This window comes from Bacillus sp. WP8, assembly GCF_000800825.1.
Lineage (GTDB): Bacteria > Bacillota > Bacilli > Bacillales > Bacillaceae > Bacillus > Bacillus safensis.
In genome coordinates, this window is the sequence record NZ_CP010075.1 from 3624398 (window position 1) to 3682068 (window position 57671).

The 57671-nt window shown below is 41.7% G+C and carries 52 protein-coding genes, 4 tRNA genes, 1 pseudogene and 1 other annotated feature (2 of these 58 running past the window's edge); of the genes and pseudogenes, 18 read left to right on the plus strand and 39 right to left on the minus strand.

Annotated features, from left to right (window positions below):
* Positions 1–1142, minus strand: partial view of a hypothetical protein gene (locus tag QR42_RS18275; RefSeq protein WP_039182785.1) — the 5' portion only. It extends 1042 nt beyond the left edge of the window; 1142 of the gene's 2184 nt are visible here — the first part of the coding sequence; the start codon lies at positions 1140–1142; its stop codon lies off the left edge, out of view.
* Positions 1143–1384: 242 nt separating this feature from the next.
* Here QR42_RS18275 and QR42_RS18280 point away from each other — a divergent pair, with 242 nt between their 5' ends.
* The gene (locus tag QR42_RS18280) at positions 1385–2281 is read left to right on the plus strand and encodes a PhzF family phenazine biosynthesis protein (RefSeq protein WP_039182788.1); all 897 of its coding nucleotides are present in this window, start codon (positions 1385–1387) and stop codon (positions 2279–2281) included.
* Between the two features lie 40 nt (positions 2282–2321).
* On the opposite strand, the gene QR42_RS18285 is transcribed toward QR42_RS18280, so the two are convergent.
* From QR42_RS18285 to QR42_RS18350, 14 genes are all read right to left on the minus strand, one after another.
* Positions 2322–3197, minus strand: coding sequence for a LysR family transcriptional regulator (locus QR42_RS18285; RefSeq protein ID WP_235354781.1), 876 nt, complete (start codon positions 3195–3197; stop codon positions 2322–2324).
* An 8-nt stretch (positions 3198–3205) separates the two neighbouring features.
* Positions 3206–3712, minus strand: coding sequence for an LURP-one-related/scramblase family protein (locus QR42_RS18290; RefSeq protein WP_039182793.1), 507 nt, complete (start codon positions 3710–3712; stop codon positions 3206–3208).
* 102 nt (positions 3713–3814) lie between these two features.
* Complete coding sequence (locus tag QR42_RS18295) at positions 3815–4156, minus strand: darcynin family protein (RefSeq protein ID WP_039183409.1); 342 nt, start codon at positions 4154–4156, stop codon at positions 3815–3817.
* A gap of 70 nt (positions 4157–4226) precedes the next feature.
* Entirely contained in the window at positions 4227–4817 is a 591-nt protein-coding gene (locus QR42_RS18300; RefSeq protein ID WP_039182796.1) for a Crp/Fnr family transcriptional regulator, read from the minus strand.
* A gap of 149 nt (positions 4818–4966) precedes the next feature.
* Complete coding sequence (locus QR42_RS18305; protein WP_039182797.1) at positions 4967–5815, minus strand: MBL fold metallo-hydrolase; 849 nt, start codon at positions 5813–5815, stop codon at positions 4967–4969.
* A gap of 66 nt (positions 5816–5881) precedes the next feature.
* A complete protein-coding gene (locus QR42_RS18310; RefSeq protein ID WP_039182800.1) occupies positions 5882–7048 on the minus strand; it encodes an MFS transporter in 1167 nt (388 codons plus the stop codon).
* Between the two features lie 137 nt (positions 7049–7185).
* A complete protein-coding gene (locus QR42_RS18315; RefSeq protein WP_039182804.1) occupies positions 7186–7488 on the minus strand; it encodes an ArsR/SmtB family transcription factor in 303 nt (100 codons plus the stop codon).
* Positions 7489–8377: 889 nt separating this feature from the next.
* On the minus strand, positions 8378–9526 hold the full coding sequence (locus QR42_RS18325; protein WP_235354831.1) for an HNH endonuclease signature motif containing protein: 1149 nt from the start codon (positions 9524–9526) through the stop codon (positions 8378–8380).
* Between the two features lie 169 nt (positions 9527–9695).
* Positions 9696–10175 carry a 23S rRNA (pseudouridine(1915)-N(3))-methyltransferase RlmH gene (gene rlmH, locus QR42_RS18330; RefSeq protein WP_025093694.1) on the minus strand — a complete coding sequence of 160 codons (480 nt, stop codon included), beginning with the start codon at positions 10173–10175 and terminating at the stop codon, positions 9696–9698.
* Positions 10176–10255: 80 nt separating this feature from the next.
* Entirely contained in the window at positions 10256–10426 is a 171-nt protein-coding gene (locus QR42_RS19195) for a CxxH/CxxC protein (RefSeq protein ID WP_008360116.1), read from the minus strand.
* A gap of 161 nt (positions 10427–10587) precedes the next feature.
* Entirely contained in the window at positions 10588–11418 is an 831-nt protein-coding gene (locus QR42_RS18335) for an energy-coupling factor transporter transmembrane component T family protein (protein WP_039182811.1), read from the minus strand.
* Positions 11409–13124, minus strand: a complete 1716-nt coding sequence (locus tag QR42_RS18340) for an ABC transporter ATP-binding protein (RefSeq protein ID WP_039182814.1) — start codon at positions 13122–13124, stop codon at positions 11409–11411. Before QR42_RS18340 ends, QR42_RS18335 begins: the two co-directional genes overlap by 10 nt.
* Before the next feature lie 19 nt (positions 13125–13143).
* Positions 13144–13701, minus strand: coding sequence for an ECF-type riboflavin transporter substrate-binding protein (locus tag QR42_RS18345; protein ID WP_024424020.1), 558 nt, complete (start codon positions 13699–13701; stop codon positions 13144–13146).
* A 14-nt stretch (positions 13702–13715) separates the two neighbouring features.
* Positions 13716–14576 (minus strand): SAM hydrolase/SAM-dependent halogenase family protein, encoded by an 861-nt coding sequence (locus tag QR42_RS18350; RefSeq protein WP_039182818.1) that lies wholly within the window; start codon positions 14574–14576, stop codon positions 13716–13718.
* Positions 14577–14687: 111 nt separating this feature from the next.
* Positions 14688–14958: a binding site (T-box leader), on the minus strand.
* Between the two features lie 192 nt (positions 14959–15150).
* Here QR42_RS18350 and QR42_RS18355 point away from each other — a divergent pair.
* Both QR42_RS18355 and QR42_RS18360 read left to right on the plus strand, forming a co-directional pair.
* Positions 15151–15840, plus strand: coding sequence for an ABC transporter permease subunit (locus QR42_RS18355; protein ID WP_039182821.1), 690 nt, complete (start codon positions 15151–15153; stop codon positions 15838–15840).
* Complete coding sequence (locus QR42_RS18360) at positions 15841–16722, plus strand: ABC transporter ATP-binding protein (protein WP_039182824.1); 882 nt, start codon at positions 15841–15843, stop codon at positions 16720–16722.
* A gap of 76 nt (positions 16723–16798) precedes the next feature.
* Here the strand turns inward: QR42_RS18360 and QR42_RS18365 are convergent, their stop codons facing one another.
* The 13 genes and pseudogenes from QR42_RS18365 to QR42_RS18425 form a co-directional block, all read right to left on the minus strand.
* Entirely contained in the window at positions 16799–17107 is a 309-nt protein-coding gene (locus QR42_RS18365; RefSeq protein WP_052196541.1) for a hypothetical protein, read from the minus strand.
* A gap of 21 nt (positions 17108–17128) precedes the next feature.
* Positions 17129–17355: pseudogene (locus QR42_RS18370) on the minus strand (transposase-like zinc-binding domain-containing protein); the annotation flags it as partial.
* Positions 17356–17418: 63 nt separating this feature from the next.
* Complete coding sequence (locus tag QR42_RS18375; protein ID WP_039182830.1) at positions 17419–17883, minus strand: GNAT family N-acetyltransferase; 465 nt, start codon at positions 17881–17883, stop codon at positions 17419–17421.
* A 68-nt stretch (positions 17884–17951) separates the two neighbouring features.
* Positions 17952–19142, minus strand: coding sequence for a S1C family serine protease (locus QR42_RS18380; protein ID WP_442852936.1), 1191 nt, complete (start codon positions 19140–19142; stop codon positions 17952–17954).
* A 78-nt stretch (positions 19143–19220) separates the two neighbouring features.
* Positions 19221–20015, minus strand: coding sequence for an MBL fold metallo-hydrolase (locus QR42_RS18385; protein ID WP_024424026.1), 795 nt, complete (start codon positions 20013–20015; stop codon positions 19221–19223).
* 6 nt (positions 20016–20021) lie between these two features.
* Entirely contained in the window at positions 20022–20885 is an 864-nt protein-coding gene (locus QR42_RS18390) for a two-component system regulatory protein YycI (RefSeq protein WP_039182836.1), read from the minus strand.
* Positions 20872–22251 (minus strand): two-component system activity regulator YycH, encoded by a 1380-nt coding sequence (gene yycH / locus QR42_RS18395; protein WP_039182839.1) that lies wholly within the window; start codon positions 22249–22251, stop codon positions 20872–20874. The genes QR42_RS18390 and yycH overlap by 14 nt, the downstream gene beginning before the upstream one ends.
* On the minus strand, positions 22241–24079 hold the full coding sequence (walK, locus tag QR42_RS18400) for a cell wall metabolism sensor histidine kinase WalK (protein WP_024424029.1): 1839 nt from the start codon (positions 24077–24079) through the stop codon (positions 22241–22243). The genes yycH and walK overlap by 11 nt, the downstream gene beginning before the upstream one ends.
* Before the next feature lie 7 nt (positions 24080–24086).
* Complete coding sequence (yycF, locus tag QR42_RS18405) at positions 24087–24794, minus strand: response regulator YycF (RefSeq protein WP_024424030.1); 708 nt, start codon at positions 24792–24794, stop codon at positions 24087–24089.
* A gap of 347 nt (positions 24795–25141) precedes the next feature.
* Positions 25142–25214 (minus strand) — tRNA-Phe (locus QR42_RS18410).
* A 27-nt stretch (positions 25215–25241) separates the two neighbouring features.
* Positions 25242–25318, minus strand: a tRNA-Asp gene (locus tag QR42_RS18415).
* 82 nt (positions 25319–25400) lie between these two features.
* Positions 25401–25472 (minus strand) — tRNA-Glu (locus QR42_RS18420).
* A 6-nt stretch (positions 25473–25478) separates the two neighbouring features.
* Positions 25479–25554: transfer RNA gene (locus QR42_RS18425), tRNA-Lys, on the minus strand.
* A 342-nt stretch (positions 25555–25896) separates the two neighbouring features.
* On the opposite strand from QR42_RS18425, the gene QR42_RS18430 reads away from it, so the two are divergent.
* Positions 25897–26421: a peroxiredoxin family protein gene (locus QR42_RS18430; RefSeq protein WP_024424031.1), complete on the plus strand. Its 525-nt coding sequence runs from the start codon at positions 25897–25899 to the stop codon at positions 26419–26421.
* A gap of 29 nt (positions 26422–26450) precedes the next feature.
* Here the strand turns inward: QR42_RS18430 and QR42_RS18435 are convergent, their stop codons facing one another.
* The 7 genes from QR42_RS18435 to QR42_RS18465 all read right to left on the minus strand — a co-directional run bounded on the left by QR42_RS18435 (position 26451) and on the right by QR42_RS18465 (position 33513).
* Positions 26451–26660 carry a hypothetical protein gene (locus tag QR42_RS18435; RefSeq protein ID WP_039182844.1) on the minus strand — a complete coding sequence of 70 codons (210 nt, stop codon included), beginning with the start codon at positions 26658–26660 and terminating at the stop codon, positions 26451–26453.
* Between the two features lie 14 nt (positions 26661–26674).
* Positions 26675–27808, minus strand: a complete 1134-nt coding sequence (locus tag QR42_RS18440) for a DUF418 domain-containing protein (RefSeq protein WP_039182846.1) — start codon at positions 27806–27808, stop codon at positions 26675–26677.
* Between the two features lie 136 nt (positions 27809–27944).
* A complete protein-coding gene (locus QR42_RS18445) occupies positions 27945–29234 on the minus strand; it encodes an adenylosuccinate synthase (RefSeq protein ID WP_024424032.1) in 1290 nt (429 codons plus the stop codon).
* A 253-nt stretch (positions 29235–29487) separates the two neighbouring features.
* Positions 29488–29901, minus strand: a complete 414-nt coding sequence (locus QR42_RS18450; protein WP_039182849.1) for a VOC family protein — start codon at positions 29899–29901, stop codon at positions 29488–29490.
* Positions 29902–30030: 129 nt separating this feature from the next.
* On the minus strand, positions 30031–31395 hold the full coding sequence (dnaB, locus tag QR42_RS18455) for a replicative DNA helicase (RefSeq protein ID WP_024424034.1): 1365 nt from the start codon (positions 31393–31395) through the stop codon (positions 30031–30033).
* 220 nt (positions 31396–31615) lie between these two features.
* Positions 31616–32572 carry a DUF4885 family protein gene (locus QR42_RS18460; protein ID WP_039182852.1) on the minus strand — a complete coding sequence of 319 codons (957 nt, stop codon included), beginning with the start codon at positions 32570–32572 and terminating at the stop codon, positions 31616–31618.
* The gene (locus tag QR42_RS18465) at positions 32569–33513 is read right to left on the minus strand and encodes a DUF4885 family protein (RefSeq protein WP_052196542.1); all 945 of its coding nucleotides are present in this window, start codon (positions 33511–33513) and stop codon (positions 32569–32571) included. Before QR42_RS18465 ends, QR42_RS18460 begins: the two co-directional genes overlap by 4 nt.
* A 110-nt stretch (positions 33514–33623) precedes the next feature.
* On the opposite strand from QR42_RS18465, the gene QR42_RS18470 reads away from it, so the two are divergent.
* Entirely contained in the window at positions 33624–34481 is an 858-nt protein-coding gene (locus tag QR42_RS18470; RefSeq protein ID WP_039182854.1) for a hypothetical protein, read from the plus strand.
* 116 nt (positions 34482–34597) lie between these two features.
* Here the strand turns inward: QR42_RS18470 and QR42_RS18475 are convergent, their stop codons facing one another.
* Positions 34598–34816: a hypothetical protein gene (locus QR42_RS18475; RefSeq protein ID WP_039182857.1), complete on the minus strand. Its 219-nt coding sequence runs from the start codon at positions 34814–34816 to the stop codon at positions 34598–34600.
* A 523-nt stretch (positions 34817–35339) separates the two neighbouring features.
* On the opposite strand from QR42_RS18475, the gene QR42_RS18480 reads away from it, so the two are divergent.
* From QR42_RS18480 to QR42_RS18530, 12 genes are all read left to right on the plus strand, one after another.
* On the plus strand, positions 35340–36224 hold the full coding sequence (locus tag QR42_RS18480) for an alpha/beta hydrolase (protein ID WP_039182862.1): 885 nt from the start codon (positions 35340–35342) through the stop codon (positions 36222–36224).
* A 4-nt stretch (positions 36225–36228) separates the two neighbouring features.
* On the plus strand, positions 36229–37014 hold the full coding sequence (locus tag QR42_RS18485) for a 2,3-dihydro-2,3-dihydroxybenzoate dehydrogenase (protein ID WP_039182864.1): 786 nt from the start codon (positions 36229–36231) through the stop codon (positions 37012–37014).
* Between the two features lie 26 nt (positions 37015–37040).
* Positions 37041–38222: an isochorismate synthase DhbC gene (gene dhbC, locus QR42_RS18490; RefSeq protein ID WP_039182867.1), complete on the plus strand. Its 1182-nt coding sequence runs from the start codon at positions 37041–37043 to the stop codon at positions 38220–38222.
* Positions 38223–38246: 24 nt separating this feature from the next.
* Positions 38247–39866: a (2,3-dihydroxybenzoyl)adenylate synthase gene (locus QR42_RS18495; protein WP_039182870.1), complete on the plus strand. Its 1620-nt coding sequence runs from the start codon at positions 38247–38249 to the stop codon at positions 39864–39866.
* A 17-nt stretch (positions 39867–39883) separates the two neighbouring features.
* Positions 39884–40792: an isochorismatase family protein gene (locus QR42_RS18500; protein WP_039182873.1), complete on the plus strand. Its 909-nt coding sequence runs from the start codon at positions 39884–39886 to the stop codon at positions 40790–40792.
* A 15-nt stretch (positions 40793–40807) separates the two neighbouring features.
* Positions 40808–47956, plus strand: a complete 7149-nt coding sequence (locus QR42_RS18505; protein WP_039182876.1) for an amino acid adenylation domain-containing protein — start codon at positions 40808–40810, stop codon at positions 47954–47956.
* 20 nt (positions 47957–47976) lie between these two features.
* Entirely contained in the window at positions 47977–48204 is a 228-nt protein-coding gene (locus tag QR42_RS18510; protein ID WP_025093680.1) for an MbtH family protein, read from the plus strand.
* 123 nt (positions 48205–48327) lie between these two features.
* Positions 48328–49953 carry an AraC family transcriptional regulator gene (locus QR42_RS18515; protein ID WP_039182879.1) on the plus strand — a complete coding sequence of 542 codons (1626 nt, stop codon included), beginning with the start codon at positions 48328–48330 and terminating at the stop codon, positions 49951–49953.
* A gap of 98 nt (positions 49954–50051) precedes the next feature.
* The gene (locus QR42_RS18520; RefSeq protein WP_039182881.1) at positions 50052–51017 is read left to right on the plus strand and encodes an iron-hydroxamate ABC transporter substrate-binding protein; all 966 of its coding nucleotides are present in this window, start codon (positions 50052–50054) and stop codon (positions 51015–51017) included.
* Positions 51018–51115: 98 nt separating this feature from the next.
* Positions 51116–51850: an alpha/beta hydrolase gene (locus tag QR42_RS18525; protein WP_039182884.1), complete on the plus strand. Its 735-nt coding sequence runs from the start codon at positions 51116–51118 to the stop codon at positions 51848–51850.
* Between the two features lie 69 nt (positions 51851–51919).
* Positions 51920–52066 (plus strand): YycC family protein, encoded by a 147-nt coding sequence (locus tag QR42_RS19200; RefSeq protein WP_064498621.1) that lies wholly within the window; start codon positions 51920–51922, stop codon positions 52064–52066.
* A 22-nt stretch (positions 52067–52088) separates the two neighbouring features.
* Positions 52089–53303 carry a CynX/NimT family MFS transporter gene (locus QR42_RS18530; RefSeq protein ID WP_039182887.1) on the plus strand — a complete coding sequence of 405 codons (1215 nt, stop codon included), beginning with the start codon at positions 52089–52091 and terminating at the stop codon, positions 53301–53303.
* A 39-nt stretch (positions 53304–53342) separates the two neighbouring features.
* On the opposite strand, the gene rplI is transcribed toward QR42_RS18530, so the two are convergent.
* From rplI to QR42_RS18545, 3 genes are read right to left on the minus strand one after another with little or no spacing between them, the layout of a single operon-like run.
* A complete protein-coding gene (gene rplI, locus QR42_RS18535) occupies positions 53343–53792 on the minus strand; it encodes a 50S ribosomal protein L9 (protein ID WP_008359128.1) in 450 nt (149 codons plus the stop codon).
* Positions 53789–55768, minus strand: coding sequence for a DHH family phosphoesterase (locus tag QR42_RS18540; protein ID WP_039182890.1), 1980 nt, complete (start codon positions 55766–55768; stop codon positions 53789–53791). Before QR42_RS18540 ends, rplI begins: the two co-directional genes overlap by 4 nt.
* 30 nt (positions 55769–55798) lie before the next feature.
* On the minus strand, positions 55799–56737 hold the full coding sequence (locus QR42_RS18545) for a YybS family protein (RefSeq protein WP_039182893.1): 939 nt from the start codon (positions 56735–56737) through the stop codon (positions 55799–55801).
* A gap of 303 nt (positions 56738–57040) precedes the next feature.
* On the opposite strand from QR42_RS18545, the gene QR42_RS18550 reads away from it, so the two are divergent.
* Positions 57041–57671 carry the 5' portion of a manganese-dependent inorganic pyrophosphatase gene (locus tag QR42_RS18550; protein WP_039182895.1) on the plus strand. Its footprint extends 296 nt past the window's final position, so 631 of the gene's 927 nt are visible here — the first part of the coding sequence; its start codon is at positions 57041–57043; the stop codon falls past the right edge of the window.

Consider the following 57671-nt stretch of genomic DNA (forward strand, 5'->3'; position numbering starts at 1 on the left):
TGATCGCCAAACGTACTCATGCCATTAATGGTCTCACTTGAATCATCGATTTCTTCCACAAAAACTTTCTGTACATCTTCCTGAGATTGATCCGTTTCACTCGGATTATCAGCCATGAACGACTTGACTGTAATGAAGTCACCACCGATTAACTTTGAAACAGGAACATCATAGACGCCATTAGAGTCTGTCTGACCTTCCCCAATGACTCTTCCCTCTCCATCTAAAATATTGATCATACTTTCAGGAGTTGCAGTTCCGCCCACTGAAGTTGAAAGCTGAGTAAAAGGATCAATAGTCGGAGCGGTTGATCTCAGTTGGAAAGTGGTCTCATACAAAGCATTATCATAAGAAGGTTCCAACACTTGAAATTTACTTTGATTTAATGACTTTATTGTGTTTTTGTCTAAATTCAACTCAAAGTTGCCATCACCATCTGCAGTCATCGATTGAATGATGTCACTTGATTTTTGATTTTTAAAGACGATCTTTGCATAAGGAATTCCCGTTTGGCCTTTCACTGATTTAGACCATTTTGTCGTAGGAATAAGTGAGATTTTCTTAGGATTCACAATTTTTTTGTAAACGTCGATATTGCTGCCAGTCGTCATTTTCACTGTTAGGAATGTCCCTGCACTTAGGGCAGGCAGCTTCAAATGAATGGCATCATTGAATGTGCCTGAGGCAATTACTTTGCCATCTTTCATGACCTCTACTTTTGTGTTCTTCACAGTTTTCCCAGTTAACTCCTGAGAAGTATCATATATCGGATCTAATGAGCTAAAAGATTCCTTGAAAACATACACTTTGTTTGAAGAAAGCATTGTCCCATTTTGGTCATACGTATCTAACTCCGCCGTTTGACCTGAACTAATGTTCCAAGAAAACAACTTAAAGTTTCCATTACTATCTGCTTTTGCGTAGTGCATATATTTAGATTTCCAGTTACTCGGAACACCCCAATCTACGAATGCAACGATTGCGTTTGGCGCTGTTTTACCTGTCAGATAATTATCACCATATTGATAACGATCAACCGTTGTTTTCGTTCCACCCTCTGTGGCACTCACACTTTCTTGTATATGAAAACTCAACATCATCACACATAGAATAGAAGCTACTAATTTCAGGACCATTTTCATAAATATATCCTCACTTTTCCTATTAATGTTTTTATATACAAATATTATACATTTCATCTAGTATAGATACAAGAGTTAATAACATGACTAAAGACTTATCAAACTACCAATTTAATAGGTACAGTGAATCCCCCTCTCTTACATGAACATCTCCGATTTAAAACATCAAAAAGATTCATTTTACGAATGCTTCAAACAAACTTATGATAAACGTAACAAAAATGTATAGGAGGGTTCGTCAGATGAGAGACATTAGAGTGTATCATGTTGATGCGTTTACAACTGAGAAATTTGGAGGAAATGCCGCTGGGGTGGTGTTGGATGGTGAGTTTTTAACAGAAGATGACATGCAGAGCATCGCCAAGGAGTTGAATTTACCGGAATCCGTCTTCTTGCTGCCTGCCCATGATAAGGAAGCCGATTATCGGGTCAAATACTTCACGCCGACGGAAGAGGTCAATTTTTGCGGGCATGCGACTGTTGGATTGACTTGGCTTCTGGCGACGGAGCTAGGGCTGGCTAAAGAGAGATCAGGGGTCGTGTTAGAAACAAAGATCGGCAATGTTCCTGTCGTATGGCACGAAGAAAATGGCAAGGTTGTTGATGTGGAAATGACGCAGGTGACACCGAAGACACGAGATTTTGTCATCGATTTAGACGAGCTTAGTGACATGCTTGGTGTGAGCAGTGACCGCATTGATCCATCCTATCCTATCAAATTAGCAAACACCGGTAACTGGCATCTTCTTGTTCCGATGAAGCACCAACAGGACATTGATCAAGCGGCACCAAACTTAGCGGCTTTAGCTAGAATGAATAAAGAGCATGGCATCTCAACAACCCACCTTTATACGTTCCACACCTCAAAAGAATGCGATCTTTATACGAGAGATTTTGCACCTGGGATTGGTATACCCGAAGATCCTGTGACGGGAGCAGCAAACGGGGCATTGGCTGGATATCTTTATTTGGAGGGCATCATTTCTCAGCAAGAAATCACTCACCTGAACATTGCCCAAGGCGATGCCATCGGTAGACCTGGCTTGCTTCGTATCACAGTCATTCCAAATGCATCAGAGCCGGTGATCAAAGTGGCAGGCGCAGCTGTCATCACGATCCGCGGCGTGTTGACTTTATAAAACACCAGCTTGAATGGGAGACATCCTGTTCAAGCTGATTCTATTTAAAATGACTTTTGACCGTTTCAATCCATCTTTTCGCCGATGGGGAAGCTGCCTTGAACGATTTGAACGCCAAGTTGACCTCACGAAAGACGCTCGTCTCCAGTGGAATGACTTTCGTATGAGGTATGTGCGGCGGTAACACTAATTTTGGAATAATCGTGACCCCAAGCCCTTCTTGCACCATAGAAATGAGCGTATTGTTGTCTTCAATTTCAAACAAAACATGAGGCTTCACGCCGCCTCTTTCTTTTAACAGCTTCTTGACGAGTATATCGCAACCCGCTTTCGGCATGATAAAGGCTTCATCATGCAATGAATCAACTTCGATCACTTTCTTCGTATGAAAGCGATGATTCTCTTGTATGAGCACCACCAATTCATCCTGAAAAAGTGGAATGGTCTCGAATTCCCTCGATGACTGCGTTAAAAAACCAACATCAACCGTGCCTGAAGCGATCCATTCCTCAATCTCCTCATAACCGCCTTCATATAACTCCAGCTTGATATGCGGATAGCTTTGCGTAAAACGATGAATGAGGCGCGGCAGGACATTTGAAGAAAAACTAGGGAATGTCCCAATCTTGATGCTCCCCACTTCCATCCCTTGAATTAGCGCCGCCTCCTGCTCAAGCAATGCCGCATGATGCAAGATTTGCCGGATATGCGGCATCACCCGCTCACCTGCGTCCGTCAACGACAGCCCGTTTCGATTCCGCCGAAGCAGCACAATCCCGAGTTCCGACTCAAGCTTTGCAATATTATGACTCACCCCAGACTGCGTCAGCCCAAGCTTCTCCCCGGCTTTTGTAAAACTGCCGCATTCGACGACTGTTAGAAATACTTTGTATTGGAATGTGATCAGTGTGCTCACCTCACTTATTAATTCGTCGTTGCCGACGACGAAGACCTAGACGCTGCTTCATCAGCTTTCACACAATCAATCGCAACAACGAGCGCAATCATCACAGGCTCCATCTCTTCTTTCAAAATATCAACCTTATAGCTGTCACCCCAAGTAAACCATTCCTTCTTCACCTGACCGATCACTTCGCCATTCTGCAGCACTTGGAAATTCATATCCCACCAGTTACCTTGCACTTCGATCCCAGCAGCATCAATTGAATATTTTGCTTTAAAAAACGTAAACTCTTTTTTAATCGTCAATACCTCTTGACCATCAACTTCTACAAAAAACTTCGGTAAAAAGGTAAACATTTTCTTCGTAATCACAGCGATTTCATCTCGTTCTGTATTCAAAATGGTAAACGTCTTCGGCATCTTCATAAAGCTGCCTTCGACCACATACACATCGTTCTCCTGTTGATCCTTTACAGTAAACCTGCCGCTCAGACTAAATACTTTCTGCTTCATGTAAAGCTGTTTCATATGTACCTCCGATTCAGTTCAAAAATTCCGTTCTTACATTACCTCTGATTATACCAAAAAATAGAATGTACAAAAATCCACCTGATAGCAGGTGGTTTTCGATTACTGATCCATTTTCAGAGATTCTTTTTCATATGTTTGAAAAGCATTTTCCATTCCCATGATGACTTCTTTAATTTTGACATAACCACTTGTGTAAGGAATAGAATCTCTAATCTCTTCCCACATAAAATGATAGAACTTCAGGTCTTCCGTTTCACACATCACAAAATCTGTGTAATCTTTACCTGGAAGAGCTTCAGCATCAAAAAAGCGCACCGTCACATGTTCCTCATATTTCTGCATCAACTCTTGCAGCGAAGCCGCATGAGTTCTTCGCTCCTCTCGTGGCAAAGCAAGCCAAGATGGATAGAACTCTAATAAAACAACCATCATATATTTCATCATCATACCCCCGATTCTTCTATGATGTGATGATTGTACGTCAGATCTACAAAATGTGCATTAACATAGGTTAATGTTCAGCAGGATGGAGCAGCCTGCTCAGCGAAACCGGAGAAATGCCAATATATGAGGCAATATGATATTGAGCGATACGTTGATGTAGCCCGGGATATTTTAATAAAAACGCCTGATATCGCTCAATTGCTGGCAAATAAAGCAGTTCCCTCTCACGCTCTTCCTTTCTCGTATAGAGCCTCTCTACACTAACCCGAACAAACCGCTCCCACATATGACTTCTATCCATCAACATTTGAAGCAGATCATACGGAATTTCAATCACAATAGAATCCTCCATCGCTTCAATCGAATAAGGAGAAGGCTGCCTGTTGATCATACTTGCATAAGAAGTAGCAAAATCATCTTCCAACGTAAAAGCCACGTTGTACTCCCTTCCATCCGGTAACAAATAGAAGAGACGGAAGAGCCCCGTTATGCAGAAATAAGCGTGTTTCACAAGATCGCCAGCCTTGACCATGCATGTACCCGCTTTTAATTGTTTAATTGTTGTTCCATCTTTGAAGGCTTGCCAATGATTTTGTTCGATTGGATATTTGGATATTTTGGTTTTGAAAGTGTCGTATGGGTCAGTTATTTTGTCCATCTGTTTTTTACCTCCTAATAAGGAAAACTCAAACCTACTTGGGGATTGTTTTTATGATCAATGCTAAAAATAAGTCTGTCACAATACGTGATGCAAAAAAAGTCTCGTTTGAGGAAAATCACTCAAATGAGACTTTTTTTAGTGTTTATTTAATACCCATTTACAAAGTAAGCAATGGTTTCTAATTCATCTTCTTTCAGTTCTCTGTTCACATAATGTTGATATTCTTTCGTGATTTTCTGCTTATCTCCACCAAATAGATCAGTGAATTTCGCTATCATCCGAAGTTTGTCTGTTTCCTGACGAAACTCCTCTTTTGTCAACGGTCTTTGGTGTGAAGGAATATACATATCAGCATCAAAAGCATCTAACTCATCTAAAAGACGCAACGTTTCCTTCACCGTATAATGTACTTTTTCGGCATACATTTTAGGATAAATACAATCACCAAGAAACAGGATTTTCTCTTCTTTCACATACACGATCACGGAATCAGCAGCATGATCGCCTCCAACATGTTGCACGACGCAAGTGACCCCACCAAGATCAATCTCCATCCGCTGGTCAAACGTCACATCCGGTAAAACCACCTGAATATCTCGATGATCCTGATATTCTTCTTTGATCGCCTTCGCACAGAACTCAATCTCCGTTCCTTCCCTCACCCGCTCATCAATCGCATCATCTGACCACGAAAACGGAACAAGCTTCTCCATTTCCTTTCTGGTCTTTGCAGAAGCAATCGAAACCGAATCAGACAGCGCTGGCAGACCAAAAATATGATCCCAATGCCAATGCGTGAGGACAACCATATCTGGCTTGGCGTTCTCGTGTTTAAAAGTTTTCTGGATAAAATAGTTCGCATGATCTTCTGAATTGCCTGCATCGATCATTAATGTTTTGTTATTGCCTGCGACCATGCCTAGGATGGGGCGGTCGGTGAGTGCTACTGGTGTGATGTACCAAAAACTCTGACCTATTTTTTTAATTGAGTGCAAAGGTGCTTCCTACTTTCTGTCATTATTTTTTAAATTGAATCACGTTTTTTCCCATCGTTCTACTGTTTAAGTATATCGAATTTCATTACTCGAAGTAGCACGCGAAGCCAATATTGTTACAATGATCGCGATTGCAACGCCTAAAGCACCTGCCCAAGTAACGGAAGATAGAGAAACCCTCTCTACAAAGATACCTCCAATAGCTGCACCTGCAGCCATCGCCAATTGCATCATTGACTGATTGAGACCTAATAGTATACCTGATGACTCTGGCTCCATTGTAGCTAAGTGATATTGTTGAGTCGGGCCAGAAGACCATGCAGCAAATGACCATAATATTAAAATGAGTAATACTCCAACATAAGAATGCGTAACTAGTGAGAGCAATATGAGCATGATGACATGTAATGTCATTCCACTAATCAGAGTAAAATTCACACCCCATCGATCGGTACTAAATCCACCAAACTTTGACCCAACTAGACTAGCAATCCCGAATACGAGGAGAACTCCGCTCAGCAATTTGCTGCTTACACCTGATATATTTAAAAGGTAAGGGGATAAATAGGTATAGGCAATTGAATAACCACCGAGCCAGAAAAAGGTGATGGCTAATCCCAACACTACTTTTGGTTTTTTAAAAAGAGCAAGTTGTTGAATTAAAGGTACAGGTTTATCCCCTTGGATTTTTGGAATCGTAAGAGAAATGATCACCATGGCTAATAATCCGAGTAAGGCTATTCCTCCGAATACAGCTTTCCAACCGAAGAAATCACTAGTCATTCTGCCCAGTGGGACGCCAATGATCAATGATGCTGTAAATCCCATTACTACTGTAGCAATAGCGGCACCTTGCTTACCTTTTGGTGCAATTTTTTCAGCAATTGTTAATGCAGTAACTACGACCATCCCCGCTCCAAGAGCCATAATAATTCTTGACACAATAAATAATTGATACCCAGGGAGGACGAATGCAAGAATATTACCTAGAATAAAAACGCTAAGTGAAATTAACATTAACTTGCGTTTATTCATTCCCGATGTTAAAGCCATTAATACTGGGGTGAAGATGGCATACACAAGAGAAAAAATCGTAATTAACTGGCCAGCTGCAGCTATCGTAATCCCTAATGATTCAGAAATATTATCCAAAATACCAGAGATGATATACTCTGATGTACCAACTAAAAAACTGACAATAGCTAAAATGTAAATCTTTACAGTGTTTGACAATGTAGATCACTCCCTAAACATAATGCATTTACATATCTAGAATTGTTAATATGTATGGACAAAAAAACATATTACGATAAGTCGATTTGTATTTAATAAATGAAACTGAATTCTGATGTATGAATTCAGTTCATTTATTAAATATTTTTTTCTAGAATCTCAGCAATTTGTTTTATGGCATTTTCATCTCTTTTATAATACGTGTATTTACCTATACGCTCTGTCGTAATTAATCCAGCTCGAAGTAAAATTGAAAGGTATTGAGATGCTGTTGATTGCGTCATTTTCAATTTATCTGTTATTTGACTAACACATACCCCTGTAGTATTCATATCAATCCCTTCATGGGGTGTAAAATGACGATCAGGTTCCTTTAACCATTGTAAAATTTGCAATCTGGATTCATTGGATAAGGCTTTGAAAACTTCTATTGGCTCCATACACCCTATTATATCGATAAATAACGATATGTCAACATGTGTTGTTTGAGATTCCTTACAACTTTCTATTTTCCTTCTTCCTCTGGTATAGTTCACCGTGGTGCCTTTAAATGAGTTTATTAAAAAACCTTGATGGATACCAAACTCTACCAAGGTTCTTAAAATATTATTTTATATTGGAAGATCTTTAGAACTACATTTAAATTAGAAATTGCTTATCACTCTTCACAAAAACTAATGATTTCCTTCGGTACAGGTTCAAATATTAATACCTCTGGTTTTGGATAAGACCTTTTCCTCAAATAATCTTTGAGTGCGTTCATACTTTTTTCTTGAATTATATAAAGTTGTGGTTGAACTCTTTTATGACTCAAAAGCAGTTTTCCTCTTTGATTAGACACACTCCTAACCTTTGAGCAGCTCTATCAAAATCAAGTTTTGAAGGAATATTCTCATCGGGTATAGCTAGCTTCTATTTCTGAAACTTTTCTCGTCAATTTATTAAATTCAATTTCCCCCATACTATTTTCATGCAGTCTTCTAAAAGTGAATTTACTTGTGAAATATTATCATTTTTTTAAATATAAGAATTTGTTATTTCAGTCTTAAGTAATTTGAGGTTAATCTAATCATAAAACCTGACTCTTCTTCCTCATGTTCACTTAGTACAGTTAAATCAAAGGAGAGTTCATATGAGTGATCAAAAAAAGTGACTATCTTATCCAAATCAATTAAAAGTTGATTAGAAAAATCTTTATAAACTAGCAATAAATCTATATCATTAGGGGATCTATTCTCATTGAGAATTGAGCCAAATAAATATACACTATTAAATAACTCAAACAATTCTATATGCTGTAGGATTTTCTGAATGACAAAATCTTTTGTGTTAAATGCCATTAATGTATTTATAAAATTTATCCATTGTTAGTAACGTTACTTTCATTTCTTTTGCTAGCTCGTATGCTTCCCCTGAAATACAACACTCACCATTCCAATTATGTAAGTTTAAAACCACACATTTTTCCTCTGGACATAGTTGTTGTAATTTAACTTTACTTAAGCAATACTCATAAATAAAAACTATCTTTACACCATTTACTGTAATTTCTTTTAGATTGTCTATCTCTAAAAAATCAAAATTTAAACCTCTTGATTTTATAACTTTTAGAGCATAATTTAAACTTTCAAATCGAACATTAACTTGCCTAAAACATTTGCTATCATAGTATATTTGCCTTAACCTTGGAGTATCATTTAGATAAATTTTTTCAGAACTACTGTCTTTTTTAACCTGTATATATGGATTATCAATGCCTAAAACAATAGATTCAAATTCCCCCTTATTCAGCAATACTGCTATTAAACTCTCAATAGACTCTACAGATGGTATAAAGTCTTTTTGTAAAGGTTTTATTCCAAACAAAGAATTAATCTCAGTTGGAAATAATACATGTCTTATTTTTTCTTTACTTATTCGAGTAGCTTCAAATTCTTCAATATGAAGCATAAATTTTTGTACTATTGCTAAGTTTGAGTAGCTTTCCTGAGAATGCCTTTGAATCAACTTAGTATTGTGTTTTAAAATTTTTCTTAGTATTCTATTATTTGATAAAATCTCACCTTCAAAAATGTCCCACAATCCCCTTTGGTCCTCTGAATAATAGTTTTCAAAGATTGCTTGATTATGTAGTAACAATGGAACTACTTCACTTTTTAAATCCTCAAAAGTATCATACTCTTTACTAAAGAAACGCTCGAACTCAGCCTTGCGTATTTTTTTCCATTTTTCAACATCATCTACACTGAATGCATTGTTTTTATCAAAGTTTGTATGACAATTTGGGCATAAAATAATTAAATTTTCATAAGAGTTGTCTTTAGTATCACAATACGGAATTATATGAGCCTTTTCCATTATGTCGCCACTATCTTTAAATAATTCTACTTTACATTCTGGATTCATACATCTCCCCATAGATTCAGCATATATCCTTCTTTCAACCTGAGTACTTATCTTTCTGCTCACCTCGTTCATCTCCTTTAAAACCATCACTTTAGTCTCTCTTACTTTGACTGTATTAAAGATTCTCATTACTCTAACTAAGAGTTCTATACTTAATAATCTCTTTAAGCTTTAAAATATTAGTTAATATATTTTAGGATTCACATATCTACTATTATTAACACCTGCAATAAAACCTCACTCACTTATGATAAGGCTCCCCCCGCACAATCCGAAACGCCCGATAAATCTGCTCCACCAACACCAGCCTCATCAATTGATGCGGAAACGTCATTTTCGAAAACGACAGTTTCTCATTCGCACGCTGCATGACAGCATCACTTAGTCCGAGGGATCCGCCTATGACGAAACATACTTTGCTTTTTCCGTATGTTGCCAGCTTATCTATTGTATCGGCTAATTCTTCGGAAGTTTTCATCTTTCCTTCGATGGCGAGGGCGATGACGTGGGCGTCTGGGTTGATTTTGCTTAGGATGCGTTCTCCTTCTTTGTCTTTGATGATTTTCATGTCTTGATCGCTGAGATTCTCGGGTGCTTTTTCGTCCGCGAGCTCAATGATCTCAATTTTTGCGTAAGCCTGTAATCGTTTTGTGTATTCGGCTATGCCTTGCTTTAAATATTTCTCTTTTAATTTTCCTACTGTGATAATTGATATATTCACAGGTCATCCCCACCTTAAGAACAAGTTATTCATATAAGTTATCAACAATTGTGGATAAAATTTGTGTATTTTGTGTCCGATCATTCGTTCCCCACTATATATATTGCAGGTTCATCGCACAATTCACAGGTTGTGGATAAACTGTGTGTATGTTCGATTTTTCTGAATTCTGGCGGCGTTTCGTGATCATCTATGTACATGTCTAATACGGTTTCTATGTGTTCTGCACAAGCATAAAGTGATTTGTTCATAAGTTTCTAATTCCTCCAATATGTTGTTTCGTTATTCACAAGTGTTTCGCTCATTGTTCAATATAACCGATTTATTCACATGTTAATAGTCTTTTACCATTTTCCACACCTTTTATCCACAAACCAAACAAAAAAGCCTCCACTCCTGTGAAGGCTTCTTTCTATAAAAACGGATTATAAAATCTCGTTCCTCTAACAAATGTAATCACTAACGAAACAATCAGTACCACACCAACAAATATGAACGCCACATAATCTGCTTTTTGAAAGTCTTTTGTCGTAAACCATGTACGCTTTTTATGCTTTCCAAACCCGCGCAGCTCCATCGCATTGCTGATCGTTTCAATCCGCTCCAAGCTGGAGAAAATCAGCGGCATCACAATCGACAGCGCATTTTTAATGCGTTTTCCAAGTTTCTCATTCTTCGATAAATCAATCCCTCTTGCTTGCTGAGAAATCGCGATCGTGCGAAAATCCCGCTGAATATCTGGAATATAGCGCAAGGCAATCGCTACCGCATAGGAAATCCGGTAGCTGACCCCAATTCTGCTGAGCGATGAGGCGAATTCACTTGGATTTGTTGTCACAATAAATAAAAGCGCTGCTGGCATCACGGTCACGTATTTTAGCGTAATGTTCAACTGATAGAAGAGCTGTTCAAGTGTGACGTTGTACCAGCCGGCAATATGAAACAGCTCATGCTTTGCTCCGTAGATGGCGACACCTTGCTGAGGCGCAAAGATGTAAATGGCGATGTTATTAATCACTAGGAAAATCGCCAGGACGATCACCACGAAGGAAATATCACGAAATCGCACGTTTGATAGCTGAAAGAACACGATACTAGCAACTAGCATAAACACTAAAACGCCTGTATCATACGTGAGCATCGCTGCGGATGACCAGAGGATAAAGCAAATGAGTTTGGTGGCACCTGTCAGCCGGTGAATCGGCGACGGGCGATCGATATAGGACAGCATGTCTACAGCCATGTCATTCGTTCCTTTCTGTCAACCTCAATGAAGCGATCCACGAGTTCATTTGGATTCGGCCAATCAGCTTTCAGCGCCAGTTCATACAGCGAAGTTTCCTTTAAGCTCGCCTTTTGGACAAGCAGCTGATCTGTCAGTACTTTGGCTGGTGTATCATCTGCGATTTTTTCTCCATCTGAAATGACAATGGTTCTTGTTGTGTATTCTAGCATTAAGTGCATATCATGGGTGATCATGAAAATCGTGACACCCTGCTGATTTAATTGTTCTAAAAACGTCATCATCTCTGTGTAATGTTTAAAGTCCTGTCCTGCGGTTGGTTCATCTAGGATGAGGATTTCTGGCTCTAATACAAGAATTGACGCAATGGTGACGCGTTTTTTCTGTCCAAAGCTGAGCGCTGAAACCGGCCAGTTCCGAAATGGATACAGCCCACACACTTTTAGGACCCGCTCCACCCGTTCTTTGATCTCTTCTTCCTTTACGCCTCTTAAAACGAGACCGAGTGCGACTTCATCAAAAATCATTTGTTTTGAAATCATTTGATTGGGGTTTTGCATGACGACGCCGATTCGTTCGGAGCGCTGTTTGATCGTATCTCCTGTGATGTCATCACCATTTAAAAGAATTGAGCCTTTCGTTGGCTTTTCAAATGCACAAAGCACCTTAGATAATGTCGTCTTGCCTGCGCCATTGGCTCCTGCGATGCTGATCATTTCTCCTTTTTTGACGGTAAAAGAGATGTTGCTCAGCGTTTTTGGTCTTGTTGGATAATCAAAACTCAGCTCACGCACTTCTAGTAAATCCTGTGCTGCAATCTGCTCTACTGATGGTTCAGACGCTTCCATCCATTGCTCGATTTTCTCTTTTGCCTCATCGTCTAAAGTGAGACGCTGTAAATCAGCGATCTGATCTCCCGGTGCAACTGGAATACCTGCATATTTCATAGCCTTTACATATAAAGGCTCACGTAAATACGCCGCTTCTAATACGTTTGAGGCAAGCAATTCATCTGGTGTCATATCCGCTACAATCGTTCCTTCATTGACAACGATGATGCGGTCCACATGACGGAAGAGGACGTCTTCTAATCGGTGCTCAACCATCACAATGGTTTTTTTCGTTTGTTTTTGCAGCCGGTCAATGAGGTCGATGACTTCTTTACCTGTTGCGGGATCAAGGCTTGCAAGTGGTTCATCAAACAGCAAAATGTCGACATCGTTGACCAGTACACCCGCAATGGCGACACGTTGTTTTTGACCGCCTGACAGCTCATGCACGGAAGATGCCAGCTTGCCGTCTACCTCTGTTAATTTTGCTGCTTCCTCGACACGTGTTTTCATTTCTTCACGTGTGACTTGATCATTTTCAAGCGTAAACGCAATGTCTTCTCCAACGGTGAGCCCAATAAATTGTCCATCAGGGTCCTGAAGCACCGTTCCGACAAGCTGTGAGAGGGAGAAAATGTTCTCTTTCTCTGCATTTTTCCCGCCGATGTGAAGACTTCCTTCCATAGAACCTTTATAAGACGCAGGAACTAGCCCATTGATACAATGGGCTAGTGTGCTTTTTCCCGATCCAGACGGGCCTGCGATGAGAACTTTTTCTCCTTCATAGATGGTCAGGTTGATATCCTTTAATGTTGGTTCTGCCTGACTGCGATACTTGAATCCGAAATGTTCGAATTGAATCATCGGTTTCTTCATTTATGTGTTCCACCTTGCTTCATGATGTTTCTTTCGATAGACTGCCGCTTTTGCTTCTCGTTTTTGCATAGGCTGCAATGATGATGGTTCCTAATACACCTACTGTGATGATGTTTGAAATCCCTGCCACGATGCCTTGAACAAATACTTTGTTCGCAGGTTCTGCATAGATCACAATGTCGAGCACAGGAGCAATGATAAACCAGCCTAATGCCTGTGCGCCTGCTTGTACGGCGTTGAAGAGCGTGATTTTCTTCCAGCCGAAGTCTCCCTCTTCTACTTTTAAACGGTTAGAAATGAAGCCGATCAATAAACCAACGACACCCGAAACAATAATCCAGCTCCACCAAGGGCCAAATGTGGTCGCATCTTTAATGAGATGGCCAATAAAACCAATCAATGCGCCTGCAACAGGACCAAATAGCACGGCCATTAATGCAAGGAAAGCGTATGAGGTTTCAATTTGTGTATTCGGAATTCCAGTTGGAATGGAGACAAATCGTCCTAAAATCACAAAGACGGCTGCGCCAATTCCAATAGCAACGACAGTTTTCGTTGAAAGTTGTTTTCCTGCCATGATGTATCCTCCTCTTATTCGTATATAATGCGCGGAGCTTTGCGAATCGAAAGGCGCCAGCCTGTGCCTGTACCGATGTTATAAGCCTTTGCAAATGACCCTTGATTGATCGCCACGCCTAAATGGTCGAGTGAATTGACATATACGAGTGGTTCGCCTACCTTTAAGTCGGCAAAAGATCGTCCATAGGTCATGATATTTTTATACACATTTTTCGGCCCGTTGGCAATGGTAACTTCTATTGCATCCCCATAATTAATTGAAAGCTGTTCAAATAGCGTGTGATGAATGTTTGTCCACAGGTTTCCGAATCTCACATCTAAAATATCAATCGTCCCTGTGATCACATCTTCTTCCGCATAGGCCTGTACGACTGGAAGATGGATAATATCATCAATATTCGCCTTTGGCCCAACCTCTTCAAAAGAAATGACACCTGATGCAATTCTTGCCCCTGTATAAGCGTAAATATCTCTCCCATGGAATGTATGTGATTTTCCCGACTTTGGCAGCCGGTTAATGGTTTCATCTAAATAACGGGCTTCCACAATGCCAATATCCTGCGCGACGTGCGTGATTGTCCCGTTATCTGGGGTAATGATATAGTGTGAGCTTGTCGTTTTGACAACAAGACTTTTTCTCTCTGACCCAACACCTGGGTCAACGACGGAAACGAATACCGTCTCTTCCGGCCAGTATGTGACGGTTTGAAGCAGACGATAAGAAGCTTCCCAAATGTCATACTGCGGAATATTGTGTGTTAAATCAAAAATGCGGATCCTGCTGCTGACCGTATTTGCCACTCCGTACATTGCACTGACAGCTCCATCATCAATGCCGAAATCTGATTGTAAAACCAATGCATGTTCACTCATGTCAATCTCCCTTTCATTTGAAAAAATGGATGTGGTGTTTCACGTGGAACATTTGAACAATTGTATGAAAAAAAGTGGACAATAAAAAATACCCCATCCTTATCTTTGAATCATAAGGACGAGGTATTTGTCTCGTGGTACCACCTTTATTTACTGTTTGCTCGCGCTAAACAGCCTCTACAAGTACAAAGCTCCAATCTGGCTCATATACTGTGGTTTTGATAACGAGTACCAACTCTCGTCGTCACCTACTAATATCATAGATATGTTCAGCACGAGGCTCAGAGACCATTTTTCGAATCATTATTTTTGCTTCTTTTCAGCTGCCGAAGCTCTCTGTGGAAAAATTGATGATTGTACTTTCTCTCGTCATTGCCTGTATAATTATCTTGAATTAAAGCTATCATACATGATGTTTTTTCATAAATCAAGATATTTTTCTGAACATTTTTAAAAATGAGTCAACTGGTGCTGGAAGAGTCTTCTTTTTATGAAATTTAAACAAATGTTAAAGAGCAAGATATGGTGTCTTTCTATTCTAGGGGTATAATAAAGGTGAAGGGAGGTACAGCGTGTGTGGACCATCTGTATGAATGAGTTTAAGCAGCTCTTCAAAAGCACAAAATCTATTTTAACAATTGTTATTATTTTCATTTTATCTACTTTTGTTTCAAGTCTTCCATTTATCGCTGCTCATCAGGAACAATGGGAACTGGCAAAGGATCCTTATTCTATTGGGAATGAACTGGTGATTTCTTTATTTGGTTTTTTCCTTATTTTTTTGTTGTCTCATGATATTTTAAGCCGCGAAATTCATTTGAAAACCATTCGTTTTCTCGTCAGTAAAACAACCCGTTTGAACATCATCATCGGGAAATATCTTGGACTGATGCTGTTTTGGCTTAGCTGTATTATGACGACATATGTCCTGAATATGGTGATCTCACACCGTTTTCTGTTCTCTGATGCGTTAAAAATCTTAACCTTTATCAGTGTCGGTATCTCATGTGCTTTATTTTTGTCCATGCTCTTTCCAACACCGCAGAAATCAATGTTTGTCGGCATGTTATTTTCCTTTCTTTTCCCAATCGTCAGTATGATTTCTGTTCTTTCTTCAGAACGAATGATTCATTGGTTCCAATATATGACGCCTTATTATTATGCGCGCTGGAGTGAACCGCTGACCTACGTCCTAATGAACACGGCATTGACCGTTATCTTACTCATTGGAACTGCACTGCTGTTTCAAAGGAGGGATGTGTAGATGCTTCATACAAAAGGGCTCACAAAAAAATATCGTACAAAAGTCGCAATAAATGATATTAATCTTGATGTCAATCAAGGCGATATCTTCGGACTCATTGGACCAAAGGGATCTGGTAAGACGACGTTTTTCAATATTATTACCGGAATCTCCCGCCCTACCTCTGGTACGTTTACAGTGATGAATAAGCCTTCGCTAAAAAAAGTGAGGCAGCATATCGGTGTTCTGCCTGAATATACGGATTTATATGAAGGTCTTACGGCTCTTGAGCATATTGCTTACTTATCAAAAATCACCGGAACACGCCAGAAAACGAGTGATTATGAAGAACTGCTAGAATTTGTCGGCTTACATCATGATCATCAGGAGAAGGTCGGTGCCTTCACACCTGGTATGAAAAAGCGGCTTGGAATGGCGCAGGCCATTGCCCATCAGCCGGAATTTATTTTACTCGACGAGCCTTTTGCCGATATTGATGCAGATTCGATTTTCCACATTCAGCGGGTCATTGAAGCATTAAAGGATGAAGGAAAAACCGTCTTTTTAACAGCTGACCGCCCAAGGTTCACCAATAGTATTTGTACCAAAACTGCATTCATTTCTGAAGGAAAATTAGTGTCCCCACATACTCATCCTCAAGAGAAAACCATCACATCCTCAAACATACGTGCAACCTTCAAGCATGCATGGATTGATGATGAGGTGAAACCTGTTCTCACGCAGTACCTACAAACTGTCGGAACAGATCTTGTGATCAGTGATGACGAGACCTCATTGTTAATTCGTTCAGAAGCTCAAGTTCCAGCGATCATTCGCGCTTTCGTGAAGTGTAAAGTCGATTTATACAGAGTCACGGCTCAGGATGCCATGATGTCCTCATAAAAAAGTACCGTACGCTTTCTGCACGGTACTTCTTCTTTTTTTATGGCTCTGTTTAGTGTTGATCATTAACACATATTTAGTAAAACTCGGATACATTTTTACAATGTTCCTCCAATTCAACTATTGTAAGTAACTGTGTTTTTGGATATTGGCTTGTGTTTTCTGCGGAATACGTTAAATGAACTAAGGCGAATTTTTTTAGTTCACTTATCCAATAAACTACATCGTCGTTATCTTCCCTTTTCGCAACTGCGATAGCCTTTTTTCCGTAGAGAATGTGATTTGGATGAACTTCTTTCTTTAATTCCGCATTTAAAAATTCCGACATAATATCATTGATTATCCACCAAGGTTCATCCATAAATTTTTCAAGAACACTTATCATATCATGAATCACTTCCCTAAAATACCGTTTCCGACCCTTATACTTTCCGAACCGACAACGTGTTCCGATGAACAATGAGGGCACTCGAATCCGTCCTTGAAGCGAGTTTCTCTCATTTCATTAATTAAATGACCACCAGGAGAGGAAGATGGCTCAACAAAGCGTTTCACCCATTGATAGACTTGTTCTTTTTGGGTGTGTGGTAATTTGTCGATATACTTTAACAAGTTACTAAACGCTTTACTCACCTTGTCTACCAACCCGAACTCTTGTACCTATATTGATTGTATCAGGAATTCAAAAAGTCTTTTTTATAAAGGTTTACTCATATAAATACTGGTTTCTGCAAATCCTGTTTTTTCGTACAGTGAACGGGCGATTTGATTGTGAGCAAAGACATGGAGCGAAAGTTTTTGCACACCTAATGACTTTGCCTGCTCCTCTAATGCAGCAATAGCCTGCTTTGCAAAGCCTTTTCCTCGATAAGCTTCAAACAAAATAAAGTTATAAATAAATCCTTCGTGCTGCGGGTGATTCGGGTCATAGCAAAGCCAAACCCAGCCAATCGCTTCATCTCCGTTTAAGAAATTCCACAGCTCATGATGCTCTGTCTGAAGTCCTTCTGGAAGAAGCCTGTCAAATTGTTCTTCTGCATTCGCAAGTGATTCTTCCTTTTCCCATGTCCCTGCGAGTACCTTTTCTTCCGCGTACCGCTGAATGGCCTTCTTTATCAATACATCGTAATCGGTTTGTGACATCCGTTGTAGTATAACCAATCGTACAACCCCCTTTTCTTCATCATATGTCAGTCATGCCAAAAAAACCAGTCCCTTACTGGAACTGGTTAGCTGCCATATCGGTCGGTTTGAGAAAGTTTAATCTCTGCTGATTTTTTCTTCCCGCTTCGGTAAAATTGCACTCTTACCTTATCGCCGACCTTCTTTTGATATAAGTATTTACGAAGATCTACGATATTCTGTACACTTTTGCCATCAAAGGAGGTCACGACATCCAGCTCTTTTAGTCCCGCTTTTCCTGCTGGAGATAACGGCTCAACACTCATGACAACAACCCCAGATGTGACCTTGGATGGCAGTTTCAATGTTTCCTGCCAGTGGTAACTCGCAATATCCGCTAATGATTTCATGCCGACGCCAAGATACGGACGCTTCACCTCTCCGTAGCGCTCTAAATCCTCTATGACAGGGATCACCAAATTCGCTGGAATGGACAGCCCGATTCCTTCTACCTCTGATTCAGCAATCTTCATTGAGTTGATGCCGATCACTTTTCCGTCCATATTGATCAAGGCACCACCGCTGTTTCCAGGATTGATGGCGGCGTCTGTTTGCAGTACTTCTGCATTCCAATCCGTTTGTCCGTCTCCATTTGAGTCGACAGGGATCGCTCGCTCCGTGCCCGAAATGACCCCTTGTGTGACAGAGCCTGCGAATTCAAGCCCTAATGGATTTCCAATGGCGATGACTGGCTCACCCGGCTTCACATGATCTGAGTTACCGAAGGCCGCCGTTTTCTTGATTTTATCACTTTTGACAGTGAGAACTGCTAAATCCATAAGCTGATCACTGCCGACAAGATTGGCACCAATTCTTGTCCCATCATGAAGGCTCACTTCAAGCTGGTTGGCGCCTTTGATGACGTGATGGTTTGTGACAATATAAAACGTGTCACCCTTTTTTTTATAGATCACACCTGACCCGCTGCCTGCTTCTCCGCCTTCCTCCCAAAAGCTCGACTTTTGGATATTAATGACGCCGACCACCGTATCTGACATATTAGACACCACTTTCGTGACAGCATCATTGACGTTTACATTCACAGTTTTTAAAGGGCCCTGAGATGTTTCTCCATCACCGTTCTGCTGCCATCCAAACAGACTGCCGCTCTGTCCAGATACATAGGGGAAAAAGAATCCCATTAAAAAAGCTCCTACCAATACACCGATCAAACCAGAAAGAAAATATCCTTTTCTGCTTCGTCTCGGCTTCCACTCTACATCGCGATAATCCACTATGTTTCCTTCCTTTCAGTGAATAGATGATGTATATAGTGTTGGTAAGAAGCTCTTATCTTAATCATACGATTGTAAAAATCATACGGCGCAAAGCGGGGTTGCTTTTTTCGGGTCCGTATCAAATAAATCAAAGCCGTCCCCAACAACAAAGCCCTTCATTTCAAGCGTCTGCTGGACCGCCATACGGGCTAAATCCTTCATGTTGTTGTCTTGACTCAAGTGAGCCAAATAAATGCGTGAGGTGGCATCTCCAATGACATCTGTCATCGCAAGAGCAGCATCTTCATTTGATACGTGTCCGACATCGCTCAGAATTCTACGCTTAATGCTCCATGGGTATCGGCCCATTTGCAGCATACCGACATCATGATTGCTCTCAAACACAAACGTATTGGCTGACTTAATAATGCCTTTCATGCGGTCACTCACATAGCCGGTATCCGTCATGAGCGCAAGTTTGCGCCCTCCATAATGGAATACGTAAAACATAGGCTCTGCCGCATCGTGTGAGACGCCAAATGACTCAACATCAAGGCCGCCAAAGGATTGAACGGTCTCCATATCAAAATGGAATTTCTGCTCTGTATCAATTTTTCCGATATGAGATTCCATCGCCTTCCATGTTTTCGCATTTGCATAGACAGGAAGCTTGTACTTTCTTGCCATGACACCAAGCCCTTTAATATGATCGGAGTGCTCGTGTGTCACAAAAATGCCGTCCAAGTCTTCAGGCTTGCGGTCGATTTGGCCAAGCAGCTCGACCATCTGTTTGCCGCTTAAACCAGCATCGACCAAAAAGGCATGCTCGTCTGTTTCTAAATAAAAAGCGTTCCCCGTACTTCCGCTCGCTAGTACACTGAACTGCAAGCTCATGTTCTCTCACTCCATTGAAGATTTGTCATCTTTCTCTATATGATCAAGTGTTGAGCCATCGATGGCATTGATCAAATATTCTTCCTCTGTCTTTTTCTTTGAACCTGCTGATACGCCTTCAAGCTCCACACGCCATACAGGAACCATGACTTGCGTGCTTGCCCCCGGGTATTGCGTATAGTAACCAAGCTCTACCTTTTTCACGGTCGTGTTTTGGCTCAGCATATTTTGCGTATATAAGTCCTTCACGGTTTCAAGTGCTGGGACAAGTGTTTCTTTTCTCACTTCATTAATCGACGTCACCATTGACTGCTGATAAGAAACAACTTCGTTTTGATCGTTGAGATCTAAGGTGATTTTACCGATGGTTTCGGTGTCATCCAGGCCTTCTTGGAAGATGTATTTCCCTTTATACGTTTGGAAAAAGACGATTTTCCCTGTCTCTTCATCTATATTCCACAGCTTATAATTCTTCCCATCCAGCAATCGCTGGTTCACAAGGTTCGTCGCCGCTGTTTTGATATCCTTTTTCGGCAAGGCAACTGGCTTATTGAAGGTCATTTCAAGCAGCGTGACAGGATCATCTTTATCTGTTTTCGAGAATGTGCTTTTCGCCTTTTGATCAGCTAATCCGTCGACATCCTTTTTTGTATATTGCTTCTTTTCAGCTGTAATGCGATATCCAATCTTAGCTTCATCTGATAGATTGCCATATTTGATCCCGTCTGCCTTCATTTCTTCCAGCGTATCCGTTTTTTCGATAATCGCAAAATGATCGGTTGACCGTTTTTCAAAGTATTGAAAACCTAGAAAGATATCGAGAACGAGAAAGGCTAGGATAAAGATCGTTTTGGTCTTATTCCACTCCATGATTCTCGCTCCCCTCTGTCAAAAGATCATTCGATAGAATCACGGTTTTGCCGTTATACTTCATACACCATACAGGCTCCAGCCAGACAAACATCCCTTGATCTTGATCTGATGCAGTTGAAACAGCTTGATATGCCGGGAAAATCTGTTCAATTTTCTCCAAGTCATCATATTTCGTCTGCTTGATGATCAAGTCCTTCAGCTCTGTCCCGTTCATCAGCTTGACCTGTTCACTTTGACTCGCTTTATTGCCAAGAATATAGTTTGGACGCTTGTAATTCAAAATGTCATCATTCGCCCATTGGACTTCAAGGGAGGTCATCCCAAATGGATGCTTTGTACTGTTCACAATCGGCAGACCGTCCATAAACATATTGAAGGACAGCTGCTGGTTGCTGTTGATGCCAAAGTATTGGTAGTCATCAGTAAAGCTTCCCGTATCATTGAAATATTTCACGCTTCGCTTGATCAAATCCCCCGTTTGGAAAACAGTGCTGGAATTGATATTGCGATGCTGATATTGAATGCGGTGGTCTTTTTGATTGGCTTCAAGGCGGCTTGTGCCATCTGTGTACACCGTCCGGTTTAAATTAGATTCCTCACCGACAAGACTCGGGTCCGTAAACAAAGCGTCTTTGAACTTGTTTGTCTTAATCGTTTCGATAAAGAACATTTTCGCTTCAAGCTGCTTTTGCTTTCTCGGAAGAAGGAAATCTCGTTTAGAATTCGTAGAGAATGTATAAAGATCATAGCGCGGCATCTCGTTTTGAGCGGCAGCGATACTGGCCATTAGATTACGGTAGTTGGCGGACTCAATTGTCAGCTCAAGCACCGTTTCCTTGCTGTATGAGACCAAGTAAACTTTCTTATTGGCCTTATCCTGCTGAGCGAACGGCACAATCATCCGATCAAACGAGTTGTATTCAATGGACTTGTTCGGCCATTTAAAGAGCGCCTGGAAAATATCAATCGGAATCGGATCATTGAATACAAGATCCAATGTCTTTCCTTGCCCTTCGCGTCCATAGAAGAAATTCTTAAATTTCTGCTCGGAATATTGATCCGACACATCATTAACCTCTTTGACATCCCAAAGGCTCACATCATTCCAAAAGTTTTGAAAGAGTTCCTTTTGATCTACTTTAAAATGCTCCCCATTTGAATGGATAAACATCTCGCGCGGCTTCACGACATCAATGAGACTTCTAGGCTCGTCGCTTGAAATCTTCTTCGTTTCCACGACCTGTGTGCCTGTATCTGCCTGATCCTGCATGACGGGCTGGAACATCCAGATATTCCACGTAAATACAAGACTGATCGCAATTAGGATTGTCAATATTATGGTTTTAAAGGTCTCACGCTTCATCCCAATCATCCTCTTGTTCTTCATTGTACGGAAGGGTAAAGGTCACCGTTGTCCCTTTTCCTTCAATGCTGTCAGCCCAAATATCTCCGCCATGAGCCTGAACCATTTCTTTTGCAATCGCAAGACCTAGGCCGGTTCCGCCAAGCTTTCTTGTTCTTGCTTTATCCACTCGATAAAAACGTTCAAAGATTTTATCCATATCCTTCTTCGGAATACCGATTCCTTCATCTTTCACGCTGAATAACACAAGGCCTTTCTCCTCATCCAGATCGACGGTAAACGTGATGTGTCCACCCTCTGGTGAGTATTTCATGGCATTGGAAATGATATTATCGAGCACCTGTGTAATTTTATCTTGATCGATTTCCACATATACTTCACGCTGCGGCAGGTTGCGGATAAAATCGACATGCTGCTCCTTCGTCATTTCAAAACGATCAATGACGAGCGAGATAAACCTGATAAAGTTCGTCCACTCACGGTTGAATTGATAATCCTTGCTGTCGAACTTAGACAGCTGCAGCAAGTCATTGACAAGCCGGATCATGCGCTCAGTTTCATTTTGCGTGACACTAAGGAATCTTGGGGCAAGCTCCTTATCACCAATCGCCCCTTCAGCCAGCGCCTCAAGGTAGCTTCGCATCGTCGTCAGCGGTGTGCGCAGCTCATGCGATACGTTCGCGACGAATTCACGACGTTCAGCATCAATTTTCTCCTGCTCTGTGACGTCATAAATGACTGCAATTAAGCCATCAATTTTCCCATGCTCTTTCTGAATAACGGAGAAATTAACACGTAATACAGACAGCTGGTCTTCGCGTTCAATTTCGATCAGCATGGAATCTTGATTTTCGACTAAATCTTCAAATGTATGAGTTTCCTCTAAGCCGAGCAAGGACGTAATCGGCATCTCAAGAGCTGTTTCACGTGAAACATTTAACAGCTCTAATGCGGGGCTGTTTAATAGAATAATTGCACCGTTTTGATTCGTTGCGATGACGCCGTCCGTCATATAGGCAATGACAGAAGAAAGCTTTTTCCGCTCACCCTCCGTCATCAGCTGAGCTTCCTCCAGCTCTCTCGTCAGATGGTTAAAGGTTGTCGCAAGCTGGCCAATCTCGTCATGCCCATACTTACGGACCTTCCTGGAGAAGTTCCCTTTGGCAAGCTCGATCGCTTGCTTTCTCATATCTGAAATAGGATGAGTGATCGTTCTGAAGATGAAGATACCAAGTAGAGCAGTCGTCCCAAGTGCAATCAGTGTACCAGTTGCCAAAATGGTGTTGATGGTTCGCATTTGGTTAAACACACTTTCCATTGAAGACACAACATAAATCACGCCAACGGTCTCTTGGTTCTCATTTTTCACGGCTGTCGCAGAAATACGCACCCTTTTATTTGATTCAGGGTCATAGAATTTTTTCTCATAGTCTTTGCCAACCGCGAAAATACGGCTAATGATTTGATCAGTGATTTTCTTGCCGGCAATCTCTTGGCTGCCATTATTGACAGAGGCAATGACCTCTCTGCTTTCGTCAATATAGCTGACTTCAGAGATTTCATTAGACTCATCTTTGTTGTTAAAATCGTTCAATATCTTTTGAGCATCCTCTTTTAATTCTGCCTTGCTTTTCGATGAATCTTGTTCTAGGTAATACGATAACGAGTAGATTCGCTGATTCAAGGAATTATCATATGAATTAATTAAGGACTGCTCTAGCTGCTTCACAAAGTACACGCCAATGATCTGCATGGCGACGATGATCAGCAGCACGTAAATCAAGGTCAATTTGAAGTGAATCGAGCGAAAAAAACCTACTTTACTCATAAGAATCTTAGTCCTGCTCTGGGTTTCTTAAATAGTAGCCGACGCCTCGTCTTGTCACGATCCAGCTCGGATGGCTAGGGTTGTCTTCAATCTTTTCACGAAGACGGCGGACTGTAACGTCTACTGTACGGACATCTCCGAAGTAATCGTAGCCCCATACGGTTTGCAGCAAGTGCTCACGTGTCATGACTTGTCCGATATGTTTCGCTAAGTAATGAAGCAGTTCGAACTCACGGTGCGTCAATTCAATCGTTTCCTCACGCTTAGACACCACATACGCATCTGGATAAATGACGAGTGATCCAACCTCAATATCATTTGATTCAGATTCTTCCTCTGTCTGCGGAGCAGCGGTTTGTCTTCTCAAATTCGCTTTCACACGGGCAAGCAGCTCACGCGTGCTGAAAGGCTTTGTCACATAATCATCTGCGCCAAGCTCAAGGCCGATGACTTTATCAATTTCAGAGTCTTTTGCTGTCAGCATGATAATGGGCATGTCGTATTTCTTTCTCACTTCACGGCATACTTCAACACCATCTTTATTCGGCAGCATAATGTCGAGCAGAATAATGTCCGGCTTAATTTCTTCTACCATTTCAAGGGCTTCGTTTCCATCATATGCACAATGAACCTCATAGCCCTCTTTCCTTAAATTAAATTCCAATATATCAGCAATCGGTTTTTCATCATCTACGACAAGAATCTTTTTTTCCATTGTGATTTCCTCCTGCATTTTTAGCATCTATGTCATTCCATTTTGCATATATCATTACGCCTTTTCCGTTTACGAAAAAAAGGCTCACTGTCTATTATAACGTTTTACGAGGCAAAGATAAAAATAATAACGGCTTTCTTTTCTAGTAAACGTTGGATAGAAAGATGCCAGTCAAAAAAATTGATGACTTTTTCCTTTTTTATTGAAACTTTTCCAATCATCAGCCGTCTATATAGATGTAACGTCTTCTTCTTATGGAGCCGGGCCCTACCTAGGTCCGGCTTCTCCCTTTTTATGCCTTCTTTTCATAATAAAAACGCACCTGCGATTGCAGATGCGTTTGGAAGTGGCTCGGGACGGAATCGAACCGCCGACACACGGATTTTCAGTCCGTTGCTCTACCAACTGAGCTACCGAGCCATCATCAAAAAGATGAATATGTATAAATGGCGGTCCGGACGGGACTCGAACCCGCGACCTCCTGCGTGACAGGCAGGCATTCTAACCAACTGAACTACCGGACCTCAGTAACTTGCCCGAAAAAGCAATCGTGGTGCTCCTTCAAGCAAGTGAGGAAAAAATTAGCTTAACGCTAAAGTAAATCAATGACCCGTACGGGATTCGAACCCGTGTTACCGCCGTGAAAGGGCGGTGTCTTAACCGCTTGACCAACGGGCCAATACATGGTGAGCCATGAAGGACTCGAACCTTCGACCCTCTGATTAAAAGTCAGATGCTCTACCAACTGAGCTAATGGCTCTCGGTTTGTGAAAAGTAAATCTGAAGAAGTTGTATTGCGTCAAACCAATCGCTTTAAAAAAGCTGGAACATCGCATCCTAACAAGTTTCAGAGACCTTTGCAACAACGAGATTTATAATATCATAGAATAATTACATATGGCAATACGTTTTTCGACATTTTTTTAAAAAAAGTGTCGGATATCAAATCTCCTTTCAAAGGCTCCACTTCTGCAACCGCCTTCATTTTACACGTCTTTTCGAATGATCTCTGCCTATTCAAACACATAGACACGTTTCAGGCCGCTCAAAAATGGCTATACATGAAACAAGTGACATTGTCATTGAAAAAGGAGGAAGCAGTATGAGTTCATTCAAATTAGGAGATAAAATGCCCAACTTTTCACTTCCAACAATACAGGGCGATCACATTGATTTCGACAAACATTTAGAGGAGCATCAAAGCTGGCACCTGATCGTTTTCTTTAGAGGATCTTGGTGTCCGGTATGTGTAGAAGAATTAAAAGAGCTCGAACAGCAGCAGTCATATTTTCAGGACAAGGATATTCACTTGATGGCGATTTCAACCGATAACCCTGATGACTTGAAGGCATTTGCGGATAAAGAGGGACTGTCCTTCCCGATCATGTATGACCATGACCTCACGTCATTAAAAGCATATGAAGTCCACTATCACGGGGAAGATGCCCCATATGAAGACCACGGGGTGCATGGTGAACCCGCCTATTTCTTATTAAATGAAAAAGGGCAAGTGCTCTATCAGCAAAGACAAACAAGTCCGTTTGGCAGACCGCATGCCAACGAATTACGCAAAATCATTCAGTACATCCGTAAAAACTTAAAAGGCCAATATAAAAGCCTGAAGTAAGAAAAAAGCCCTCGTGATGAGGGCTTTTTTTATGAATGTTTTTTGTTAAATAACCAGTCGGCGGAGAAAAAAACAAGGAGTCCCGCCATTAAAATGACAAAAGTAACCGGTGGCCTGTCACCTTGGAAATACGCGTACAACGCATGCCCTCCTAATGCGAGAAGATAAAAGACAAATGCCGGCACAGCCGCTTGATGTGCATTCGCTTGTTCTTTTTTCGTCATTTTTTTAAAAAACATATTGTCTATCCCCTTTATGATGCTTTTTTCATCGTCACCCTGCGAAGTGCCCGTGAACGGATATATTCCATTGGTCCAATTCTCCAAACCTTTAGGCAAACTGCTGAAATCGCGATTTGCAGAAGGGAAATTAACAGCCATGCCAATACAATAAGGGGCGCATTGATTTGACCGCCAAGACCCAATCCCCAACTATAAAAAAGAATGGAGCAGATGACATTTTGCAGGATGTAGCAGCTAAGCGCCATTTTCCCTACATATTCAAACCAATTCCACATGAACCATGACTCCGTGCGTGCGAGGAGCTTCGCAATGACAGCTATATAGAAAATAGAGAGGAATGGTGAAAAGGCGTAGCGCACCGCAAATTCTACTAGATCGTTTGGAACGAAGACTAGTGCATTCAGCGGCAGACCAACCCACAGTCCGATTCGGAACAATATTTTCCGGAGAGATTGTCCGCGTTCATTTGCATAAAATACACCGGCTCTCATCATCCGCACACCTAATAAAAATAGAAATGTGTTCATTGGAATGATAAAGATCGCTTCTTCTCGGTACATGAAAAAGTATTGTAACCGTTCTTGAACCTGCGAGATCCATGTCTCTGGCAGCTGCTCTTCTAATGCCGGTTCACCGCCTTGATCATCGGCCGCTGACTCCATTTCAGAGAGGGAATACACCATCAAACATGACATAACGAGTAGATGAATTACACCTGAGACCATCATGCCCTTTTTGATACGCCTGCTGCCTCCCCGTACAATGTAAGCCACAAGCAGCCCAGTAACGGCATAACTCATAAGCACATCATATTCCATTACGAGCGCAAAATGGACAAAGCCTTCGATGAATAAAAATAAAAGAATCCATAAATAAGTGCCCGGCCAAGGCGTGTTTTTCCTTTTTGCCTGCTGGTATTTCAGCTCCAATCCAACACCAAACATGATCGTGAGCAGCGAGAGCATTTTTCCATAAACGAACATGGAGACAAGGCTTTCGAGAAAACTGCCATTTTCATATTCATCCGCAATCTGATCTGTCGCAAAGGTATCTCCTGCATACGCAAAAAACCAGACGTTCGTTCCCAATGTGCCAAGTATAGCAAAACCTCGTAAAATATCTAATAATCGTATTCTTTCTTTCACTAGAACGCTCCTTCCCTCTATACAGTTATCATATTTTGGTAATGATCGGAAGTCCGTTCTACTGAAATTAAGGAATATTTAAACAAAAAAACACCAGTAAAATGCGAGATTTTACTGGTGTCTCATCAATCTATTCTTATGGACGGTACACGCTGCGGACAACGTTCGTTTGTGAACGATCTGGTCCGACTGAGAAAATGGAAAGTGGAATACCTGTTAATTGTGAAATGCGTTCTAAATAATGGCGGGCATTTGCAGGCAGTTCACTTAAGTTCTTCACACCTGTAATATCCTCTGTCCATCCAGGCATTTCTTCGTAGACAGGCTCACATTTCGCTAATTCATTTAGGCTTGCTGGGAATTCCTCTGTGATTTCTCCGTTCAATTTATAAGCAACACAGATTTTCAACTTTTCAATCCCTGTTAGTACATCAATTGAGTTAAGAGATAAATCTGTAATTCCGCTCACACGGCGTGCATGACGGACAACAACGCTGTCAAACCAACCGACACGGCGCGGGCGTCCAGTTGTCGTACCGTATTCACGGCCAACCTCACGAATTTGATCGCCAATTTCATCATGGAGTTCTGTCGGGAATGGGCCATCTCCAACACGTGTTGTGTATGCTTTTGACACACCGACCACATGTTGAATTTTCGTTGGTCCTACACCAGAACCAATCGTCACTCCTCCAGCTACTGGGTTAGATGACGTCACAAATGGGTATGTCCCTTGATCGATATCAAGCATGACCCCTTGTGCTCCTTCAAATAGCACGCGGCGGCCTTCATCTAGTGCATCATTCAGAACAACAGATGTGTCTACGACATATTTTTTCACTTGCTGGCCATATTCATAATACTCGTCTAAAATATCTTCAATCTTGAAGCCTTCTGTGTCGTACATTTTCTCTAAAAGACGATTTTTCTCTTCTAGATTACGTGCAAGCTTCTCTTCAAATACTTCACGATCTAATAGATCTGCGACACGGATACCGACGCGAGCTGCTTTGTCCATATAAGCTGGTCCGATTCCTTTTTTCGTCGTTCCGATCTTGTTAGCCCCTTTCCGCTCTTCTTCTACCTCGTCCAATTTTAAATGGTAAGGCAGAATAACATGGGCTCTATTGCTGATTCTGAGGTTATCTGTACTCACATTCCGTTCGTGAAGATACGCAAGCTCAGTGACCAACGCTTTAGGATCAACCACCATTCCATTACCGATGACACAAGTTTTCTCTTTATAAAAAATACCGGATGGAATGAGGTGTAGCTTATAAGTCACTCCATCAAATTTGATCGTGTGACCTGCATTGTTTCCCCCTTGATAACGGGCAATCACCTCTGCATTTTCTGAAAGGAAATCGGTAATTTTCCCTTTCCCTTCGTCACCCCACTGCGTACCTACTACGACTACTGAAGACATATCGTGCACCTCCGTTAACCTTTCAAAACGTTATCTCTTTCAAACACATTTATTTTATCAATGCACACCGAAAAAGTCAACGCGAAATCCGAACATTAATATCTCGAAATCAAATTTTGTTCGCTTTAAATATAAAGAAAAGCGCTTTAATCACTTCTTTAGCGCTTGGAAATGGAGATTTTGAGAAAAAACAACTTTTTATCGTGTCCACTGTTCATCAACATAAAAAAGACCCCACCAATAGGAGTCTTTTTTAAACCGGTGTAATACCATCTGTATTCATCAGCACAACCCGGTACCCATCTGGGTCTTCAATGGTTGCTCCTCCCCGGTCCCAGTATGGATTCGTTGAGATGACATGCCGTCCGCCAAATGAAATCAATCTCTCCTTCATTTGCTGAAATTCCTCTTCATCCGGAATATAGAAAACAAGCAGCTGTTCTGGATGCGGGACGGGCAGACTTTCTTCTTCTTCATGTTTGGTGATTTCTAAATGAACATGCTGGTGAGGCAGCCCGAGCATCACACCATCGTACCCTTCATGCTGATCAAATGAGCCTATTCGTTTGAGCCCTAAGCCTTCTTCATAAAAGGAAACAACCTCTTTCATGTTGACGGTTGGGCGTGCGATACGTAATTGAGCGGCTTCAAACTGTTGAAATTTCATCAGTCTTCACTCCTTTTCTCCTTTTAGTATACGCGCTCTCTTTTTCTCTCTCCTCCTCATATTGACTGTTTTTTCAATCATTCTTTCGATGTAGATAATCAAAAAAAGCCCAGCTTCTTGAGCTGGGCTTTAAGCACCGGGCGGAACACCCGCATCATCAAATCTTCTTTCCAGGTTGACGAATTTGTTATATTCTTTGACGAACGCCAGTGATACTGTACCAACTGGACCGTTACGCTGTTTGGCAATAATGATTTCGATAATGTTCTTATTCTCTGATTCTTTGTCATAGTAATCATCACGATAAAGGAATGCCACGATATCGGCATCCTGCTCAATACTTCCTGATTCACGAATATCAGACATCATCGGACGTTTGTCCTGACGCTGCTCAACCCCACGTGAAAGCTGAGACAAGGCAATAACCGGAACTTCAAGTTCCCTTGCCAGCGATTTTAATGCCCTAGAGATTTCAGAAACCTCCTGCTGACGGTTATCGCTTGATCGTCCGCTTCCTTGAATGAGCTGCAAGTAGTCAATCAGGATCATGCCAAGACCATTTTCTTGCTTCAAGCGGCGGCATTTCGAGCGAATTTCACTTACTCGGATTCCAGGTGTATCGTCAATGAAAATCCCGCTGTTTGACAACGAGCCCATCGCCATTGTCAGCTTGCCCCAGTCCTCTTCTGTCAGATTACCGGTTCTTAAGTTCTGTGCATTGATATTCCCCTCTGCACACAGCATACGCATAACGAGCTGCTCCGCACCCATCTCTAAACTAAAGATGGCGACACTTTCGTCCGTTTTGGTCGCGACATTTTGGGCAATGTTCAATGCGAAGGCGGTTTTCCCTACTGATGGACGAGCCGCTACAATGATTAAATCATTTCGCTGGAATCCAGCTGTCATCCGGTCAAGCTCAGAGAAACCCGTTGGAATCCCTGTGATATCGCCTTTGCGGTTATGAAGCTGTTCAATATTATCGTATGTTTGAACAAGAACGTCCTTAATGTTTTGAAAGGCTCCTGAGTTTTTACGCTGAGCCACTTCCATGATGGTCTTTTCAGCATCACTCAACAGGTCTTCTACTTCATCCTCACGCGTGTACCCATCCTGTGCAATGGTTGTCGCCGTACGGATCAGACGTCTTAAAATGGATTTCTCTTCTACAATTTTTGCATAGTATTCAATGTTTGCGGCAGTTGGGACCGAGTTCGCAATATCGGTTAAATATGAAATCCCGCCTACCTCTTCTAGTAAATCTGTATTGGCAAGCTCAGATGTCACCGTGACAAGATCGACCGGTTCTCCTCTATCGCCAAGTATAAGCATCGCATTGTAAATCTTTTGATGCGACATTCTATAGAAATCCTCTGGAATTAATACCTCAGAAGCGAGCGTTAGCGCAGATGGTTCTAAAAAAACAGCACCTAATACGGCCTGCTCGGCTTCTATATTTTGCGGCGGCAGCCGGTCATCGAGAAGTTCCGTCATGCCAAGCACCGTCCTTTCATAAAAAAATACGCTACTCATCATTTTAACATTTTCATCAATAAAAAAGTGAAAAACATCGACTATAGTCAAAATTACCATGAGGATGTTTCGTTGAACAGCAAAACAACGCACTTCAATAGAAAAGACTCTGTAACATAAATTGTTATAGAGTCCTTTATTAACGGTATCTAGTTTTGTACCTGTTGTCGTCCACGTTTTGTTAATCTATTGTTCTCTTAATCCCATAATTCTCTTTTTGTCCAATGTCTTGTAAAGAGCCATTTTGATAACCAATAGATAGCACCAAATCGGGAATAGAATCAAACCCATCTTTGGCTAGATCAAAGAGCTGTGCACCATAATGTGATGCGGCAATGCGTGCATTTTCAGCTGTGTATGGATTTTTTAGGAGTTCTTCTTTGTATAGATCAAAAATATTCGCTCCGTTATCCGTTACAAATTGACCGTTTATAATGCTTAAATCTTTTAAATTGTAGCCTGTCACCGTTTTGATTTGATTGACAAGATGGAATTTTGCTAGAGAATCCGGTGTGAATTGAGTAGAATCATCATTTCTGCTTTTCATAATATGGAAAAATAATTCTCTTGTATTGTTAGTTGTATTTAATAGGTCTTCTATCTGTTTCATCAGCGATTCGTCTGTTGATCCACTCACCACTAATTTGAAATTATTTGGATCAATGGTAAAAGTTAAATTCGTGTTTTTAGGAATGGTTATACCGTTTTTAGAGAATAAATCTTGTAATTGTTCGTTCACTTTTTGACGATTGAGTATTTTCTTTTCTACACTTTCTTGTGTAGGATCGTACCGTTTTTCATTACGGAAGATGGCGTCATTAAAGTCATATTGACCTCCTTTTCCAGAATTAGCCCAGCCAATCTCCATAGTATAAGCAGCTTCTCTCTCTACTTTAGTTAGATCACTCCTGAAATAAGGAGAGCGTGGATTTCGATACTTATCGTGTATATGACTATGAGGATTTTTGAAACGTTTATTTTGTTCATTTATTTTTTGGTATTTTTCATCTAGTATTTTCATCCGTCTATCAGCTTCGGTCATCACCTCATTTGTACTTTTAATAGCTGAATGGCTATTGAAGTCCGGAAGGTTCTGCTTATTTAGAACGGCTGTCGTGTTAGATGTATTTATCTTCACTTTGATACTCCGTAATTCACCTTTTGTCCAATGTCATATAATGAGCCATTTTGGTAACCAATAGATAACACCAAATCGGGAATAGAATCAAACCCATTTTTGGCTAGATCAAAGAGCTGTGCACCATAATGTGATGCAGCAATGCGTGCATTTTCAGCTGTGTATGGATTTTTCAGGAGTTCTTCTTTGTATAGATCAAAAATATTCGTTCCTTTATCCGTTACAAATTGACCGTTTACAATGCTTAAATCTTTTAAATTGTAGCCTGTCACCGTTTTGATTTGATTAACAAGGTGGAACTTTGCCAGAGAATCAGGTGTGAATTGAGTAGAATCATCATTTCTGCTTTTCATAATATGGAAAAATAATTCTCTTGTATTGTTATTTGTATTTAATAGGTCTTCTATCTGTTTCATCAGCGATTCGTCTGTTGATCCACTCACCACTAATTTGAAATTATTTGGATCAATGGTAAAAGTTAAATTTGTGTTTTTAGGAATGGTTATACCGTTTTTAGAGAATAAATCTTGTAATTGTTCGTTGACCTTTTGACGATTGAGTATTTTCTTTTCTACACTTTCTTGCGTAGGATCGTACCGCTTTTCATTACGGAAGGCGGCATCATTAGAATTATAATGCCCTCCTGTTCCACTATTAGCCCATCCAATTTCAATAGAGTAAGCCGCCTCTCTTTCCGGTTTGGTTAAATCATTTCTGAAATAAGGGGAGTTTGGATTTCGATACTTATCAAATATATGGCCATGAGGATCTTTGAAACGTTTATTTTGTTCATTTATTTTTTGATATTTTTCATCTAGTATTTTCATTCGTCTATCAGCTTCGGTCATCACCTCATTTGTACTTTTAATAGCTGATTGACCTTTATCGTCTATTCGGTTCTGATTGTTTGAAGGTATCGTATATGACGTATTAATATTCATTTTGATTCTCCTTTTTTAAAAAAATTAGTGATTATTAAATATATCGGCAATTAAGTTAAAATTTGTTAGTTTTGATCCGATATAGTAATTATTACAAGGAGGGTTAAAATATGACAAATACTATTTTCAAACGTTTTTTATTACCTGCATTATTGTTAGTGCTTATTACTAGTTTTTTTTCGCCTCATTCAGCAGAAGCAGCGATTACGGGGAATAACAGTCCTAACACAGCAAGCTCAATGGGATATTGGAAATATAGTCGTCCAGATACGACAATCTTACCTGAAGGTGAAAATGAAGCGTATTATCAGTTCACGATCAATAAGGGTGAAAGGGTTTATGTACGAAGTTCATATGATAAGCAATATACGGGGATGAAAATCGAGGTGTACAATTCGAAATATTCTGATGGGAGATCTAGAGTCATTAACCCTGATTCAATTACACCCTTTATTTTTGCTAATACTGATGAAGTTACTTCAACTTCAGAAACTTACTTTGTGAAAGTGACCCGTGGTACATATACAGGGAATATGTACTTTACTGTTTCTATCCAAGATCGTATTAAATCTGGAAATGGGACATTCAATTTTACGGGGACTGCTACCAATTTGGGGAATTCTTCTTTAAATTTTTTAGGAGTTGATTCTTCTATCATTACAATGGATTTAACGAACAATTCTTCTATCCCTAAAAATGCAATCGTTAAATCGATTTCAACAACTAGTACCCAATCGCCTAATCAAGGAAATGTCACACACAAACTGATGGCTGATATAAACAAAATTTGGAACGAATCTATTTTTTCATCTGCAACAAGTGGTTCTTACCGTATTTCTCTGGATGATCAATTAAAAGTCGCGCAAAAATGGAGCTTTAAGTACAACGCAAAGGCTACAGCGAGATCTACTATGAGCAATGTCAAAGCCGATATTCGTTACGAATATGATGTCACAGATGGATTTTAATTGAATGGTGTTTGCAGAAAAAAAGTAAGGGGACATCCCTTACTTTTTTAATTGCCGCATTTTTGATGCTATATGATCTTTTGCCACTTAAAACAGCACCGTCCTTTCATAAGAAATTATTGGGGTTTTTGCTTGAGGGCGTGTTGAAAGAGGAGGACGGTGATCATATCGGTGGCCCGCTGGTATAAATCCCATTGTTCATAGGCCGCAAATGACATCCGTATTTCATGTAATGACTGTTTCATTTCATGATATTCTTCCACTGTAAACGTATTTGTCAGTTTGAGCTGATTTTCATGCAGTTTTAGCCTCAGCTTTCCTAATGAAGTTTTCATTCTGCCCACATTCCCTTCGATCTTGTCTTCCTTAGAAAATTGTATATGAATTTACGTATAATATTGAATAAGTTGTGAGATATGATCACCAGCTTTTCGAAAAATTCTCCTCTTTTTTCCTAAAAATACAAGAAGGTCTATAGACTTATTTTTCCTCAAAATGATTTCAAGAAGAAAAACCTATATATATTCCTGAATCAAACAGAAGAAAATGGTAAATATCCCGAGACGGTCAAGGTCTTTTGGCATTTCTCCTCTTTTTAAATGACTCAGTCCGGCATTCCCTATTTCCATTCATTTGGTAGTTATTTAGTCCTTTATTTTCATAATATTTAGATTAAATGATCAACTACACGACTTAATGAACATTTGACTTCATAATTGATAACCATTATCATTTGATTTGCTTGCGTGATAATTGAGAATCATTTTCATTTCAATTCTATTACTACACTCATCCTATATCCGCAAGCCTGCTTTTATCATCGTATGAGAGTCATTTTGAGGAAGGGGATTTTTACACATGTCCAAACGCCCTGAAGGAATGGGTACTGAGGATTCACTTTTCGGAGAAAGCCGGCCTTTTTTTATACCGGGGACGGAGCAACTGGATATCACAGCACACCCATACAGACTTTTTATATTTAAACCGAATACTACTCCTCCAGCGGCTGGTTTTCCAGTCATGTACGTGCTTGATGGGAATTCACTTTTTGGCACAATGGTCGAAGCACTTCGTTTACAGTCGAGAAGACCTGAAAAAACAGGTGTCGTACCTGCCATCATTGTTGGAATTGGCTATCAGACAGAAGCACCCTATCATCCGCTCAGGCATTATGATCTCACTCTAACCGGCCCTGATGCTTCCATTGGTGGCAAAAGACAGGACTTCTCCAACCATACATATGGCGGCGCCTCTGCGTTCTTTTCTTTTTTAGAAAAGATTGTAAAGCCTTATATCGAGCAGCGCTTTCCGATCAACCAGAGTCGTCAAACACTGTTTGGGCATTCTCTTGGTGGTCTTTTTGTATTACACACACTATTTGAGCACCCTGATGCTTATCAGACATATATTGCGGGCAGTCCTTCTATCCACTGGAACAAAGATTTATTTCTAGAAAAAGAACACCAATTCACCAATCATATACGTCAGATGTCTATGGATGCCAGGCTGCTTGTAGGTGTAGGTGAATTAGAAAAACATCATCCATGTCAAATGAATGATCATGCACATGCACTAGCAAATCGGATGCTGCCTTTATCTTCATATGGCTTGCATACGACCTATCACGAGTTCCCTGAAGAAGGACATACGTCCGTTTTACCAGTGCTAATGAATTACGCTTTTCGTTTTGCACTCTATCATGATGATCCTTTCACAACCACAGACATGAAGGAAAGGCAGTGAAAACATGAAACATAGTGGTCTATCTCAAAAAATTGCCCTTATTACAGGCGCAGGACAAGGTATTGGACAAGCAGTCGCTAAAAGACTAGCCGAGGAAGGTGCGATTATTGCAGCAGTTGACGCAAATGAAAAGCAGCTGCAAAGCACCGTCCAGCAAATGAATGATGATGGCATACGCGCCTTTGCCTATCCAGGGGACATCACCGATCAAGCTTCTGTTCAGCACATTGTCGATCAAATTGAAAAGCAGCTTGGACCCATTTATTTACTGGTCAATGTAGCAGGCATTCTTCGAATCAGTTCTATTGACCAGCTTAGTGCAGATGACTGGCAACAAACTTTCGCAGTCAACACACATGGTGTCTTTTACGTATCTCAAGCTGTCTCCAAATACATGATGAAAAGATCAGAAGGGGTCATTGTGACTGTCAGCTCTAACGCAGGTGCCATTCCTAGAATGAATATGGCTGCCTATGCCGCTTCAAAAGCAGCAGCTACTTCCTTTACAAAAACGCTTGGATTAGAGCTGGCAGCCTACGGGATCAGATGCAACGTCGTCTCTCCCGGCTCTACCGCAACACCTATGCAATGGGCTTTATGGGCTGATGAACAAGGAGAAAATCAGGTGATTAAAGGCTCATTAGAGACGTATAAAACCGGTATTCCTTTACAAAAAATCGCTGATCCTCAAAACATCGCTGATGCAGTCATTTTCTTTGCATCTGAGCAATCCAATCATATTACGATGCAGAATCTCACAATTGATGGTGGCGCAACACTCGGAATCTAGCATTTCAATCAAAAGGAGGCCTTTTCATGAAACATTCATTATTGTCGTCAGAAGAAAAAGTACAGTTGCTTCAAGACTATCAGCCAGGCGCTTTTTTCCTTGCTTCCCCTAAACGCACGATACTTGCCGAAGGGATATTCCAGCATATTGAAACCAATCAACTAAATGAACTATCCACAAAGGTAGCGCATGTATTTGACGCTGCCAAACAAGCTGGTATTCAAGCACCGATTGTGGCTGGTGCTGTCCCATTTGATCCGGCGCAGCCCGTTCGTTTAAATGTTCCAGTCCATGTACAGTTTAGTGATCCACTCGAATTTCAACAAGGTGATGAGGAGTCAGAAGCGGTATCGCCATCCTATGAGGTGACACCTGTCCCTGCTCCAGATGTCTACATGGAAGGTGTGAACGAAGGATTAGCTAAAATTGAGAACGGAGAGCTTAGCAAAATCGTACTCTCTCGATCTCTCCATCTCAAAGCAAATCGAGATATTCATACGAAAACAATACTCGAACGACTGGCTCGTCATAATACGACTGGCTATACGTTTGCTGCAAATATAGCTGACCCGAAGGCTTCCCAAAAGCGCACACTTCTTGGGGCAAGCCCTGAGCTGCTACTTTCAAAAACTGGTTCATCTGTGATTTCCAATCCACTCGCTGGTTCTCGGCCCCGCAGTTCAGATCCAGTAGAAGACAAGCGCCGTCACGATGAACTCCTTACTTCAGCGAAGGATTTACACGAGCATGCAGTGGTTGTCGAAGCTGTCACTAAAGCGCTTGCTCCTTACTGTCATACACTAGATGTGCCTGCATCACCCTCCGTCATACAAACAGAAACGATGTGGCATTTATCTACTGTCGTAAAAGGTGAATTAGCAGATCCAAATGTGTCCTCAATTGATATAGCGCTGAGCCTTCATCCAACACCTGCAGTATGCGGAACACCTACAGCAGATGCACGTGAAGCCATTCAGGCAATCGAACCCTTCGATCGAGGATTTTTCACAGGAATGATCGGCTGGGCAGATGAAAATGGTGATGGTGATTGGATTGTCACCATTCGTTGTGCAGAAGCTGAGGGTCACTCCCTTCGCCTTTTTGCTGGTGCAGGAGTGGTCAAAGGGTCAAAGGCAGAAGAAGAGCTAGCTGAAACATCTGCAAAATTCAACACAATGCTTCATGCGATGGGCATCCATCAGCTATAAAAATTCTTAGGAGATGACAAAAACATGTTTGTTCAACCACCTACATGGCCAGAAGAATTTGCAAAACGCTACCGTGAAAACGGCTGTTGGCGTGGGGAAACCTTTGGCGGTATGCTTCGTGCACGCGCCGCATCGTTAGGAAATAAAACAGCGATTACATACGCTGATACGCATATGAGCTACCAAGAACTTGATGAGCGCGTCAGCAGTCTTGCCGCCGGTTTTCATCAGCTTGGCATTCAAAAAGGAAGTCGAGTTGTCGTGCAGCTTCCTAACATTCCTGCTTTTTTTGAGGTCATTTTCGCTTTATTTCGAATCGGTGCTTTACCCGTCTTCTCTCTGCCATCTCATAGAAGCAGTGAAATCACTTATTTTATTGAGTTTGCCGAAGCAGACGCATATGTCATACCAGATATCGATGGCGGCTTTGATTATCGAACACTCGCACGTCAAGTGAAAGAAAAGCTTCCCTCATTACCTCATGTCATTGTTGCAGGGGAAGCTGAGGAATTCCTTGGCTTAGATGATCTGCGCAAGGACCCAGCACTTGATCCCCAAATTCATGTAGAGGCAAGCGATATTGCATTTCTTCAGTTATCTGGAGGCAGCACAGGCCTTTCTAAGCTTATCCCTCGCACGCATGATGACTATATTTATAGTCTTTGGAAAAGCAATGAGGTGTGCGAGCTCACACAAGAAAGTGTGTATCTAGCTGCACTTCCAGTTGCACACAACTATCCATTAAGCTCGCCTGGAGTCCTTGGGACGTTATACGCAGGCGGAAGAGTCGTTCTTGCACCTGGATCAAGCCCTGATGTCGTCTTTCCAATCATTGAAAAAGAACGGGCGACCATTACCGCTGTCGTTCCACCTATCGCATTGATTTGGCTAGAGGCCGCTCCTCATCGATCAGATGACTTATCGAGTCTTGAAGTCTTACAAGTCGGCGGTGCTAAATTCAGTGCTGAGGCAGCAAAACGAGTGATGCCTGCCCTTGGATGTAAGTTACAACAAGTTTTTGGTATGGCAGAAGGTCTGGTCAACTATACCAGATTAGATGATCCTGAACATGTCATTATTCATACACAAGGACGCCCGATGTCTGAATATGATGAGGTACTAGTGGTAGATGATGAGGACAAGCCCGTCCCGCATGAAGTGGCTGGACATCTTTTAACAAGAGGACCTTATACGATTCGTGGCTACTATAAAGCCGATGAACAAAACAAAAAAGCATTTACACCCGATGGCTTTTACAGAACAGGTGACATCGTGCGATTAACCAAAGAAGGAAATGTTGTTGTAGAAGGCAGAGACAAGGATCAAATCAATCGTGGCGGCGAAAAGGTTGCCGCTGAAGAAGTTGAGAACCATTTACTTGCGCATGCTGACATTCATGATGCCGCCATGGTATCCATGCCGGATCCATTTCTTGGCGAACGCTCATGTGCCTTTGTCATTGCAAAAGGAGACAACAAACCAGCACCGCACGTCTTAAAATCATTTCTAAGAGAACGCGGACTCGCAGCCTATAAAATTCCTGACCGCATTGAATGGATCGATGCGTTCCCACAAACAGGTGTAGGCAAAGTCAGTAAAAAAGCATTAAGAGAACTAGCTGCAACCCATACTGCCAACGTATAAAAAGAGGAGTGAAAACCATGGCAATCCCTACTATTCCTGCATATCCAATGCCAAGCACACAAGATTTACCCGAAAATAAAGTGAACTGGATACCAGATCCGAAACGTGCTGTTCTGCTGATACATGACATGCAGCAATATTTTTTAAATGCATTTCAACAAGATACATCACCGATCACAGAGTTAGTTCAGCATATTGAACAATTACGTGACACATGCAATGAACTTGGCATTCCAGTCGTCTATACAGCACAGCCTGGTGACCAAGACCCGAAGGATCGTGCCCTATTAACAGATTTTTGGGGACCTGGACTTGGTGATGATGAAGCATTGACAAAAATCATTGATCAGCTTGCTCCATCTGAAACAGATACAATGCTGACAAAATGGCGTTATAGCGCATTCAAAAAATCTAATTTTTTGGATATTCTTCAAGAAGGCGGGCGTGATCAACTGATCATTACTGGCGTATATGCACATATTGGCTGTATGCTGACAGCCGCAGAAGCATTCATGCTCGATATTGAAACCTTCTTTGTCGCAGATGCCGTCGCTGACTTTTCATTGAAACATCACAAAATGGCCATGACCTATGCAGCTGAACGCTGTGCGGTCACCACAACAACAAATCAAATCATTGGTCGTTTAACAGGACAGGAAGCAGAAAGTGATGACCTATCTTTTGAGGCCATTCTTCAGCAAGTAGCTGAGTATCTCCAAATGGAGCCGAATGAAATACCGCTTGACGAGAATCTCGTCTACCTTGGACTTGATTCTATTAGAATGATGAGCCTAGCGGAAAAGTGGAGACAGCAAGGAGCGACAGTCAATTTCGTTGAGCTTGCAGCAAATCCAACACTCGCTCATTGGCGGACTCTTCTTTTCCCAGACAAACAGCCATCTATTCCAAATATCGATTACTTGTAAAGGAGGTATAGACCCTTGTCGATCCAGTCAGTCGATTCATTTCCACTAACCGGTGCCCAATCAGGCATTTGGTATGCGCAGCAGCTTGATCCATCTAATCCTATTTTCAATACAGCTGAGTATATAGATATTAAAGGTCCTATTGACCCCATACACTTTGAAGCAGCCATTAGAAAAACTGTCTTAGAAGCAGATTCTTTGTATATGCGATTCGTTGAGGATACTGACGGTCCAAAGCAATGGTTCTCATCTAAGAAAGAGATTCCATTCCAATTAATCAATTTACAAAATGAAAAACAGCCGCTTGATGCGGCTAAAGCATGGATGAAGGCAGATCTTTCAACGCCAGTCTCTTTAGAGAAAGATGTATTATTCCGTGAAGTACTTTTTCAACTTGCTGACGATCGATTTATCTGGTATCAGCGCATTCATCATATTGCCATTGATGGATTCGCCTTTTCGCTCATTGCGCGTCGTGTTGCTGAGGTCTATACAGCCCTATCGAAAGGGACACCTATGCCCCCTCAAACATTTGGATCCTTACATGACGTAGTCCAAGAGGAGCTCACCTATCAACAGTCCAATCGATATGAAGATGATCAAGCGTTTTGGAAAAATCGCTTTGCTGATCAACCTGAAATTGTCAGCCTTGCTGAGCTTGCCCCAAGAACGTCGGATCATTTTATCCGAAAAACGGCTAGCTACGATGCCGCAAAGGTAAGCAAAATGAAAAAAAATGCTCCAGCCTTCGGTGGTACGTGGCATGAAATGATCCTTGCTGCATCCGCTTTATATGTGCATCGTATGACTGGTGCACATGATATTGTTTTAGGATTACCTGTGATGATGCGCCTTGGATCGTGCGCCTTACAAACACCCGGAATGGTCATGAACCTGGTACCGCTTCGTTTAACATGCAAACCAGAAATGACGCTCTCAGTACTTGTTCGCCAAGTATCTGATGAGCTAAAAGCCATTCGTCCTCATCAACGATATCGTCACGAGGACATGCGGAGAGACTTTAAACTTATCGGAAGAAATCAGCGATTATTTGGCCCGCAGATCAATATCATGCCATTTGATTATGATCTCATGTTCGATCAGAGCATTGGTCAAGCACATAACCTCTCAGCAGGGCCCGTGGATGATATATCGATCAACATATACGACCGCGCGGATGGGAACGGATTTCAAATCGACTTTGATGCAAACCCTGCCGTTTACAAAGAGCAAGCAGTTGACGCTCATCAGCAGCGTTTTCTTCAATTGCTGGAGGAAATAACCGGACTAGAGCAAGATCAAACGATCAGTCAATTCAACCTTCTTTTGTCTGAAGAGAAAGAGACCATTCTCAAGCACTGGAATGATACAAAACGAGAATTACCAAAGGAATCTTTACGGGAACTATTTGAAAAACAGGTGAGCAAAACGCCACAAGCAAAAGCACTACAGTTTGAAGGAATCACTTTGACTTACGAAGAGCTAAATCAGCGGGCAAATCAATTAGCTCATTATTTGAAAAAACACGGCATTGGACCAGAACAATTTGTCGCCATTGCTCTGCCTCGATCCATCGATATGGTCGTAAGTCTATTAGCCGTCGTCAAAACGGGAGCTGCATATCTGCCATTAGACCCTGATTACCCTAACGATCGAGTCGCCTATATGCTAGAAGATGCCAAACCGGCGTGCTTGCTCACAGTCAAAGAGACAGCAGACGGTTTGGACCATCCGCACATCGTTCAACTGGATGATTCAACTGTTCATCAGGAGATAGCAGGCAGTCCAAATCTCAATCCGACATGGAGCGAGGGCTCTCCACATCACCCGGCTTACATCCTCTACACATCAGGATCGACAGGCAAACCAAAGGGTGTTGTTGTAACAAAACGAAATGTGATCAACTTTATATTGTCCATGCAAGATTCATTTTTATTAGATCAAGAAGACCAGCTTTTAGCGGTAACGACCATTGCCTTTGATATTTCCGGGCTCGAAATGTTCCTCCCGCTTTTACATGGAGCTGCTATTTTATTGGCAAAAAAAGAAACCATACAAGATCCAGCAAAACTTTCAGATATGATTCGTTCTTATCATGTCACAATCATGCAGGCAACACCAACGTTGTGGCATGCGTTGGCAGATGAATATCCTGACGTGATTACAGGTATGCGAGTTCTTGTTGGAGGAGAAGCACTCCCTGCCTCCCTTTTGCATACCTTGCAATCTCTTCAATGCGACATTACTAATTTGTACGGACCTACAGAAACGACGATCTGGTCTACGATGGAAAATGTCACAGCACATCGAGAGAATAGCGGGCCGGCAATCGGTAAACCCATTTGGAATACGAGCGTTTATATTTTAGATGAAGGACTAAACCCAGTCCCAGCAGGGTCAATCGGTGAACTTTATATTGCTGGTGAAGGAGTATCTAGAGGATATCTTGGACGATATGATTTAACGGCTGAACGTTTTGTCGCTGATCCATTCGGCACAAGCGGCACGAGAATGTATCGTACTGGTGATTTAGCCAGATGGCGTGAAGATGGTTCGATTGATTATATCAGCCGTGCCGATCATCAAATTAAAATCCGCGGCTTCCGTATTGAACTAGGTGAAATCGAAACCGTGATGATGCAGCACCAAGCCATTAAGCATACATCTGTTATCGTTCGTGAAGATCAACCTGGGCAGCAGCTGCTTTGTGCATATGTTGTGCTGACAGATGGCTCTTCTCTACACCCTTCAGAGCTCAGACAGTTTGTGGCTTCATTACTTCCTGATTACATGGTACCTTCTGCTGTTGTCGTTTTGCCAGAACTTCCACTTACGCCAAACGGCAAAATCGATCGCAAAGCATTACCAATACCAAATATGTCTTTAGTTAGTTCTGAGCGGACACCTAGAACACCACAAGAAGACATGTTATGTAGTTTATTTGCAGAAACCCTTGGCCTATCTCAAATTGGCATAGATGATAGTTTCTTTGACTTAGGAGGACATTCCTTACTCGCCGCTCGCCTGCTTAGACGTATACGCGATACACTTGGCGCAGACCTAAGCATGAGTACCATTTTTGAATCGCCTCGGGTTGCTGATCTTGCGCAGCATATTGACAAAGCGAAGGACATTCGGCCGCCGCTTCAGGTTGAAGACAAGCCAGATGAAATTCCATTATCCTTTGCCCAAAAACGGCTCTGGTTCCTTCATTGCCTTGAAGGGCCAAGTCCAACTTACAATATTCCACTTGTCATTCAACTGACAGGTACACTAGATCAAACAGCTCTAATTGGTGCTCTGGCAGATATCACTGAAAAACATGAAACCCTTAGAACCATTTTTCCAGATAAGAACGGCATGCCAAGACAGGTCATTTTACATCCGAAAAGTGTTCAGCCTGAACTCCATGTCACAGCTTCAACCGATCAACAAATTGAGAGTCAGTTAAACGAAGCCATTCGCTATAGCTTTAAAATTGAAGAAGAACCTGCACTGCGAGCAGAGTTATTCACGCTTGATGCAAACCGATCCGTCCTGCTTCTATTGCTGCATCATATCGCTGGTGATGGCTGGTCACTTGCACCATTGACGCGAGACTTAGCTGCTGCTTACGAAGCCCGTATACAAGGAAAATCCATCTCCTTGCCAGCAGAACCTGTTCAATATGCTGACTATGCTATTTGGCAGCAGAAGCTGTTGGGTAGTGAAGAAGAGACGGATAGTCTATTTGCCAAGCAGCTCAGCTATTGGAAAGGTGCCTTACATGACTTGCCTGAAGAACTTGAACTTCCCTATGACTTCCCGCGTCCACAGGAAGGAAGCTTCAACGGTGCGACGATAGACTTTACGATTGAACCCGCTTTACATCAGAACCTCCTTGAGCTTGCCAAGCAGCATCAAGTGAGTTTGTTCATGGTGCTTCAAGCATCACTTGCAGCATTAATGACACGCCTTGGAGCAGGGACAGATATCCCAATCGGCAGTCCGATTGCTGGACGCAATGACGATGCACTTGACGATATTGTGGGCTTGTTTGTGAACACACTAGTATTACGTACCAATACAGATGGTAATCCAACCTTTAGTGAGCTATTGAAGCGAGTGCGAGACGTTGACTTAGCAGCCTATGAGCATCAGGATCTGCCATTTGAACGGCTAGTCGAAATCCTAAATCCTACCCGATCCAGATCACGAAATCCATTGTTCCAAGTCATGCTTGCCTTCCAAAATACACCGAAGGCAGAAATGAAGCTGACACAGCTTGACTCAGACCTTTACGTGAAACCAGTAGGGTCAGCTAAATTTGATCTGACCATCGAATTGACAGAACAAAGAACTGAAACTGGATCAGCAGCAGGATTAACAGGTTTGTTTGAATTCAGTACAGATGTGTTTAAAGAAAGCACCATTCGAGCAATCGCTGACAGAATGAAGCGCTTTTTAACTGAAGTGACTGAGCGCCCACACGTGCCGATTGGCCAAGTGAACATTTTATCAGATAAAGAACGGCAAACATTTCTCCCTGATAAAAAGACATTCGCTCAGTTAGATCAAGCACATAGTCTCCCAGCCTTATTTGAAAAAACGGCACAGCAATATCCTGATCGAGTGGCTGTAACGTATGGCAATAAGCAGCTTACCTATGGTGAGTTAAACTACAAAGCCAATCGTCTTGCTCATTTATTAATACAAAGAGGCGTTGGACCAGAACAGTTCGTTGCACTTGCCCTGCCTAGATCAATCGACATGCTCGTAAGCTTATTAGCCGTTCATAAAGCAGGCGCAGCCTATGTTCCGCTTGATCCTGACTATCCAGCAGACAGGCTGGCATACATGATACAAGATGCCAAACCAGTTTGCAGCATCACAACAAAAACAGATGCAGTGCATCTCCCTGCTGATTGCGATTTGATTTTGTTAGACGAAAAAGAAACGAGCGATCAATTGCTGACTATGCCAAATCATAATCCGGCTGATATAGACAGAATTGAACCGCTATCTTCTCTGCATCCGGCCTATATTATTTATACATCCGGTTCTACAGGGAAACCAAAAGGAGTGGTCATCCCACATCAAAATGTCATCCGTCTTCTGACATCTACTGAACATTGGTTCCATTTTGATGAAGAGGATGTTTGGACAATGTTCCATTCATATGCCTTTGATTTTTCAGTATGGGAAATATGGGGACCACTTTTATATGGCGGCAGGCTTGTCATTGTACCTCATACCATCTCTCGCTCTCCTGAAGAGATGCTGCAGCTTCTAGTCGAGGAAGGTGTGACTGTGCTTAATCAAACACCTTCTGCCTTCTATCAGCTCATGCAGATAGACAAGGAACAACAAACACTAGGCCAAGCATTATCACTCCGCTATGTCATCTTTGGCGGTGAAGCATTAGAGCTTAGCAGATTAGAAGATTGGTACAGCCGTCACTCAGACTGTAAGCCAAAGCTAATTAACATGTACGGCATTACAGAAACCACTGTACACGTTACGTACAATGAACTCCATCGAGATATGATCACAAAGAACTCCAGCAGTTTAATAGGTGAACCGATTCCTGATTTACACGTTTACGTACTTGATGAATACCTGCAGCCTGTTCCCCCTGGGACAACAGGTGAAATGTATGTAGCTGGAGCTGGCCTTGCAAGAGGTTATCTAGGCAGACCTGACCTGACATCAGATCGATTCCCTGCCGATCCATATGGAGCACCTGGCACAAGGATGTATCGTACCGGCGACCTTGCGCGCTGGACAGAAGAAGGGGCGCTTGATTACATTGGCAGAGCTGATCATCAAATTAAAATACGCGGATTCCGTATTGAACTTGGAGAAATCGAAGCCGTTCTGGCACGCCATGATGCAGTTGCACAAGTGGCCGTCATAATGCGAGAGGATCAGCCTGGCGACAAGCGCTTAGTCGCATATATCGTCACAACGGAAGAAGACCATTTCGATACTGAAGCCCTTCGTCATTTTGCAGCAGCCAGTCTTCCTGATTACATGGTGCCCGCAGCATATGTACAGATTGACGCCATGCCGCTTACAGCAAACGGGAAGCTTGATCAAAAATCACTGCCGGCCCCTCAATTTCATTTACAGCAAGCGGATGGGCGCGGCCCAAGAAATCCGAAAGAGGAAATCCTATGTCATCTCTTTGAAGAGGTGCTTGATTTGCCTAAAATCAGCATTGACGATCGCTTTTTTGACATTGGCGGACATTCACTGCTTGCGGTTCGTTTAATCAGCCGCATTCGTGATGCACTTGGTGTCAAACTAAGTATCGGAACATTGTTTGAAGCACCAAATGTAGCAAGTTTAGCAGAGAAACTAGAAACAGGAAGCGATGAAAACGCACTAGAAATCTTACTGCCGCTGCGAACAAATGGAGAAAGGTATCCTCTCTTCTGTGTTCACCCAGCAGGTGGTCTTAGCTGGTGCTATGCCGGTCTCTTGAATACATTAGAGAAAGACATCCCTATTTATGGATTACAGGCACGAGGAATCGCAAGAATAGATGACTACCCGCACACACTAGATGATATGGCTGCGGATTACATCAAGCACATCCAAACAATTCAGCCAAAAGGTCCTTATCATCTTCTTGGCTGGTCATTAGGTGGAAACGTTGTACAAGCAATGGCTACACAGCTCCAGCAGCAAGGTGAAGAAATCGCACTCGTTGCGATGCTGGATGCCTATCCAAACCATTTCTTACCGATTAAAGAAGCACCTGATGAAGAAGAAGCACTAATCGCTCTTCTTGCGCTCGGCGGTTATGATCCAGATACCTTAACAGGTGAACCACTCACGATGAAAAGTGCCGTCGACATTTTGAAAAAAGATGGCAGTGCACTAGCAAGCTTAAGTGAAGATGCCATTAGAAATCTAAAAGAAACCTATGTGAATTCAGTTCGATTGCTCGGAGAATATCAGCCAAAAACTTATCAGGGAGACATATTATTCTTTAGATCTACCATTATCCCAGATTGGTTTACACCAATTGATCCCGAAGCATGGGCACCTTATATCAACGGAACAATCGAACAACACGACATTCATTGCCGGCACAAAGACATGTGCCAGCCTAAACCCCTAGCAGAAATTGGTGTCATCTTAGACAACGCACTGCATCGGGTCAAACAAAAGCACTAAGAATAAAGGAGAGATGACAAATGACAAATCCCTTTGATCGTGAAGACGGTGTATTTCTTGTGCTTGTCAATGAACAAGGACAGCATTCACTTTGGCCATCATTTGCACCAGTGCCAGATGGATGGGAAAAAGTCTTTGGTGAAGACACTAGAAATGCCTGCATCGATTATATCCAGACACACTGGCAGGACTTGCGGCCATTAAGCTTAACAAAAGAACCTGCACTAGCACATGGAAAAACGGAATAAATCATTGCACCCTGATCTCCATCAGGGTGCTTTTTTGACAGAATAAACATCACCATCTTTCAGCTCTTTCTGCTACAATTTAATTGAGAATTTTTATCAATCAATAAGAGATCAGGTGGTTTTATGGGAAACAACAATCAATTACGTACATTGGCAAATGCCGAACAATTCATCTATCGATTAACATATACTGAAAAAATAAATAATGCAGAGCTTCCACATACAGAGCAGCAGCTATCAGATACATTCTGCCTCCTCTTCAGCATAAGCGGCAGCGGTTTACTCACATTGAACGATCAAAAATGGCGATTGAAACATCTGACACTCTATACGATCATGCCTGGGGAAACATTTATGTTGAAAACAGAGCCTTATCAAAAACACGAGCTCTATCTGTTTCGCTTTCAGCTCTACACGCTGCAAGATCAAAACATAGGAGAAGTATCAACGGAACATGCCCGTTCTTTACTGAATAAATGGCAATTTATCGATATTAGTTCGATTGAACAAATTCATTCTTTACTGTCCGATATGACAGAGGAATGGCAAAGACCTGAATCCATTAGCTTTTTTAGAAGCCAAACTCTTTTTCAGCAGCTCATTATGCAGCTTTTCACACTGCATAAAGAAGATATTTGTGACACGGCACATGCCCTTTTCAAAACAAAACAATATATCGATCAACATTCCGAAGAACCTCTCAGCCTGACAAGTCTATCTCATATGGCTGGCATCAGCTCTAATCATTACAGTGAGCTATTTAAAAAGCATTTTGATGTGAGTGTCACTGATTATATCACCAAGAAAAGGATGGCTAGAGCGAAACAATTAATGGCAAAGGGCAACGCAAAGCTCAAAGACATTGCACTTGAAATCGGCTATCAAGATCCGTATTACTTCAGCCGCATCTTTAAGAAAAAAACGGGAATGACCCCTTCTACTTATATGAAAAGCCGGCAGCGGAAAATTGCAGCCTATGGCCATTCCATACTCGGCCAGCTCACACCCATTCATATCATCCCATATGCTGCCCCTCTTCACCCTAAATGGACAGCACATGATTTTGAGCATTATGCAGAAGAAATTCCGATTCACCTGAGTGCACATCGGATCAACGAGCACGCTGAAGCCAATTTACAGCTATTAAAGGAAACAAAGCCTGAGCTGATCATTGCCAATGATCATGTGACAGAGGAAGAAAAACAAGTGTTAAAAACCATCTGTCCTGTTCACTTTGTTCCATTCACACAATTGGATTGGCGCACTCAATTCAGACAAACAGCTATGTTCCTAAACGAAGCGAAGGAAGCAGAAGAATGGCTGATTCATTACGAGGAACTCGTCATTCAAGCGAAAAAGGCATGCCTTTTTGATCATCCACCAAAAACCGTCCTGCCTCTTCGTATCTTTCAAGATCAGCTCTATTTGTCTGTGAATCGCACCATGTCAGAAGTGATTTTTCAAGACATTGGTCTTCAGCCAGCTTTTCAGAATGACGGCCAGCTAATAGAAAAAGAAATCAGCATTCGATCTATACAACAGCTAGATCCAGATACCATCTTCCTTTTCCTGCATAAGGAACCAAAAACCATTGCTTTTTATCAAAAATTAAAGCAGCAGGAGGCTTGGCAAAATCTCAAAGCTGTTACGCAGCAAGCAGTCTATCCACTTACGTCTGACCCTTGGCGTGAATACACAGCAGCCAGTCATCAACGAGTCATTCAGGACCTTTTATCTTTTTTTCCGTAAAAAGTCCATCATTTGACAGATCATTGTCTATGGATAAAAGGACGAAAGACTACTACAATCTTTAATTGAGAACAATTATCAGTTAAAGGAGAAAACAAATGAAAAAATGGTTCGCATTGCTTATCCTTTGTATCATGACGATCATCGCAGCAGCCTGTGGTGCTTCAGAAAATAAACCTGCTTCAAACACAACCAAAGGCAAGTCAGCTGAAGCAGCTGAAACAAACATCAAATACTTAGAACAAACGTACAAACTCAAAACACCAGTGAAACGAATCGTCATTGCTGGAAGCCTAGAATCAATGGAAGATGCAAAATTACTTGGTATCGAGCCTATTGGTGCTTCTACTGTAGGCGGCACTTTCCCTGAATTATTTAAAGACATCACAGCAAAAACTGAAGGCATCGGGGAAAAAACAGAACCGAACCTAGAAAAAATCCTAAAACTAAAACCAGATGTGATACTTGGATCAACCAAGTTCCCGCCTGCAACAATTAAAAAACTAGATAAAGTCCAAACCACGATCCCAGTATCACATGTCTCTTCCGACTGGGAAAGCAATCTTTTATTACTCGGTGAACTGACTGGAAAAAGTGAAGAAGCCAAAAACATCATCTCTGATTATCAGAAAGATCTTAAACAAGCAAAAGAAACTTTGAAAGACAAAAGCAGCAACAAAACAGCTGTCATTTTACGCATTAGACAAGGCGACCTATACGTGTACCCTGAAGACGTATACTTCAACTCTACTTTATATGGCGACTTAGGATTTACAGCACCAAGTGATATCAAAAAAGCCAAAGCACAAGCATTGATTTCATTGGAGCGCCTAGGAGAACTCAATCCTGACTATATTTTTGTTCAGTTCTCTAAAGAGGAAAACTCATCGAATCCGAACGCATTGAAGGACTTAGAGAAAAATAAAATTTGGACAAGCCTAAAAGCTGTGAAAAATGGGCACATCAATGAAAATGCCGTTGATCCTATGCTTCAAGGAGGAACAGCACTAAGCAAAACAACCTTCCTTGATAAGGCCGTCAAATGGTTAGATCAAAACAACTAAAAAAGATGTGACGAATGACAAAGGGCTAAAATGATCTTTATTTTTAGCCCTTTGTCTTCTTTTCAGCGGAGCTTGAAAACTTGGAGGAGAGATGACACATGAACGGAATGTTTCTATATGACGAGTTTAACGGGCGTCAGCTTGATATTTACCTACCACCGGACACTTCTATTAATGTTCCAGCTGTCTTTGTACAAGATGGCTCTTCTTTGTTTAGAACACACCTGCTAGAAATCGAAAGAATGATCGAAACCAATACCATCTCGCCAATCATCATTGTCGGCATACATCCCTTCAATCGTCTTGACGAATATACACCATGGAAGGCGTCATCACTGCGATCTGGGTTCCCTGACTTTAAAGGCGAGGCACAGACGTATGTGTCATTTTTAGCGAATGACTTGCTCCCATATATCAAAAGCGAATATCCAGTTCAAGAGACCTGTCATGAGCATAGCCACGTAGGTGCTTCATTAGGCGGGTTATTTGCTATTTATACTTTATTCATGCACCCTGATCTTTTTAAAAATATCGCATCGATCTCCGGGTCATTTTGGTATGAAGATTTTCTACCGTTTGCTAAACAACAAAGCATTCAGTGTGTGGATCACCTTGTCTATTTGTCTGTAGGCAGTGAAGAAGGGAAAGGCAAAACATCGGTTCAACAGCACATGCCGTTATTCACCAAACAACTGCATGATCTTTTATTACAGAAAGGGATGCAGGAATGGCAGCTGCACTATCACATCGAACAAGGAGAGGGCCATCATCTGAAACAATTTCAAAAAAATTTCTTATCGGCTCTAATGTGGTTTTATAAAAGAGAATGCTAATTTTTTATCAGCATGGCACATCCGATATGATATATTGGAACGTATAGATTGAAAGGGAGGGATTTGCGCATGAGACCTTTACAAATCTCAGCCGATACCGCACAAAAGCTTGCTGCATCACTCAATGTACCGTTAGAACAAATTATGCATATGCCGCAGCATATCTTATTAGCTAAATTAGCGGAGCTTGAACAGAAGAAAGATCGTTCTTCTTAAAGACATAAAGGAGTTTACATTCATGGAACAACAACTAGAAAAATCAACATTACATCCTCGCAGTACAGGACAAACCATCCTGCTGATTGCTGGGATTTTGCTCATTGCATTTAATCTGCGGCCTGCCATTACGTCCGTTGGCCCTGTTATCGGCGCGATTCGTTCCGATTTACAGCTTTCAAATGGACTGGCAGGTTTTCTTACGACATTACCACTGCTTTCATTCGCATTGCTTTCTCCAATTGCACCTAAAATCGGAAAACGCCTTGGCAATGAACGAACCCTCTGGCTTGGACTTGCTGTCCTTCTGTTTGGGATTGTGATTCGCTCGTTTGGCACCATCACCTTCTTAATGATTGGAACGGCGCTAGTCGGCGTCGGAATTGCGATTTGTAATGTGCTCTTACCGGGGCTTGTGAAGCATAAATTTCCTGCACATGCAGGTTTGATGACAAGTGTATACACGACTTCAATGTCCGTCTTCGCTGCACTTGCATCAGGTGTCAGTGTTCCGCTTAGTCATACGATGCCTGGCGGCTGGAATACATCATTCCTTGTATGGGCTGGACTTGCCCTTCTCGCCATGATGGTTTGGGCGCCGCAGCTTCTTCATCAGAATACAGCGGCCGTCAAAACCATTTCTCTTACAGAGCAGCCAATATGGCGCTCACGTGTCGCATGGCAAGTGACCTTTTTTATGGGCTTGCAATCATTCCTTTTCTATAGCAGCATCGCTTGGTTTCCTGATATCTTAACATCACATGGAATGAACCTATCAACAGCTGGCTGGATGCTGTCCATTATGCAGTTCGCTGGTCTGCCATCCACCTTCTTAACGCCCGTTCTTGCAGAAAAATTAAAAACGCAAAGACCGCTTGTCGCCGGCCTTGTCCTTGTGTATTTACTCGGCATGATTGGACTTCTTCTCGGAGGATCGACACCTATTCTTGTCATCTCTGTCCTATTGATCGGCATTGGACAAGGTGCTAGTATCAGTCTAGCTCTCACCTTCATTGGATTGCGGACAAGACATATGGAACAAGCAGCTGCCCTCTCTGGAATGGCGCAGTCACTCGGTTATTTATTAGCTGCTGTTGGTCCATTCATGATCGGTATCCTTTTTGATTTCACACATACATGGACACCAGCAATTATCATCTTTATCATCATCCTATTTTTCATGTTTTTATCCGGTATGCGTGCCGGACGCAGCGTCTATATTTCAGATCCTTCATAAAAAAGAACCCGCCTCCTCGTGAGACGGGTTCTTTTCTGCTTATGCCTGCTCTGTCACATGTACCTTTAACGTTGCTTGTACCTCTGGATGAAGCTTTACCGGTACATTTGTGTAGCCTAATGCACGGATGGCATCATTCAGCTCGATTTTGCGCTTATCGAGTTTAATTTGATGATCTTTTTGCAATTTATCAGCGATTTGTTTGCTTGTAATGGAGCCAAACAAACGGCCGCCTTCACCTGATTTTGCAGTGAGTTCCACTGTTAACGCCTCAAGTGTTTCTTTTAATTGTTTTGCTTGTTCAAGCTCTTGGATGGCATTCTTTTTCTCTTTGTTTTTCTGCCCTTCCAATGCACTTAGGTTCGTTGGAGTTGCTTCAACAGCTAACCCTTGTTTGATGAGAAAGTTGTGAGCGTATCCGTCAGCTACATTCTTGACTTCGCCTTTTTTCCCTTTGCCTTTTACGTCTTTTAGAAAGATGACTTTCATCTTTGAACCCCTCCTTCGAAATATTCGTCTATGGCAGCCTTTAACTTCCCTACCGCTTCTTCAATGGTTATACCATAAATCTGGGTAGCAGCGTTAGTCAAATGACCGCCGCCGTCTAGTGCTTCCATAATAATTTGAACGTTGATATCCCCTAATGATCTGGCACTAATGCATACCGTATCGTCATCTCGTCTAGCGACAGCAAATGACGCTTCTACCTCACTCATTGACAACAAGGAATCAGCCGTCTGGGCAATCGTAATTTGATCATAATACTCCGACCTGTCAGACGGTAATGAAGCAATAGCCACCTGATTTTGATACAGTTCTGTATGCTGAATGAGTTTTGCCCGTTTGATGTAATGATCGACTGTTTCTTTTAAAAACTTTTGCACAAGGACAGGATCTGCTCCCTTTGCACGAAGGTAAGATGCTGCATCGAACGTTCTTGACCCCGTTCTCAGAGAGAAACTCTTCGTATCCACGATGATCCCAGCAAGAAGCGCAGTCGCCTCAATCATGTTAATCCGCAATTTCTTCGGCTGATACTCTAAGAGTTCTGTCACAAGCTCTGCTGTAGATGAAGCATACGGCTCCATATAAACAAGTAAAGGATCACGGATAAATTCCTCGCCTCGTCTATGATGGTCAATGACCACGACGTTTTCAATCTTATTCAGCAGCCGTTCCTCCATGACGAGAGACGGTTTATGTGTATCCACGACGACAAGCAATGTGTCATCCTTTGCAAGCTCCATTGCTTCCTCTGGCGTGATAAAACGTGACCAAAGCTCTTCATAATTTTTAATTTCACTAATTAAGCGTTGAACACTGTCGCCAATCTGGTTGGCATCAATGACAATATAGCCTTCTTTTCCATTGGCCTGAGCGACCTTTAAAATCCCGATGGATGCACCGATTGAGTCCATGTCTGGGAACTTATGACCCATGATCATGACATTACCGCTTTCAGATACAATTTCTTTTAAAGCATGAGAAATGACCCGTGCGCGTACGCGTGTCCGTTTCTCCATTGGGTTCGTTTTTCCACCGTAGAACTTCACTTTTCCATTCGGCTGTTTAATGGCGACCTGATCCCCGCCTCGTCCGAGGGCAAGGTCAAGACTCGACTGTGCTAGTGCTCCAAGCTCTTTCAAAGAAGGAACGGACGCACCAATCCCGATACTCAAAGTAAGCGTCGCACTATGTGCCCCTGTTTTCTCACGGACCTCGTCTAAAATGGAGAATTTCGACGCCTCAAGCTCAGCTAAAATGCTCTCATTTAGGACCGCCATAAATCGTTCAGACGAAATTCTCTTCAGGAAAATTCCGTATTCTTGTGCCCAATTGTTGAGCAGAGACGTCACTTCACTATTAATCGCGCTGCGCACTTGATCATCAAGGCCCTGCGTGACATCGTCGTAGTTGTCTAAAAAGATATAAGATAAAACCGTTCGTTCATTTTCGTACTGTCGTTCAATCTGCACCTGTTCCGTGACATCAAAGAAATATAAAAGGCGCTCTGATCGTTTAATAATGACTTTGAATTTCCGGTCATTCAGCGTTACATTTTCGGTCTCGACCTCTTGTTTAATAAGAGGCACAATGGACTCGAATGTATCGTACAAGGATCTGCCGACAAGTGTGCTTTCATGAAAGCATGAAGCGAGAAATGGATTCGTCCATTCGATATAATACTGGTCATTAAACAGCATAATACCAATTGGCATCTCCATTAATGCTTCTTCTCCAACCTTTTTGACTCGATAGGATAATGTTGAAATATATGAATCAATCTCTTTCTGCACTTGCGTATCTGCCCACTTTAAGAAGTAGAGCACACCTGCAAGGACGAAAAGACCAACCGCTCCTATGATCCAATTAAAATAAAGGTTGAGGAGGACTGTGACCACCGCAAGGACAATTAACGCGATGATCGGATACTTGATGACAGGTTTTCTATAGAAGCTTGGCACTGATATCAACTCCTCAACATTCAGAGTGAATTATTTGTTTTTTACTTTTTCTCTTAAATCAAAGCCTATGTCAGCAATCCCTATAATTCGTACAATCACACCGATCGGTGGAAAGAAAACCGTTAACACGACAGCGAAAATGGGTACCGCTTTTGAGATGTTTTTTTCGTGGCAATAATAGAAGAGAAAAGAAAATCCCTGAATAAGCACCAGTATAAATAAAATTTGAAACGCACTCGTTTGAACGAGCCATAAAAAGCTGCCTTTTTCCGTCTGAATCAGCATCAAAAGCAATGTGAGTAAATAATACCATACCATGCTTTTTGGCAGCCGCATATCCTTAAATTTCTTCAAAACCGGCATGTCTGAAACAAACCGTTTGAGCAAAGGCCGAACGAACCAATGATTCACAAAAGCCATCAAAGTAACAGCGATCAAAAGCGCTACAGGTAAAGCACTCAATGCCATATCCTGCATCTCTTTAAACTGTTTGAGCTGTTTGGCTATGTCCTTTTCAGAAGCCCCGGATTGCTTTAAAACACTCTCTACCATCGGCATCATTTGCTCAATCGACTCTTTCGCCATATTCATGATATCGATTTGAAAGAGCTGAACACTGACAACAAAGGAGATGAGAAAACTGAATAAATAAATCAGCGCACCTGTTATGATGGCATTCCCAGGCTGCCTTCTGCTGTAGAAAGCACCCATGCCTAATCCGACAGCAATCAGAATAGGTGCACTCATGAGTCCAGCCATAGACCCAATTAAAAAGCTGATCACTATGCCAATAGCGCCAGCAGCAATTCCTTTTTTCAAGCCGTGTCTGATTGTATAGAGGATGATCGGAATCGGAGCAGCTAGAAAGAAAATAATGGATAATAGCGGCACATACAAATAAAACAGCATCATGACCGAGAAAATACTCATCATGATTGCGCCCTCTACTAACGCTTTTGTTTGTTTCACACCTTCACCTCTATCCAATCCTTTTGTCTATATCTTGCTCAATGTGTACTTCTATGTATACGTATGATGTCAGCTCCATCATGTCTTGCCCCAACCTTTATTTTACCATAGCGGCAAATCTCAAGTAAAATGCAGGCTATTCTGGGAGCGTTTCACGTGGAACACCGATATGGAATCGTACATGCAAGTTTTCAAACAGCATGTTACAATTTTTAAGATAATTCTTAGCTATAAACCCTGAATTCAAGGTCAAAAGCTGTTAGAATAGAAACATCATCAATAAAAGTAAGAAGGAGAATTCACATGGGAAAAACACTCGTATTCGGACACAAAAATCCTGACACAGACACGATTTGTTCTGCTATTGCTTACGCTGATCTGAAAAACAAAATCGGCGCTCAGGCAGAAGCCGTCAGACTTGGAGAAATCAATGGAGAAACACAATACGCATTAGATTTCTTTAAACAAGAAGCACCTCGTTTCATTGAAACGGCTGCAAATGAAACAAAGCAAGTCATTCTTGTCGATCATAACGAATTCCAGCAAAGTGTAAGCGACATTGATCAAGTACAAGTAACTGAGGTCATTGACCATCACCGTATTGCCAACTTTGAAACAAGTGAACCTCTTTACTATCGTGCTGAGCCTGTAGGCTGTACAGCAACGATCTTAAACAAAATGTATAAAGAAAACCAAGTGACGATTGAAAAGGAAATCGCTGGTTTGCTTTTATCTGCGATCATTTCTGATTCCTTACTATTCAAATCCCCAACATGCACACAGCAAGATATTGATGCTGCGCATGAGCTTGCAAAAATCGCAGGGGTAGATCCAGAAGTTTATGGCCTAGACATGCTGAAAGCCGGCGCTGATCTAAGCCAAAAAACGGTTCAAGAATTAATTACACTTGATGCAAAAGAATTCGCACTAGGCA

Coding starts and splice junctions, on each gene's coding strand:
- QR42_RS19200 (WP_064498621.1), top strand. CDS start 51,920: ATGAGACCTTTACAAATCTCAGCCGATACCGCACAAAAGCTTGCTGCA.
- QR42_RS18445 (WP_024424032.1), bottom strand. CDS start 29,234: ATGTCTTCAGTAGTCGTAGTAGGTACGCAGTGGGGTGACGAAGGGAAA.
- QR42_RS18500 (WP_039182873.1), top strand. CDS start 39,884: ATGGCAATCCCTACTATTCCTGCATATCCAATGCCAAGCACACAAGAT.
- QR42_RS18350 (WP_039182818.1), bottom strand. CDS start 14,576: ATGAGTGAACATGCATTGGTTTTACAATCAGATTTCGGCATTGATGAT.
- QR42_RS18510 (WP_025093680.1), top strand. CDS start 47,977: ATGACAAATCCCTTTGATCGTGAAGACGGTGTATTTCTTGTGCTTGTC.
- QR42_RS18295 (WP_039183409.1), bottom strand. CDS start 4,156: ATGAAATATATGATGGTTGTTTTATTAGAGTTCTATCCATCTTGGCTT.
- QR42_RS19195 (WP_008360116.1), bottom strand. CDS start 10,426: ATGAACAAATCACTTTATGCTTGTGCAGAACACATAGAAACCGTATTA.
- QR42_RS18365 (WP_052196541.1), bottom strand. CDS start 17,107: ATGATAAGTGTTCTTGAAAAATTTATGGATGAACCTTGGTGGATAATC.
- QR42_RS18480 (WP_039182862.1), top strand. CDS start 35,340: ATGTCCAAACGCCCTGAAGGAATGGGTACTGAGGATTCACTTTTCGGA.
- QR42_RS18290 (WP_039182793.1), bottom strand. CDS start 3,712: ATGAAACAGCTTTACATGAAGCAGAAAGTATTTAGTCTGAGCGGCAGG.
- QR42_RS18315 (WP_039182804.1), bottom strand. CDS start 7,488: ATGGAGCCAATAGAAGTTTTCAAAGCCTTATCCAATGAATCCAGATTG.
- QR42_RS18525 (WP_039182884.1), top strand. CDS start 51,116: ATGAACGGAATGTTTCTATATGACGAGTTTAACGGGCGTCAGCTTGAT.
- walK (WP_024424029.1), bottom strand. CDS start 24,079: ATGAGTAAAGTAGGTTTTTTTCGCTCGATTCACTTCAAATTGACCTTG.
- QR42_RS18530 (WP_039182887.1), top strand. CDS start 52,089: ATGGAACAACAACTAGAAAAATCAACATTACATCCTCGCAGTACAGGA.
- QR42_RS18485 (WP_039182864.1), top strand. CDS start 36,229: ATGAAACATAGTGGTCTATCTCAAAAAATTGCCCTTATTACAGGCGCA.
- QR42_RS18325 (WP_235354831.1), bottom strand. CDS start 9,526: ATGAACGAGGTGAGCAGAAAGATAAGTACTCAGGTTGAAAGAAGGATA.
- dnaB (WP_024424034.1), bottom strand. CDS start 31,395: ATGACGGAACTTCTCGATGACCGGCTGCCGCCGCAAAATATAGAAGCC.
- yycF (WP_024424030.1), bottom strand. CDS start 24,794: ATGGAAAAAAAGATTCTTGTCGTAGATGATGAAAAACCGATTGCTGAT.
- QR42_RS18430 (WP_024424031.1), top strand. CDS start 25,897: ATGAGTTCATTCAAATTAGGAGATAAAATGCCCAACTTTTCACTTCCA.
- yycH (WP_039182839.1), bottom strand. CDS start 22,251: ATGAAGCGTGAGACCTTTAAAACCATAATATTGACAATCCTAATTGCG.
- dhbC (WP_039182867.1), top strand. CDS start 37,041: ATGAAACATTCATTATTGTCGTCAGAAGAAAAAGTACAGTTGCTTCAA.
- QR42_RS18390 (WP_039182836.1), bottom strand. CDS start 20,885: ATGGAGTGGAATAAGACCAAAACGATCTTTATCCTAGCCTTTCTCGTT.
- QR42_RS18340 (WP_039182814.1), bottom strand. CDS start 13,124: ATGAAGAAACCGATGATTCAATTCGAACATTTCGGATTCAAGTATCGC.
- QR42_RS18475 (WP_039182857.1), bottom strand. CDS start 34,816: ATGAAAACTTCATTAGGAAAGCTGAGGCTAAAACTGCATGAAAATCAG.
- QR42_RS18385 (WP_024424026.1), bottom strand. CDS start 20,015: ATGAGCTTGCAGTTCAGTGTACTAGCGAGCGGAAGTACGGGGAACGCT.
- QR42_RS18335 (WP_039182811.1), bottom strand. CDS start 11,418: ATGGCTGTAGACATGCTGTCCTATATCGATCGCCCGTCGCCGATTCAC.
- QR42_RS18470 (WP_039182854.1), top strand. CDS start 33,624: ATGACAAATACTATTTTCAAACGTTTTTTATTACCTGCATTATTGTTA.
- QR42_RS18495 (WP_039182870.1), top strand. CDS start 38,247: ATGTTTGTTCAACCACCTACATGGCCAGAAGAATTTGCAAAACGCTAC.
- QR42_RS18465 (WP_052196542.1), bottom strand. CDS start 33,513: ATGAATATTAATACGTCATATACGATACCTTCAAACAATCAGAACCGA.
- QR42_RS18520 (WP_039182881.1), top strand. CDS start 50,052: ATGAAAAAATGGTTCGCATTGCTTATCCTTTGTATCATGACGATCATC.
- QR42_RS18280 (WP_039182788.1), top strand. CDS start 1,385: ATGAGAGACATTAGAGTGTATCATGTTGATGCGTTTACAACTGAGAAA.
- rplI (WP_008359128.1), bottom strand. CDS start 53,792: ATGAAAGTCATCTTTCTAAAAGACGTAAAAGGCAAAGGGAAAAAAGGC.
- QR42_RS18450 (WP_039182849.1), bottom strand. CDS start 29,901: ATGAAATTTCAACAGTTTGAAGCCGCTCAATTACGTATCGCACGCCCA.
- QR42_RS18360 (WP_039182824.1), top strand. CDS start 15,841: ATGCTTCATACAAAAGGGCTCACAAAAAAATATCGTACAAAAGTCGCA.
- QR42_RS18300 (WP_039182796.1), bottom strand. CDS start 4,817: ATGGACAAAATAACTGACCCATACGACACTTTCAAAACCAAAATATCC.
- QR42_RS18515 (WP_039182879.1), top strand. CDS start 48,328: ATGGGAAACAACAATCAATTACGTACATTGGCAAATGCCGAACAATTC.
- QR42_RS18435 (WP_039182844.1), bottom strand. CDS start 26,660: ATGTTTTTTAAAAAAATGACGAAAAAAGAACAAGCGAATGCACATCAA.
- QR42_RS18345 (WP_024424020.1), bottom strand. CDS start 13,701: ATGGCAGGAAAACAACTTTCAACGAAAACTGTCGTTGCTATTGGAATT.